We start from the raw sequence: 55157 nt of genomic DNA on the forward strand, positions 1-55157 counted from the left end.
GGCCTTCGGTTCCGCGTCGCGCGCGGAGGTCGACCAGCCCCGGGCCTTCGGCCTCGGCGCTGCCTTCCGCCGGTGCGTCCAGATCTTGTTCGTACACGGTGAAACCGAGCCGTGCCGCCGGATCCGGCTCGAGGCCGGTGGTCTTCCCCTTGACCGCGGTGAGCGCCAGCGCGAAGTAGTCGTCACCGAACTCGGCCGCGAGGTGGGTCCCGGCCGAAGGTGAAGTGAGTCCGGGGAACGGCGAGAACGGCACTCGCTGGAGGTGTCCGTTGTGGAGCATCACGACGATCTTCGTGTCTTCGCCGTGCAGGCGGCGGATCAGCCGGACGGTTTCGGCCATGTACGCGTCGCGCGAACCACTTTGCAGAGCGGGGGCGTCGCCGGACATCATCGCGGCGACCTCGGCGAGGTAGGCGTCGACGCGCAAAGCGCCTTCGGCGTGATGCTCCGCGACGGCGGTGTTCCCGTAGACAGGACGCAACGAGGTGAGATGCGTCTTGAGCCTGGCGAGCGCCGCGGTGGCCTTGTCCCGCGCGGCGGCGTCGAGGGCGGCGTACTTCGCGGGTGCTTCCGCGCTGCTGACCGACGCGTACCCCTTGGTTGCCTCGATCGCCACGTCGACAAGGCTCTCGGCGGCTTCGTCCACCGTGGACAAGTAGGCGCGGACCGCGTCGAGCGACGGCACCGGCGACCCCGCGGAACTCGGCACGTCGAGGCCGAAGTACCGGACGTCGCCACGTTCGCGAAGCCAGGTCAGCATTTCGTGCGCCTCGGGCGACTCTCCGAGCGAGAAGGTGAAGCCGTCGCGGCCGATGTCGGCGACGTCGCCGGGGGCGCCTTTCAGCCAGTCTTCGACGAGCTTCCCCTCGGCGAAGCCGGATTCGAAACCGACCACCCGGAAGCCGAGGTGCTCGACGAGGTGCCGGAGCAAACGATTGCGCAGGTCCCCGAACTCGTGGAGGTGGTGGTTGTTCTCGCCGATGGCGACGATCTTCGCGTCCCCGATGAGTTCGGCGATCTTGGCTGGGTCTGACATACTGAGCACACTAACGCAACAGGAGTAGCAATTGGCAACCTCCGGTACCCAGCGGCCCGGCGGCCGGACCGAACGCACGCGCCTCGCCGTCCTGCACGCCACCCTCGACCTGCTGGCCGAACGCGGATTCAGCGAACTGACCGTGGACGCGGTCGCCGAGCGGTCCGGAGTGCACAAGACGACGGTCTACCGGCGCTGGTCGTCGCCGGACGGACTCGTCGCGGCCGCGCTGCAAATGGGCGCGGAGGACGACTGGACGGCGCCGGACACCGGGTCGCTCGAAGACGATCTGTACGAAGTGGCGGCGGAGGTCGTGCACTACTTCACCGAACCGGCGCTGAAGGAACTGCCGACGGCTTCGGTGCTGGCGGCTTTCCAGTCGCCACAGGCGGCCGAGGCGCTGCACGATTTCTACCAGGACAGGCACGTGCGCATGACGCCCATCGTGGAGCGGGCCGTCGCACGGGGCGAAGTCCCGCCCGGCACGGATGGCGACGAGCTGGTGCGGGCCGTCTGCGGGCCGATGTTCTACCGGCTGTTCTTGTCACGGGAAGGCGTCACGGCGGCGGACGCGCGGGTCGCGGCGCGGGCGGTGACTGTGGCGGCGCGCGAGGGTGCTTTCGTGCGGTCACGCATTTAGAGGACTAAATGCGGGGTTCGCGCCTGGTGGTGTTGCTGAGGCTCGTGGTGCTCTCCGCGAGGGCCGTGAGTGGCGATTCGTTCCCCTCACCGGTCACGCTCGGCCACTTTCCGCCGTGATCTGGCTCCGAGTGACCGGGGACTGTGTGGATATTGCTTCATCTGACGCAACACAATCAACACGGTCACGGATCGCCGCGCTCCGGGACACCAGGCGGGCCGCGGCCGGGATTCGAGCACGCCATTTGCCTTACCCCTCGTTAGAACCCGAATCGCCACTCACGACCAACCCGGCCCACGCCGCCGTTGGGGTCAGTTTTGCCGTCAACACCAACGGCATTCGCGTCCACGCTGGACTCCTCGTGTCGAGAGAGGGAGCCCGTCATGACCGAAGAAGTCCGGAACCGGCCGCTGGAAATGTCGCGCCGGCTCAAGTTCGTCCGTGGCTTCCTCTGGTTCCAGGCGATCATCAACATCCTCGTCAGCGGCCTCGTGACCGCGGTGGCGATGAATGAACTCGATCACGGCAACGAGGAGGCCGGCCTCGCACTGGTGTTGGCGCTGCTCGGCTTCGTGGTCGCCGCCGTGCTGATCGCGAGCGCGGTGCGGATCTCCAGCGGGGCGCCTTGGGCGCGGGTGGCGATCATCGTCGTGGAGACGCTGAACGTGGTCATCGCGGTGATCGGGCTGATCAACAGCGAGCAGATCACTCACCTGATCGCGATGGGCATCTCCATCGGTATCATCGTCACGCTCAACAATCCCGAGGACCGCGCCTGGTTCACTCGCTGACGAGGTCGACCCGGTAGCGCGTCTCGGAAAGCAGGACGTCCTCGCCGGGCATGGTGTCGGATTTCTTCGCCCCGTCCGGCACCCAGCCCGCGGCGGCGTAGAACCGCTGGGCGCGTTCGTTGGTGTCGAGCACCCAGAGCGTCGCCTCGCGATGTCCCGCGTCCCGCAGGGCGGTGACGGCGGTGTCGTGCAGCAGCCTGCCCAGTCCCGTGCCCCAGCGCTCCGGCGCGAGGTAGATCGCGCGCAGTTCGCCGCGGATCCGGTCGACGGCGGTGAAATCGAGGACGGCACCGTCCTCGACGGTCGCGGGCCGGATCGTGGCCATCGTCAGCCTTTCACCTTGCGGGCGGCGAGACCGGTCACGACGGCGAGCGCGAGCACCATCGCCAGCGCGATCCCCCAGCCCGCACCGGTCACGCTCGAACTGCTCGGCATCGCGTAGAACAGCGCGCACACCATGACGATGCCGCCTCCGGCCACACCGCCGAGGAACGCGACCCCGAACGCCGCCGGCCGCAAGGACACGCCGAGCAGCGTCCCGATGACGAGGGTCACCGAGACGACGAGGTACACCGCGCCCTCGTCGGCCCGGCTCGACGAGTAGCCGACGAGTTCGATCGCCTCCACCACGAGTCCGAGTGCGCCGCAGGTCCCGCAAACGAGAGCCGCCACGGTGAGGGCACCTCGAGGTTTCCCCAGTCCGAGCCGGAAACTCCGGTCTCGCCGCACCGACACCAGCGCGCAGACGGCCGCGACGAGCAGGCAGCCGTCGGCGAGAACGAGGACGACCGGGCCGGATGGCATCACCGAGAGCAGCGCGAGCCCGCACAGTGTTCCCGGCCCCGCCATCCGCCGTGTCTTCGGCGGGAACATCGCGATTCCCGCCCCGATCGCGAAGACAACGAGTGGCAAGACGGTCCAGCCGCCGTCTTCGAAGAAGTCCTCCACGCTGCTGCTGAACTGGGACGCGATGACCACCAGGTACACCGCGGCCGCGAAGGCGAACAGCCCGGCGGCGACGGCGAACGGGTCGCGCTTCGGTCGCGCGGGCACGGCCGCTTCGGGCTTCGGAAGTACGGGCGGCTCGGGATTCCTGGAGGGCTCCGGGGTCGGCGCGGGGGTGTGCACCGGCCGCGGTTCCGGCACCGGTTTGGGGTCCGGCGCGGGCTCGGGTTCTTGGACGACCTGGCCCTCGACCCGCACCACCGCCTCCCCCGTCGGCCCGGTCACGGTGATCCGCCCCTCGAACGCCCCGACCTCCGCCAGGTCCAGCGAAACCTCGGCCCCGTCGGCGATTTCGGTCACCAGCAGCCAGGGGTGTGACGCCTCGAAGCGGCAGGCCCGCGCGATCGGCGGCCCCTCCAACCGGATCCGCGCCACCGGACGCGCTCCTCGGACGACCTCGCCGAACCGCACCACCTCGGGCTCGGTCCGCACCCGCGCTTCCCGCCTCGCCAGGTCGGCCGCCTCGGCGAGGTGCTGGATGTCGGTCTGCGCCATCGTGGTGAGGACTTCGTGGGCGCCGATGGCGACGGAGAGGTTCTCGCTCGTCAGCCGTCGCTGGAGTTCCGTCACCGCGCCGAGACGGGTGAACATGTTCGGATCCTCGCTCGCCGCGCGCAGATCGGCCGGGACCGGTGCCGGTTTGATGCGACGGCGCCTGCTGCGGGCCAGGTACAGCTCGCCCTGCATCTCGATGTCCCGGCTGGGCGTCTGGTTCGGGTTCCGCTCGCGGACGCTGTCGAACAGGTAGTCGTAAAGCTCGCTGAGCGCGATCCAGCCGTCCTCGTCGCGGTCGGCGTCCCCGGTCCGGAGGCCGTCGACCAGCGCGGAGGTGAACACGGACGGCCGGACGTGGTCGTCGGCGAGTTGATCACCCTCGAAGGCGTACTCGATGGAGTTCGACGCGGTGATCACCGCGCGGCCACGGCCGCCGAAACCGCCGCCGGGGAACGCGTCGAGCACGTTGGCCTCGCCGGAGGCGCGCACCGCGACCCCTTCGCTGAAAGCACCGCCGTAGCAGCAGTCCAACAGGAGAACGATGCTCCGCGACCGGCTCATCCGCATGCAGCGCTGGACGAAATCGGCGGGCACGGCACTCGACGCCAGCCGCTCCGGCCGGGTGTTGCGAGCCGCGAAGAACAGCTCACCCGACTCGCTTTTCAGCCCGTGACAGGAGAAATGCACGAGCAGGACGTCGTCCGACGCGCTGTCGGCGAACAGGTCCTCGACCCGGCTCGCGATCACGTGCGCGGTCTCGTCGCGCACCACCTGGACGTCGAACTCGCTGATGTTGCGATCGGCGAGGACCGCGGCGAGCGCCTCCGCGTCCGCCGCCGGGGACCGCAGCGCGCTCAACCCGGGGTTGTCGTACTCCCCGTTGGCGATGATCAGGGCCCGCCGCTCGCCGGTCATGACGCCGAATGCCTGCTCACGAAGAGGTCGACGAGCTTGTCCTGGTCGGTGAGGCTCGCTTCGGACAGTTCCAGCACGTCGCCGTCGATCTCCAGCCGGACCGTGCGTTTGACCCGCCCGCCGCGCGAAAGCCACTCCCGCACCGCCGTGACGACCGAGCGCAGCCCCTCGGCGGACTGTCCCAGCGTGACCAGCAACCCGCCCACCGTCGCGACGTCGAACGCGCGCGAGCCGGGCGGCGCCGGACCGGCGGGCAGCGCCTTGACCTCGGCGATCCCGCGATCGATCAGCTCGTCCCGGAGGTACCCGGTGAGCTGGTCGACGCGTTCGGCGTCGGCCCCGTCCTCACCGAGCTGGACACGAACCCCTGACGTCATCCCCGGCCTCCCTCGCCCGTACGGAACGAGGAAACCCTTAGCCTCGCCCGGCGACAAGGTCCGATCGGGCAGAGATGTTCACGTCAGCTTTTTTCCAGATACTCCACGCGATCTTCGTCGACGACGTCGGCGATCAGGTGCGCCAGCCCCAGGTAGTTCCCCAAGGCCGGGTCCTCTTCGACGATTTCCTGCGCCCGCGCCCGGGCCTCGGCGATGACGTCCTCGTCCCGCAGCAGGGAAAGCAGTTTCAGCGTCGACTTCTTGCCCGACTGCGCGGCACCGAGGATGTCGCCCTCGCGACGCAGTTCGAGGTCCATCCTGGACAGTTCGAAACCGTCCGTTGTGGACTCGACGGCGGCGAGGCGCTCGCGGGTCGTCGTGCCGTCGAGGGTTTCGGTGACCAGCAGGCAGAGCCCCGGCACGCTGCCCCGGCCGACGCGGCCGCGCAGCTGGTGCAGCTGGCTGATGCCGAACCGGTCGGCGTCCATGATCACCATCGCGGTCGCGTTGGGCACGTTCACGCCGACCTCGATGACGGTGGTCGCGACGAGCACGTCCAGGTCGCCCTTCGAGAACGCCCGCATCACGGCGTCCTTGTCGTCGGCGGGCATCCGGCCGTGCAGCACGCCGATCTTGAGGCCCTTCAAGGCACTCTCGGCGAGGTCCGGCGCGACGTCGAGCACCGCTAGCGGCGGCCGCTTGTCGCTCTTGTCCGACGCCGGTTCGTCGCCGATGCGCGGGCAGACGATGTAGGCCTGGTGCCCTTTGCCGCATTCCTCGCGGACCCGCTGCCACGCCCGATCCAGCCACGCGGGCCGCTCCGCGACCGGCACGACCGACGTCGCGATCGGCGACCGGCCGGCGGGCATCACGCGCAGCGCGGAAATCTCCAGATCGCCGTACACCGTCATCGCGACCGTACGAGGGATGGGCGTCGCCGTCATGACGAGCACGTGCGGGCTGGTCTCGTCGGCACCGCGGGAGCGCAGCGCGTCCCGCTGCTCGACGCCGAACCGGTGCTGCTCGTCGACCACGGCCAGCCCGAGATCGGCGAAGGACACGGTGTCCTGGATCAGCGCGTGCGTGCCGACGATGATCCCGGCCTCGCCGCTGACGGCCTCCAGCAACGCCTTCTTGCGTTCCTTGGCGCCCATCGAACCGGTCAGCAACGTCACCCGGGTCGCGTTCTCCGCGCCGCCGAGTTCGCCCGCCTGCCCGAGGTCGCCGAGCATTTCACGCAGCGAGCGGGCGTGCTGCGAGGCCAGGACCTCCGTCGGCGCGAGCATCGCCGCCTGCCGCCCGGAATCGACGACCTGCAGCATCGCTCGCAGCGCCACCACGGTCTTGCCGGAGCCGACCTCGCCCTGCAGCAACCGGTTCATCGGGTGCTCGGTGGACAGATCCCGCGCGATCTCCTCGCCGATCTCCTCCTGGCCGGAGGTCAGCGCGAACGGGAGCCGCTTGTCGAAGGCTTCGAGGATGCCGCCTTCGATGCGCGGAGAGGCTTTCGCGGGCCGGGAGACCAGGGAATGTCGCCGCTGCGCGAAAATCAGCTGCACCGCCATCGCCTCGTCCCATTTGAGCCGGTGGCGCGCCGAGTTCAGCGCCTCCCAGCTCGACGGACGGTGGATGCCGCGCAACGCGCTTTCCAGATCGGGCAGGCCGTACTGGGCCAGCAATCCGGGCGGCATCGGGTCTTCGTCGACGTCGAGCACGTCCAGCACCTGCCGCACGGCCTTGGCGATCACCCACGTCGGGATCCCTTGCGCCGCCGGGTAGACCGGGATGATCTCGGCGAGGAAGTCGTCCATCGCCTCGGCTTGGCGCTCGGCGTCGAACAGTTCGTACTCGGGGTTCGCCAGCTGCAGGACGTCGCGGAAGGCGGTGACCTTGCCGGCGAAAAGCCCGTTCTTGCCGGGGACGAGGTCCTTTTCGCGCCAGGCCTGGTTGAAGAAGGTGCACTGCAGACGACGTTTGCCGTCGGTGATCACCATTTCCAGCAGGGTGCCGCTGCGCGACTTCATCCGGCGCTTGGTGACGCGCTCGATCCGCGCCATCACGGTCGCGTGCTCGCCGAGTTCGAGCCCGGCGATGTCGGTGAGCTGGCCGCGCTCGGCGTAGCGGCGCGGATAGTGGCGAAGCAGGTCACTGACCGTCTCGATCTTGAGACCGTTGACGAGCGCCTTCGCCGTCGCCGCGCCCACGACCAGCTTGAGGTCCGCGCGCAGGTTCGTCATACGGTCACTCCACCCCCATCAGCAGCACGGCGTCGGACTGGCCGCCGGCGTAACTCGTCACTTCGACCTCGGGATGCTCCAGGCGCAGCTGATCGGCCAGCTCACCGGGCAACCGGACCGGCGCGTCGACACCGGTCAGCACGGTGACCAGCTCGCCGCCGAGGGCCAGCATCCGGTTCAGCACGCCGACCGCCGCCGCGACCAGGCTCGTCTCCGAGGCGGGCGCGGGCTCGATCAGGACGACCTCGCCGTCGACGAGGCCGACGACGTCACCGGCCTGCGCCCGGCCCACCCAGGTTAGCGACTCCTCCTGCGCGATCCGCAGTTCGCCACGCCTGGTCGCCGCGGCCGCTTCGGCCATCGCGACGACGTCGTCGTTGGTGCGGCGGTCCGGGTCGTGCACGGCGAGCGCGGCCAGTACCTGAACGGGGGACACGCACGGGATGACGACGACGTCGCGGTCCGCGGCCATCGCGTGGCCCGCAGCCGCGTCGGCCGCCGCGGTGAGCCGCTGCCCGCCGGGGAGGACCGTGACGTGGTGCCCGGCGGCCTCGTTGATCAGGCCCAGCATCTCCTCGACCGTCGGCGAGACCCCCTGCGGCACGGACAGCACCGCGACACCCTCGGCGCGCAGCACCTCCGCCAGCAGCCCGCCGTGGACGACGGCGACCACCGACCGGTCGATCCCGCCGCCGACCTCGATCGGGGTGGGCGTGATCAGCGGCTCGACCCGGACCTTGCGCGGGCGGCCCAGCTCGATCCCGGCCTCCAGCGCCGCGCCGATATCCGCGCAGTGCACGTGGACGGCGAAACCGCCGGCGCCGTCACCGGCCACCGTGACGCTGTCGCCGAGACCGCTCAACGTCCTCCGCAAGCCGGGGAGGCTGTCCTCCTCGATGCCGTCGAGCAGGTACATGACCTCCCACGCCGTCGGCGCTTCGATCGTGTGGGAGTGGAGGTGCGCTTCGAGGGGGTGCTCCGGCTCGGTGGGGCCGCCGGAGATCACGCCCGCGAGCGCGTCGAGCACCGCGACCAGGCCGCGGGCACCGGCGTCGACCACACCGGCCACGGCCAGCACGGGCAGCTGCTTAGGCGTCTCCTCCAGCGCTTCGGCCGCGACGCTCGCCGCGGTCGCGGCCACCTCTTCGAGGGTTCTCGTGTCACCTCGGACGGCGGCCGCGACGGTGTGGAGCACGGTCAGGATGGTCCCGGCGACCGGACGGCTCACCGCACCCGTCGCGACCTCGTCGGCCCGCGCGAGTGCCGCCGCGAGCCCCTGCCCGTCGAGCTCCTGGGTGGCTGCCGACTCGGCGATCCCCCGCACGACCTGCGACATGATCACGCCCGAGTTGCCCTTGGCCGCGGCCACCGCGCCCTTGGCGAGCGCCGCCAGCGCCTCGGCGGTACTCCCCGGCTCGGCCCCGGCCAGCGCGTCGCGCGCCGCGGTCATGGTGAACAGCAGGTTGGAGCCGGTGTCCGAGTCCGCGACCGGGTACACGTTGATGCCGTCGATCGCCGGTCGCAGCACCGTCAAGCTGTGCACACAAGCCGTCGACCACGCCGACACCGCCGCCACGTCCAGCACCCGCACCCGTAACCTCCTACCTGGTTCCAGCGAGCGTATCGACCCGGTGCCGGAGGCCTCTGAGCCACTGGTTACTATGGTCGAGTTGCCCAGCATGCTGGGCACCATTCTTTCGTCCCAGATCCAGAGGAGTTCGACGTGGCTGCCGTGTGCGACGTCTGTGGCAAGGGACCGGGCTTTGGTAAGTCGGTCTCGCACTCCCACCGGCGTACCAACCGCCGGTGGAACCCGAACATCCAGACCGTGCACGCCAAGATCGGTCTGTCTCAGCGCAAGCGCATGAACGCCTGCACCTCGTGCATCAAGGCGGGCAAGGTCGTTCGCGGCTGAGCGAGTTTTGGGAAATGGCGGGCGCTCAGTGAGTGCCCGCCATTTTTTATGCCCGCGTTTCGTCCTCTAGTCGCGGTACTTGCACGCGCAAGTACCGCAACTAGAGGACGAATTGCGACGGAGGTTAGGGCAGCTTCCACTCGACGGGGCCGGAGCCCTGGTCGGCGAGCAGCTGGTTCGCCCGGCTGAAGGGCCGCGAGCCGAAGAACCCTGCGTGCGCCGAAAGCGGGCTCGGGTGGGCCGACTCGATGCACGGCACCTGCCCCAGCATCGGCTTCAGGTTCCGCGCGTTGCGGCCCCACAGGATCGCCACCATCGGCTCGTCCCGGGCGGCGAGGGCCTTGATGGCCTGCTCGGTGACGTCTTCCCAGCCCTTGCCCTGATGCGAGTTCGACTTCCCCGGCTGCACCGTCAGCGCCCTGTTGAGCAGCAGCACGCCCTGATCCGCCCACGGCGTCAGATCACCGTTCGACGGCAGGGGGTACCCGAGGTCCTCGCAGTACTCCTTGTAGATGTTGATCAGGCTCTTCGGGATCGGCCGGACGTCCGGCGCCACCGAGAAACTCAGCCCGACGGCGTGCCCGGGCGTCGGGTACGGGTCCTGGCCGACGATCAGCACCCGGACGTCGTGGAACGGCTGCTGGAAGGCCCGCAGCACATGTTCCCCTGCCGGGAGATAGGTCCGGCCCGCGCCGATCTCCGCGCGGAGGAACTCCCCCATCGCGGCGACCTGCGGCGCCACCGGTTCGAGGGCCTTCGCCCAGCCTGCTTCGACGATGTCCTGCAGCGGTCGTGCGGTCACGGCGTGCGAGCTTACTCACGTCACCCGAGCCGTCGTAGCTCGACCCGGAACCGTGCCGCACGCTCGACATACCCGTCCACGACGAGCTTGATCATGTCCGGCCCGAACGACGTGTTCGGCCGGGTCTTCGCCGGTACGCCGAGCGCGATCTGCCCACCGTCCACATGGGACCCGTATGACAGGACCGCGCCGGCACCGACCATCCCGCCGTCCTCGACGACGGTTCCGTTCAGCACCACCGATCCCGACGCGATCAGGCAGCCCTCGCCGATCCGCGCGCCCTCGATGTGCACGGAATGCCCGACGGCCGAGGACTTCCCGATCACCGTCGGATCCCGCCGGGTGCAGTGCAGCACGCAGCCGTCCTGGACGTTCGAGCGCTCGCCGATCTCGATGTACCCGTGGTCGCCGCGCAGCACAGTCTGCGGCCACACCGACGCGAACGCCGCGATGCGGACGTCGCCGATCACGGTGGCATCGGGATGGACGTAGGCGTCGGGGTGGATCGCGGGTACGAGGTCGCCCAGTGCGTAGATCGGCATGCGTTCTCCTAGACCAGCACCTTGCTGAAGCAGATGCTTTCCGGCTCGTCCTTGTAGTACCCGAAACCCGGCATCTCCCGGTAGCCCGCCGATCCGTACAGCGCGATCGCCTCCGGCTGTTTGTCACCGGTCTCGAGCACCATACGCAGCCGCCCGGCCTCGGTGGCCGTCCGCTCCAGGCCGGCGAGGATCGCCCGCGCGACCCCTCGCCCCCGCGCCGAGGCCATCACGAACATGCGCTTGATCTCGGCGTCGCCGGGCAGCAACGGGTCGGGTCCCTCATGCGACCGCCAAGCGCCGCACGCGACCGGGACGTCATCGAGGTACGCGGCCAGGAACAGTCCTTTCGGCGCGGCGAACTGCTCCGCGTCCATCGGCGTCTCGTCTTCGCCGCCGTACCGGGCGGCCAGTTCGAGCTGGGCCTCGGCCAGCAGCTTCGCCGCATCAGGATGGTCGTAGGCCAGCACACGGAGATCCATGACCGCGAGATTAGCGCCAGTGTTCCCAGCCACCACCGTGTCCGTACTGCTTCCCGTCCACCGTCACACCGGAATCCGGCATCGTCACCACGCCGATTTCCGACCAGCCCTCCGGCAGTTCGGCGAACGACGGGAAGGTGGCCGCGAACGCGTGGTCCTCGCCGCCGGTGAGCACCCACTTGAGCGGATCGGCGCCGAGCGCGGTGCCGACTTCGGTGAGCCTGCTCGACACGTCGAGGTCGGCCGTCCGCACGTCGATGCCGACGCCGGAGGCCCGGGCGATATGGCCGAGGTCGGACAGAAGCCCGTCGGAGACGTCGATCATCGACGTCGCGCCGCCGTCGGCCGCGCGGGTCCCGGCCTCGTAGTCCGGTTCGGGGCAGCGCTGCGCGTTGACCACGCTGACCGGTGAGCGGAACCCCCGCCCGAGCACGGCGAGCCCGGCGGCCGCCCAACCGAGCCGTCCGCAGACCGCGACGACGTCGCCAGGGCGAGCGCCGGACCGGGTCACCGGTTCCCGGCCGCCGAGGTCGCCCAAGGCGGTGACACTGATCACGATCTGGTCGGCACGCACCATGTCGCCACCGACGATCCCGACACCGGCGCGGTCGGCTTCGGCCCACATGCCCTGGGTGAGTTCGGTGACGAGCGACGTCTCGGTGTCCGACGGGCAGGCGAATCCCATGAGGACGGACGTCGGGCGGGCACCCATGGCGGCGATGTCGGTGAGGTTCACCGCGACCGCTTTGCGCCCCACCTGTTCGGCGCTGGACCAGTCGAGTCGGAAGTGGACGCCCTGCACGAGAACGTCGGTGGAGACCACCGTCCGGCCGTCCGGGCTGGCCACCACCGCCGCGTCGTCGCCCGGTCCGAGCAGTGTCGTCTCCGGCTGTTTCCGGCCGGAAGTCACCGCCTCGATAAGCCGGAATTCACCGGTCCCGGCGACCGTGCCGTCGTTCGGTGACACCCGTCACCTCCGTTTTCTCTTGTCCGGACAAATGTCGATCACCGATAGTCGGAAGCCCTAGGTTTTTCCCGGGGCTGGCGATACGTTGCTACAACGTTCCTATTTTGAGCCGACAATTACGAAGGGGCGCGCCGTGGTCCACGCATACATCCTCATCCAGACCGAGGTCGGCAAAGCCGCGGCGGTCGCCGCGGAGATCTCCACCATCTCCGGCGTCACCAGCTCGGAGGATGTCACCGGCCCCTACGACGTCATCGTCAAGGCCGCCGCCGACACGGTCGACCAGCTCGGCCAGCTCGTGGTCGCCAAGGTCCAGAACGTGGACGGCATCACTCGGACGCTGACCTGCCCGGTCGTGCATCTGTAACAGGTGGTGTAGTTGTCGGGTGGCTGACACGGACACCGGAGCTCCCCCGAAACCGCTGCTGATCGCGGCCGCCTGCTTGGCGGTCCTCCTCGTCGCGGGCGTGGCCGTCTTCGGCCTGACCCGCGGTTCGGATGCCGGCGCCCCGGCCGCGGACGGCCCGCTCCCGCTGGTCCCGGTGCCCGCGCCACAGTCGGGCACCCCCGAATGCGCGAAGCTCGTCGGCGCGCTCCCGCACGAGCTCACCTCGTCCGGCACCACCCTGGTCCGGCGGAAACTGGCCGACCCCGCCCCCGAGGCCGCGGTCGGCTGGGGCACCGGCGACCCGGTGGTCCTGCGCTGCGGGCTCGGCAAACCGCCGGAGCTGACGCCGACGTCGCAGCTGCGGACGATCAACGGCGTGCAGTGGCTGCAGGTCGAGGGTGAAGGCGTGGCGACGTGGTTCGTCGTGGACCGCCCGGTCTACACGGCGCTCACCGTGCCGGGCACCGCGGGGACCGGCCCGCTGCAGACCGTTTCGGACGTCATCGCCGCCAACCTCCCCGCGGTGCCGCTGCGTTTCTGAAAGCGGCGTTTCTAGGGCACGAGCAGGTTCTTGCCGACGTACTGTCGCGCGTCGATGTCGGCGTGCGCGGCGGCCGCGTCCGCCAACGGGTAGGTCCGGCCGATGACCGGCGTCAGCACGCCGTCGGCGGCCCGCCGCAGCATTTCTCGCACCCGTCGCGGTGTCTCGGGCCAGAACTCGGTCAGCTGCTCCATGCCCACCACGGTCAGCCGCTCCCGATCGGCGGCACCGATCTCGGTCGGCGCGCCGCTGGACATGCCGAACCCCGAGAACCGGCCACCGTCCGCGAGCAGCGCGAGTGCCGAGGCGCCCAGCGTTCCGCCGACCCCGTCGAACACCACGTCCGGCCGCTCGCCCACGACGAGCGTTCCGTCCGAGTAGTCGACGGGCTCCGCGCCCAGTTTCCGCGCGATCGCCGCTTTCTCTTCGCCGCGGACGGCCGCGAGGGCCGTGGCCCCCGCCCCGCGGACGAGCTGCACCAGCAGACTGCCGAGGCCGCCGACGCCCGGTGAGACCAGAACCCGTTCGCCCGCCTTGACCGGAGTCCTCTCCAGCAGGGCCAGCGCGGTGCTGCCGTCGTCGAACATCGCCACCGCGTGCTGGGAATCGAGACCGTCCGGGATCGCGAAGGTCAGCTCCGGCGTCGAGATCACCGTGTCCGCGTAACCCCCGCCGTACCTGCCGGCCGCCCGGGCGATCACCCGCGTGCCCAGCCAGGTCTCGTCGACTCCCGCGCCGATCGCGTCGACGGTCCCCGCCACGGAGCCACCCGGTACGTAGGGCGGCTCGACGCCGAACTCGGCAGGACCGTCGCCACGGCGGATAAGGGCATCGAGCCAGCCGACACCGGCAGCCGTCACATCGACGCGGAGTTCGCCCGCCGCGGGCTCGGGCGTGGGCAGTTCGACAGGTTCCAGGACGTCGGGATTCCCGAACCGGGACACTCGGATCACTCGCATGAGCACAAGCTATGACCTCTAGTTAACTGGAGGTCAAGGATGCTCAGCGCAGGCCGGTCCCCCGCGCGATCGCCGTGTCGACGAGGGTGGTCAGCAGCGTCGGGTAGTCGACTCCGGTGACCTCCCACATCTTCGGGTAGGCCGACTTCGTGGTGAAGCCGGGCATCGTGTTGACCTCGTTGATGCTCGGCTCGCCGTCTTCGCCGACGAAGAAGTCGACGCGGGCGAGACCCTGGCAGTCCAGCGCGCGGAAGGCTTCCATCGCCATCGCCCGGACGCGCGCGGTGACGTCGTCGTCCAGTTTGGCGGGGATGTCGAGTTCGGCGTCGTCGCCGATGTACTTGGTCTCGAAGTCGTACCAGGCGCCCTCTTCTTCCGAGAGCACGCGGACCTCGGCGGGCAGCGAAGCCTCGATGTGGCCGTCCGGGAATTCGAGCACGCCGCATTCGACCTCGCGGCCGGTGGACTGCGCCTCGATCAGCACCTTGGGATCGGTCCGGCGGGCCAGCGCGATGGCGGCGTCGAGGTCGTCCCACGACGTGACCTTGCTGATCCCGATCGACGAACCGGCGCGGGAGGGCTTCACGAACACCGGCAGGCCGAGCCGTTCGCGCCCGGACTCGTCCAAAGTGGACTGGTCACGGCGCAGCGCGGCGTACTTGCCGACCGGGATTCCTTCGGCGGCAAGGAGTTTCTTCGCGTATTCCTTGTCCATCGCGGCCGCGCTGGCGAACACGCCGGGGCCGACGTAGGGGATCCCGGCCATCTCCAGGAGGCCCTGGATCGTGCCGTCTTCACCGAAGGCGCCGTGCAGCACGGGGAAGACGACGTCGACGGCGCTGAGGACCTCGGTCTCCTGCCCCGGCTCCAGCGACACGAGCTCGCGGCTCGTCGGGTCGCCGGCCAGGACCAGGGCCTTGCCGCCCTCGACCGAGGGGAGTTCGCTGCCACGGATGGCGAGTTGCGCGGGGTCGCCGGTGCCGAGCACCCAGCCACCCTGCGGGGTGATCCCGACCGGGACCGCTTCGAACCGCTCAGGATCCAGGTTCGCCAGGACGCTGCCCGCGGACACACACGAAATGGTGTGCTCGGAACTACGCCCGCCGAAGACGACGGCCACCCGGATCTTCTGAGAACTCATGCCAGCACTGTATCTGCCGTGGTCGCGGCACCCACGTCGACCGCAATTCGTCCTCTGGTCGCGATAGTTGCGCGCGCAAGGACCGCAAGTAGAGGACGAATTGCGGGTCAGCGAAGCACGCGTAGTAGCGGAGCGAGCGCGGAGTGGAGTGCCTCGCGTGAGCACCCCGCGTACCCGATGAGGTTCCCGAACACCGTCGGCGTCCCGTCGAAATGCCGGGCGAGACCGTCGAGCCGGATACCGGCGCGTTCCGCCCCCGCGATCCGCTCCGCCTCTTCGCGCGCCGATCCACAGGGGACGACCAAGTGCGCGCCCGCGTCGTCGCCGATCACCGGGATCCCCGCCGACGTCAGCGCGGCCGAGACCAGCGACCGCCGCTCCGAAAGCTCCCGCCGGAGCTTCCGCAGGTGCCTCCCCAGATCGCCGTGGCGCGCCAGCTCGACGAGCACCCGTTGCCCCGCGGGCGACGGCCGCGTCCCGGTCTTCTCGCGGTACTCCAGCACCGCGGCCGCGACCTGCGGCGGCGCGACCATCCAGCCCGCGCCCAGCGCCGGCGTGAGGATCTTGCTCGTGGTCCCGAGATGCGCGACGACGTCGGGGGCGAGCGCGGCCAGCAGCGGCAGCGGCGCGACGTCGAAGCGCAGTTCGCCGTCGTAGTCGTCCTCGATCACCAGCATGCCCTCGGCCCGGGCGAGTTCGACCAGGTCGACACGCCGGGACGCGCTCATCCGGCTGCCGAGCGGGTACTGATGCGCGGGCGAGCAGTAGACCGCGCGCACTCCGCGCGGGACGGCGTCCGGGCGCAAACCCTCTTCGTCGACCGGGACGCCGACGACCTCCAGCCCGGCACGCCGGAACGCCTGCACGGCACGCTGGTAGCCGGGCTCCTCGATCGCGACCCGGTCGCCGCGCGAGAGCACCGCTCCGGCGAGTTCGATCACCGCCGCCGTCGTGCCGCCGGTGGCCAGCACCGTTCCGGCGGCGAGGCCGCGGTGCCGCAGCAGATGCTCGGAAACCGCGTCCCGGTACGCGGGCAGACCGGCCCTGTCCTCGCGATAGGTCGGGCGAGGGTCGGCGGCGGCCCGCCACGCGCGACGCCAGCCCGCCTTCTCGATGCCGTCGGCCCACGGCACGCCCGGAGTGAGGTCGACCAGCGTCGGCGGCGCGGCGGCCACCCCGGGAGCGGGCCCTTTCGACGGCCTGTCCGCGGGCGGCGTGGTGGTGACATAGGTGCCGGAACCGTGCCGTCCCGCGATCCAGCCTTCCGCGTGAAGCTGCTCGTACGCCGCCGAGGTCACCGTGCGGCTGACGCCGAGCCGGTTCGCGAGCGCCCTGGTCGAGGGCAACCTGTCGCCCCCGCGCAGGTGCCCGTCGCCGGCGGCCGCGCGCAGCGCGTCGGCCAGCTGGACCGCGAGCGGGATCAGCGAATCGCGGTCCAGGCTGACCGGTAGGGCGGTGTCGGACATGCTGTACTCCACACATCAAGGAGGCACTTCAAGAAAGTGGCCTTCTGAAGTATACGAGAATTGGACGTTATTACAGGCCACTCTCGTGGGTGAGACTGCTCGCATGTCCACACCGCTGTCTCCCACCGACCGGACCACTCTCGGCCGCAAGAAACACCGCGCGCTCACCGACCGCTCGGCGCTGTACGCGGTGCTCGACGAAGGCCTGATCTGCCACCTCGGTGTCGTGCGCGACGGTGCGCCCGTCGTCATCCCGACCGGCTACGGCCGCGACGGCGACACGCTCTACCTGCACGGATCCACCGGCGCGAGGAGTATGCGCGAGTCCGACGGCGTCGAGGTCTGCGTCACGGTGACCCTGCTCGACGGCATCGTCTACGCGCGCTCGATCAACAACCACTCGATGAACTACCGCAGCGCGGTGATCCTGGGCAAGGCGTCGGCGGTCACCGGCGCCGAACAGAAGATGCACGGCCTCAAGGTCATCACCGACCAGCTCGCGCCCGGCTCGTGGGAGCACGCGCGCGACGTCGACGCGAAGGAGTTCGCGGCGGTTTCAGTGCTGGCGCTGGACCTCGCCGAGGCGTCGGTGAAGATGCGCGGCGAGGGTCCCGACGACCCCGAGGACGAGGTGGCGGCCGACCTCTCGTGGGCCGGGGTCCTGCCGGTGCGGACGGTCTTCGGCGAACCGGAGCCGTCCGTGGACCTGGTGTCGGAATGGACCGTTCCGGACCACGTGAAGACGCGGGTCGGGTAGTGGGTCGCCGAGTGCTATGAACGACTCGTTACTTGCAAGATTTGCAAGTAACGAGTCGTTCATAGCACTCCGGAGGGGGTCAGGAGAGGCGCCGCGGCAGCCGGACGGTGAACGTCGTCGCCCCCGGCCGGCTCGTCACGTCGATCGTCCCGCCGTGCGCGGAGACCAGCGAGAGCACCACCGACAGCCCGAGCCCGGTTCCGCCGTTGCCGCGGGTCCGGGCGGTGTCGACCCGGTAGAACCGGTCGAAGATCCGCTCGCGCGCTTCCGGCGGGATTCCCGGCCCGGCGTCGCTCACTCGCAGGACGACCTCGCCTGCCGAGACCCCGCCCGACAACGTGACCGCCGTGCCGGGCGGCGTGTGCACCGCGGCGTTGGCGAGCAGGTTGTCCAGCACCTGCCGCAACCGCACCGGATCCGCTTGCAGGACAACACCTTCCGGTACCACCCCGATGGTCAGCGGATGATCCGGGCGCCCGGCGGCGAAGGCCTCCCCCGCGCCGGCGAGCAGTTCGGCGAGGTCGACGTCGACCAGCCGCAGCGGCGCTTCGGACTCCGGCGCGTCGAGACGCGCGAGGAGCAGGAGATCGTCGACGAGCACGCTCATCCGCTCGGTCTCCTCACGGATCTTCGACAGATGCGCCTCACGTTCGGCCGGCTCGTTCGCCGCCGCGTACCGGAAAAGCTCGGCGTAGCCCCGGATCGACGTCAGCGGCGTGCGCAGTTCGTGGGAGGCGTCGGCGATGAAACGCCGCAACCGGTCGTTCGCCTCGGTCCGCGCGACCAGCGAGGAATCCAGGTGCGCCAGCATCACGTTGAACGCCGTCCGCAGTTCCTCGACCTCGGCGCCGCCGCCGTTGCCCTTCGCGCGCACCGGGAGATCCGCGTTCGCGGTGAGGTCGTGCGACGCGATGTCGTGCGCGGTCCCGGCCATGTCGCTCAGCGGCCGCAGACCGCGGCGCAGCACCAGCCGTCCCGCGATCACCAGCACCGCCAGGGCCAGTAGGAACGCGACGACCTCGACCATCACCAGCCGGTTGACCGTCCGGTCCAGATCCGCCTGCGGCGCGGCGCTGACCAGGACGATGTTCTGGTCGGCCTCGATCGGGCAGGCCCGGACGCGGTAGGTGCCCTTGTCCTCGATGTAGACCGTGCGCAGCACCTCGGTCTCCGTCGCGTCCTCGGCGACCTTTTCGAGCGCCTTCGTGTCCGGGGGCAGCGAACCGCCGTCCTGCGGCGACGCGTCACCGTCCTGCACCGAGAAGACCGCGGAGAACCAGCCGTAGGCCTGCTGCGGTTTCCCGCCGTGCGTGGTGCGCAGCGAGGGCACCTGGCTGATCTGGGTCTTGGCGAGCTGCTCGTCGAGCCGGTCGTCGAGATAGCCCTTCATGAGGCCGACCATCACCGTGCCGACCACGGCGAACACGACCAGTGCCAGCGCGCCGAGCCCGAGCGCCAGCCGGGTACCGAGCCTCGACCGGCGCCAGGAGTCGTACCACCGGCGCAGCATTTTCATCTCGCCGCCTGCTGGGCGACCCGGACGACGTAACCGACCCCGCGCACGGTGTGGATGAGCGGCGGCTTCCCGGCGTCGAGCTTGCGGCGCAGGTGGGAGATGACCAGTTCGACCACATTGGACCGGCCGCCGAAGTCGTATTCCCAGACGTGGTCCAGGATCTGCGCCTTCGTCAGCACCGCGGGCGAACGCCGCATGAGGTAGCGCAGCAGTTCGTACTCGGTCGGTGTCAGCTCGGCGGGTTCGCCGTCGCGCGCGACCTCGCGGGTGTCCTCGTTCAGGGTGAGGTCGCCGACCTGGAGCAGTGCCGCTGCCTTGGTCTCGCGCTTGCTCCGGCGCAGGACCGCGCGCAGCCGCGCCATCAGCTCCTCGACGGAGAACGGCTTGACCAGATAGTCGTCGCCACCCCGGGTGAGCCCGGCGATGCGGTCCGCTGTCGCGTCCTTCGCGGTGAGGAACACGACCGGCACGGCCGTCCCGGCCTCACGGAGCCTGTCCAGCACGGTGAACCCGTCGATCCCGGGGAGCATCAGGTCGAGCACGACGATGTCGGGGACGAACTCGGCCGCCCTCTGGAGCGCGGCCTCGCCGGAACCGGCGGTGACCGCCGTCCAGCCTTCGTACCTGGCCACGGTGGCCACCAGATCGGCGATATGCGGCTCGTCGTCCACCACGAGCAGGCGAACCGGGTTTTCGGTGTTCACGATGCCCATCCTCCGTGACCGCGCGCGCGAGGGCGAGGCGGGAGCGCACACGACAGCAAGCCGACAGCTTCCGCCCAGAAAGGTCACAGGTTGACACAGCAGGCTCGGCACTTGAACCGGACACGAAGGGACCACGTGTGACCACCATGACGCAGACCGCCGTGAGACCGCGCCCGGCGATCCGTCCCCGGATCGCCGCACGCGCAGGGCTCTTCACCTTCATCGGGGCCAACGTGGTCGCCGTGACCACGCTCTTCTTCGCCGCAGGGCCGTCGAGCAACACCCTCATCAGCATCGGCAGGCTCGCCGGCCTGTACGGGGCGCTGGCGATGGCGTTCCAGCTGCTGCTCGTCGCCCGGCTGCCGTGGCTGGACCGCCGGCTCGGCATGGACCGGCTCACCGTCTGGCACCGCTGGACCGGGTTCAGCCTGCTGTGGACCCTGCTCGCCCACTTCGTCTTCATCCTCTTCGGATACGCCGAAGTCGAGAACAGCGGCGTGGTGGACGAGTTCGTCACGATGGTGACCAAACTGGAGGGGATCCTGCGCGCGGTGGTCGCGTTCACGCTGATCCTGCTGGTCGGCGGCGTCTCGGCGCGGTTCGCCCGCAAGCGGCTCGCGTACGAGACCTGGCATTTCATCCACCTCTACACCTACGCCGCGGTGGTGCTGGCCTTCAGCCATCAGATCGCGCTGGGCGGGTCGTTCGCGTCCTCGCCGGGCGCGCAGACCTACTGGTGGGCGGTGTGGGGTGTCGCGCTCGGCTCGGTGCTCGCCGGCCGGGTGGTGCTGCCGCTGAAGCGGAACCTGCGTCACCAGCTGAAGGTCGTCGCCGTGGTCCCCGAATCCCCCGACGTCGTCTCGGTGTACATGTCCGGCAAGGACCTCGACAAGATGCCCGTCAAGGCCGGGCAGTTCTTCCTCTGGCGGTTCCTGACCAAGGACCGCTGGTGGCAGGCCAACCCGTTCTCGATCTCCGCCGCGCCGGACGGCCGCACGCTGCGGCTGACCGCGAAGGCCGCCGGTGAGGGCAGCGCGTCGCTGCGTTCGCTGAAGGTCGGCACCCGGGTGTTCGCCGAAGGCCCGTACGGCGCGTTCACCGCGATGCACCAACGGAAACAGAACGCGCTGCTGGTCGCGGGCGGGGTCGGGATCACGCCGATCCGCGCGCTGCTGGAGGAGATCTCCGGGCATGTGGTGGTGCTCTACCGCGTCCGCACCGAACAGGACGCCGTCCTGCTGCCGGAACTCGTCGGCCTGGCCCGGGCCCGCGGCGCGGTGGTGCGAGTCCTCAGTGGACCGTCGGACCTGTCCGGACCACACGGCCCGGTGCTCGGAGCGCACAGCCTGCGCCGGATGGTGCCGGACATCCGGGGACGCGACGTCTTCGTCTGCGGCCCGCCCGGGATGACCTCGGCGACGCTGCGCAGCCTGCGTGAACTGCAGGTGCCGAACCAGCAGGTCCACGCCGAACGTTTCAGCCTCGCCGCCTGAGCCCGTCTGTTCCGTCTAGGAGTCCTCGATCATGAAGAAGACCATCGTCGCCGCCACCGTCGCCCTTTCGGCCGCCGGTTTCCTCGGAGTCTGGTTGTACGAACCGGGTCCGCTGGGCTCGGAGACCGTGGCCGTCGCCGCCCAGCCGAGCACGTCGTCGGCGAGTGCGTCCTCTTCGGACGGTGGCGCGTCCGAAGGATCCGAACGCACCGTGGACGGTTCTGTCGAGAGCAACCGGTACGGCACCGTCCAGGTGCAACTGGTGATCTCGGCCGAGGACACGATTTCCGACGTCCGGCTGCTGCAACGGCCGACCAGCGGGCGCGGCGTCGAAGCGATCCCGATCCTGCAGCAGGAGACGCTGACCGCGCAAAGCGGCGACATCGACACCGTCTCCGGCGCGACGTCCACGAGCGAGTCCTACGTCAAGTCCTTGCAGGCGGCGCTGGACGCCCGGTGAACAGCGTCGAGCAGGTGATGGGGCTGCCGGTCTCGATCGACGTCCGCGACGAGCGGGACCCCACGGTCGCGATCGAGGGCGCCTTCGCCTGGCTGCACGAAGTCGACGCGCGGTTCAGCACGTTCAAGCCGGACAGCGAGGTCTGCCGCTACGACCGGGGTGAACTGGCGCCGTCGCAACTGAGCGACGACCTGCTCGAAGTCCTCGCGTTGTGCGACCACTACGAACGGCTTTCCGGCGGGGCGTTCTCGGCGCGGCTGCCGGGACGCCCGCTCGACCCCAACGCGGTCGTCAAAGGCTGGGCGGTGCAACGGGCGGCGGCGTTGCTGCGCGCCGAAGGCCTGCGGACGTTCTGCATCAACGCCGGCGGGGACGTGGTCACCTCCGGCGAGCCGGAACCCGGGCGCGGCTGGCGGGTCGGCATCCGGCATCCCGAGCAGCCCGAAGAGATCTGCGCGGTGGTGGAGTCTTCCGACGGCGCCGTCGCGACGTCCGCGGAGTACGAACGCGGCGCGCACATCCTGGACGGCCGCACCGGGCGTCCGGCCACCGGACTGCTGAGCGTCACCGTCACCGCGGGCGACCTGGTCGCCGCGGATTCGCTGGCCACCGCGGCTTTCGCGATGGGGACCGAGGGGATCGCCTGGGTCGCGTCACAACCCGGATGCGCCGTCCTGATCGTCGACGCGGAACGGCAAGTACACCGCTCACCAGGGCTCAAGCTCGTCTAGGCGTGGGTCGTGAGACCAGACACGTCACTCATGTGATCAGAGCCGGAACTCCCGTGATCAGACGCCGTACACCCCAGTGCGGCATCCAGTCACGCGAGTCACGTATCCGATCACACGAGATCCGTGCCTGATCACACGAGTCACGCCTTCACCCCACCAGGGCTCAAGCTCGTCCAGCCGAAAGTCGTTGGCCCGTTCCGGCGGGCTCGGGCAGACTGCGGCGCCATGACCTCTGTTGTGCAGAACTTCTTCTTCGACTGCGCCGACGCCTACGAACTCGGGCGGTTCTGGAGCGGGGTGACCGGCAAACCGATGGCCGACGACGACGTGCCCGGCGACCCCGAGGCGATCATCGAACTGGGCAACGGCGTGACCCTGTTCTTCGGGCAGGTCCCCGAGCCCAAGACGGTGAAGAACCGCATCCATCTCTGCCTGGAGCCCGACGTCCCGCGCGACGAAGAGGTCGAGCGCCTGCTGAAACTGGGCGCCACCCTGGTACACGACCGCCGCAAGCCAGACGGCACCGGCTGGGCCGTGCTCGGCGACCCCGAGGGCAACGAGTTCTGCATTCTGCGCAGCGCCGCGGAAAAGGCCGCGACGGCGTGACCGAGTACCTCGCCGTCAACCGCGCGAACTGGGACGAACGCGCCCCGGCGCACGCGGCGTCGGCGGACTACGGCTACGAACGTTTCCTCGCCGACCCGCGGCACCTCAGCGGCGTCGTGACCTTCGACCGGCCGCTGCTCGGCGACATCGAGGGCCTGCGCGGGGTACATCTGCAGTGCCACATCGGTACGGACACGTTGTCGTTGTCCCGCCTCGGCGCGCGGATGACCGGCCTGGACTTTTCCGGTCCGGCGCTGGAGATCGCGCGACGGCTGGCGGCCTCGGCGGGCGCGGAGATCGGCTACCACGAGTCCGATGTGTACAGTGCCGCCGACGTGCTCGGGGCCGGGGAGTTCGACCTGGTCTACACGGGAATCGGCGCGCTGTGCTGGCTTCCCGACATCGCCCGCTGGGGGCAGGTGGTCGGCACGCTGCTGCGGCCGGGCGGGCGGCTGTTCATCCGGGACATGCACCCGATGCTGGGCACCCTCGACGAAACGCAGGCCCTGCTCACCCCGCGCTACCCCTACTACGAGCAGGCCGAGGCGCTGGTCTTCGACCTGCCGGGGACCTATGTGGACACCGACGTCTCGTTCCAGAGCAACGTGACGCACGAGTGGAACCACGGCCTCGCCGAGATCGTCACGTCGCTGCTCGACGCGGGGCTGACGCTGACCAAGCTGGCGGAGCACGACAGTGTGCCGTGGAACGCGCTGCCCGGGCAGATGGTCGTCGACCCCGCGACCGAGGAATGGCGGCTGGCCAAGGATCCGCAGCGGCTGGCGGCGAGTTTCACCATCGAAGCGGTCAAGCGCAAGTAGTCCTCTAGTTGCGGTACTTGTGCGTGCAAGTACCGCGACTAGAGGACTACTTGCGTGGGGGGCAGGCCGTGTCAGATCAAGAAGTGGAACAGCGGGCTGCCCGGCTCGACCCGCTCCACCTGCAGCGGGCTCGCGTCCAGCCGGTGCAGCAGCCCTTCGAGGTCGCTCGCCCGCGCGAGTTCGATGCCGATCAGCGCCGGGCCGGTCTCCCGGCTGTTGCGCTTCACGTACTCGAATCGGGTGATGTCGTCGTCCGGGCCGAGGACCTCGTCGAGGAACCTCCGCAGCGCGCCGGGCTCCTGCGGGAACCCCACCAGGAAGTAGTGCTTCAGTCCTTCGTGGATCAGCGACCGTTCGATCACTTCGCCGTAGCGGCTGACGTCGTTGTTGCCGCCGGACACGAGGCACACCACGATCTGCCCCGGGTCGATCTTCACCGTCGTGCCCAGCGCGGCGGTCGCGAGCGCGCCCGCGGGTTCGGTGATCACGCCGTCGGACTGGTACATCGCGAGCATTTCCGTGCACACCGCGCCCTCGGCGACGTCGGTCAGCTCCACGCCGCCGTCGCGGATCAGCGGGTACGTCACCGAGCCGGCCAGCGCGACCGCGGCACCGTCGACGAAGGTGTCGACACCTTCGAGGCGCACCGGCTCACCGGCCGCCAGCGCGGCCGCCATACAGGCCGCGCCCGCCGGTTCGACGCCGACGATCCGCATCTCGGGCGCGCGTTCCGCGGCCCACGCGGCGATCCCCGCGAGCAGCCCGCCGCCACCGACCGGCACCACCATGACGTCGGGGATGAATCCGAGCTGCGCGACGACCTCCATCGCCACCGTGCCCTGGCCGGCGACGGTCTCCGGCGCGTCGAACGCGGGGACCAGCGTCGCGCCGGTGCTCTCCGCGTCCTGCTTCGCCGCGGTGAAGGCGTCTTCGTAGGTCTCGCCGACGACGATGACCTCGATATGCGAGCCGCCCAGCGTCGCGATCCGCTCGCGCTTCTGCCTGGGCGTGGTCCCGGGGACGTAGACGCGGCCGTTCGCGCCGAGACGGCGGCACGCGTACGCGACACCTTGCGCGTGGTTACCCGCACTCGCGCAAACGACGCCGCGTTCCCGCCGAGGCGCGTCGAGCTGGACGATGAAGTTGTAGGCGCCGCGAATCTTGTACGACCGGACGGTCTGGAGGTCCTCGCGTTTGAGCCAGACCCGGGCGTCGACCCGCGCCGAGAGCCGCTCGTTGGGTTCGAGCGGCGTGCGGGTCACCACTCCGGCCAGTCGTTTCGCGGCCTCTTCGACCGTTTGGGCACTCACGGTTTCGATCCCTTGCACGGATGCTGAATGTACCCACCAACTCCGGCCACGCCGGAGGTGGTCCGCCCGGGAGCGCCGGGTCCAGTGCACAAGATGTCGGGGGGTTGTGGTCCACTGGTCGCCATGGTGAGCAAGGTCGACGGAGTCCGCAGTCTCGATGCGTTGCGCGAGTTGGTGCACAGTGGCGCGGAGCCCGAGTACCAGCTCTTCTACGGCCACACCCCGCTCAAGAGCGGCCGCGTCAACGCGGCCTGCCTCAGCCAGTGGTGGCTCGCGCCGTTCGACGTGGACGGCGAGCGGTACCTCACCGCCGAGCACTTCATGATGGCGAGCAAGGCCGAACTGTTCGGCGATTACGAGGCCGCGGCGGCGATCCGTCAGGCCGAAGACCCCAAAACGGCGAAGGTCTTGGGGCGCGAGGTCTCGGGATTCGACGGCGACAAGTGGGAGCGCCACCGCTACGACATCGTCGTCGACGGGAACCTGGCGAAGTTCCGCCAGCACGCCGACCTGCGGGAGTTCCTGCTCGCCACCGGCGACAAGGTGATCGTCGAGGCGTCGAAGATGGACCTCGTCTGGGGCAGCGGTGTCGCCCGCGACGACAAGAACGCCACCCGGCCCGACTACTGGCGCGGGCAGAACCTCCTGGGCTTCGCGCTCATGGAGGTCCGGGAGCAGCTGCGCGTCTAGTCACGCGAGTCACGCCTCTGATCACGCGAGTTACGAGTCGACGCCCAGGGTCTTCTGCAGCGCCTTGTTCGCCTTCCGCGCCATGTCCGCGACAGCCTCGCGACGCGCGGCGTCGGCGGCGTAGTCGTCCTGCCGGTTCCGCACGACCCTGGCCGGTGAGCCGACGGCGATCGAGTAGTCCGGGATGTCGCCCCGCACCACCGCGTGCGCGCCGAGCACGCAACCGCGACCGACCCGGGTGCCCTTGAGCACCGAGACCTTCGTCCCGAGCCAGGTGTCCGGCCCGATCCGCACCGGCGACTTCACGATCCCCTGGTCCTTGATGGGGACGGTGATATCCGTCGTGACATGGTCGAAGTCGCAGATGTAGACCCAGTCCGCGACGAGCGTGGCCGCGCCGAGTTCGATGTCGAGGTAGCCGTTGAGCACGTTCTGGCGGCCGAAGACCGCCTTGTCGCCGATGCGCAGCGAGCCCTCGTGGCAGCGGATCGCGTTGCCGTCGCCGATATGCACCCAGCGGCCGATCTCCATGCGCCCGTAACCGGGACGGCAGTGGATCTCGACGTCCTTGCCGAGGAACACCATTCCCCGCAGGATGATGTGCGGGTTCGCCACCCGGAACTTCAGCAGACGCCAGTACCGGACCAGGTACCAAGGCGTGTACGCGCGGTTTCGCAGCACCCAGCGCAGGGAGGCGGCGGTCAGGAATTTCGCCTGCCTCGGATCACGACGGGCCTGGCCCCAAGCGCGGAGCCGGGACAACGCGGGCGCACCCCACATGGACGTCATACGGGTGACCGTAACCTGTGATCAGGCCGCCGACCGCAAAGGGGAGCTCGCGTATGGGCACCAAGCTGATCATCGACACCGACCCGGGGGTCGACGACGCCTTCGCGCTGGCCTTGGCCACGCAGTCCGAAGACGTCGACCTGCTGGGCGTGACCACGGTGTTCGGCAATGTCCCGCTGAGCCACACCACCGCCAACGCCCGGCGCCTGCTGCGCCTCTTCGGCCGCGACGACGTACCCGTCGCCGCCGGTGCGTCGCGTCCGCTGATCTACGACAACGCCAAACCCGCCGGGTTCGTCCACGGCGAGGACGGGCTGTCGGGGCACGCCGGCACACTGCCCGAGGCGACCCGGCCACTCGACGAACGCGGCGCCGTCCGGCTGCTGGCCGACCTGCTCGAAGCGGCCGACGAGCCGGTGACGATCGCGCCGATCGGCCCGCTCACGAATATCGCGCTGCTGCTGGCCGCCCACCCGGAGCTGCGCGAGAAGATCGGCCGCGTCGTCATCATGGGCGGCGGGGTGACGAAGGGGAACTCGACCTCGTCGGCCGAGTTCAACATCTGGAGCGACCCCGAGGCCGCGCGCCGGGTGCTGGCCGACGAAGACGTCCCCACCGTGCTGGTCCCGCTCGACATCACCCACCAGTGCTCGGTGGACACCGGCTGGCTCGGGAAACTGGCCGCGTCCGGCCCGCTCGGCGCGGCACTCGAAGCGCTGACCCCCACCTACGTCGAGCACTACACCCCCATCCTCGGGCACCCCGGGATGGTCATGCACGACGCGGTCGCGGTGGCCGAGGCGATCCGGCCGGGCATCCTCGACGCCGAGTCGTACCCGGTGGACGTCGACTGCGGCTTCGGCCCCGCTCGCGGCACCACACTCGTCGACAGGCGCAGGTTGCGGAGCAACGATCCGCAGTCGGTTCCCGGCCGCGTCATCGACGTCGCGCTGACCACCGACGTCGACGCCTTCCGCGACTTCGTCCTCGGCCGGATCATCGGAGGCCGGTGATGGAAAAGGAAACCTCCCGCCGCCGCAGACTTCCGGTGATCATCGCGGCCGTCGTCGTCGCGGGTGCCGCGCTCGTCGCCGCCATCACCTTCGCGCCGAAGGACGAGCCGAAGCCGGAAGCCGCGGCCGTCCAGTCGTCGGCCCCGCCGCCACCGCCGTCATCGTCCGCGCCCGCCGAGATGCCCAAGGAACAGCCGAAGGTCCCGCAGCAGCAGGGCCAGGAGTTCGACGCCTGGGTGTCGAAGACCAGCGGCTGGCTCGATATCCCGCTGCGCGCGATGACCGGGTACGCGAAGACCACCGTGGCGCTGAGCAAGGAGGCGCCGGGCTGCCGGTTGTCCTGGGTGACGCTGGCGGCGCTCGGGAAGATCGCCTCCGACCACGGCCGCGCCACCGGCTCGAGCCTCAACGCCGACGGCGTGATGACCGTGCCGCTCGCGACGGTCGAGGTCCGCGACTTCTACAACAAGGTCGTGTCGGTCCCGAACGCGAGCGGGCCGCTGCAGCTGGCGCCGTCGGTCTGGAGCCAGTTCCAGGCTTCGGCGAACGGCAAGAAGCCGGATACCCAGAACATCGACGACGCCACCCTGACCGCCGGCCGCGCCCTGTGCGCGGGCGGACGCGACCTCGGCCAGGGCCAGACGTGGTGGAACGCGGTGAGCACGCTGCAGCCCGCGCCGCTGCTGATGCACCGCACCCTCGCGACGGTGAACGTCTACGGCACCGTCGGCCAGAGCCCCCAGCCGCCGAACGTGGCGGCGCTGAGCGCGGTCAACTTCGCCATCGACAAGATCGGCCTGCCGTACGTCTGGGGCGGCAACGGGACCGGCGGCGGCGACCCCGGTTTCGACTGCTCCGGGCTGACGACGGCCGCGTACGCCAGCGCCGGCGTCAAGCTCATGCGCACCGCCCACACGCAGTACCACAGCGTGAACCTGGTGACGGATCCGCAGCTGGGCGACCTGATCTTCTACGGCGAGCCGAACACGAAGATCCACCACGTCGGGCTCTACATCGGGAACCAGCAGATGATCGACGCCCCGCAGACCGGCCAGGCGGTGCAAGTGCACACCTACCGGAAGCAGGGCGACGACTACGCCGGGGCGGGCCGCCCGGCGGCCTGATCACCGTGCAGGTGCCGGCCGTGCCATCGACGTGACTCAGTGCGCGGCGAATATCCCGTGCAGGATCGCGTGGGCGAGGGCGTGTGCCTGATCGGCGGGTGAGAACAGATCGGGGCATGCCAGCCAGGTGGCGGCGACACCGTTGACCGCGGCGATGATCGCGATCGCGCCGGACTCCGGCGACACCGCGGTGCCCCGGCCATCCTCGCCGGCCGCCGTCAGCAATTCCGTGAGCTGGCCGGCCCAGGCGTCCATGACCCGCCGCTTGTCATCGAGGCCGACCTGAAGCTCGGGGACTTCACCTCCCTGCATGGACATCGCGAACGTGGTGCGCAGGGTGGGGTTGCGCTCAAAGGCGGTGAAGAACGCCACAAGGAACCGGCGAATCCGCTCCCCAGGCTCGAGGTGAGGGTCCTCGAGATGCGCCCAAACCGGGCCGGCGGCCTCGCCCCAGTTCTCGGCGATCGTGGCCAGATACAGCTCGGCCTTGTCGGCGAAGTGGTGATACACCGCGCCCCGGGTCAACCCGGCCCGCGTGGCGATGCCGGCCAAGGTGGCTGAGGCATAGCCCCGCTCGGCGAACACTTCCAGCGCGGCCGCGAGCAGGGCCCGACGCGTCTGGGCCGCTTCTTCAGGTGATCGTCGCACTCCACGATTATGGTATACATACACGCATGTATGATTCAAAATCGAGCGTGTTGATCCGAGATGTGAGGGTGTTCACCGGCGACACCGTCCTGACCCACGCCCACGTGACCGTCGACAGCGGGCTGATCACCACGGTCACGACCCAGCCGTCACCGGTCGGGGACGGCACCGAGATCGTCCACGGCCAGGGCCGGACCTTGCTGCCAGGCCTCATCGACGCCCATGCGCACGTCTTCCCGGGAAACCTGGAACAAGCCCTGAACTTCGGAGTCACCACCGTGCTGGACCTGATGGCCGACCCGGCGGCGATCACCACCCTGCGACAGCAAGCCGGTACCCGACCGGCCATGGCCGACGTCAGAACCGCCGGCACAGCGGCCACCGTGCCAGGGGGCTACGGCTGGTATCTGGTCGAGATGGGATACCTGCCGCCCTTCCCCACTCTGATCGAACCCGGCCAAGCCGAAGCGTTCATCGACGCACGACTCGCGGAAGGCTCCGACTACATCAAGATCCTCATCGACGACGGATCGACCACCGGAACACCCCTGCCCAAGCTGGGCGAAGACACGATCACCGCACTCATCGACCACGCCCACGCCCGCGACCGGCTCACCATCGCCCACACCCTCAACGCCGTCGATGCCGCCACGGCCACCCGCGCCGGCATCGACGTTCTCGGCCACCTGTTCCTCGACCGCACCGACCCGGACCTGCCGCACCTGCTCGCCGAACACGACACCGCGGTGATCCCCACCCTCGCCGTCCTCGACGGACTGTTCGGTCGACCACACGGAGCCGAACTGCTCGCCGACCACCGCATCGAGCCCTACCTCGACACGACATCCCGCCAGATGCTCGGCTTCGGCCCCATTCCCCTCGACCCCCGAGCACGCCACGACCTCGAAGTTCCCCGCCACACCCTCAGCCAGCTCCGCGACGCCGGCGTCGCGATCCTCGCCGGCAGCGACGCCTCCAACCCCGACACCGCCCACGGCGCCACCCTCCACCTCGAACTCGAACTCCTCGTCCAGGCCGGCCTCACCCCCATCGAAGCCCTCACTGCCGCCACCAGCGCACCGGCCGACCGATTCACCCTCCCCGACCGCGGCCGCATCGCACCCGGACTCCGCGCGGACCTCCTCCTCGTCAACGGCGACCCCACCAGCACCATCACCGACACCCGCGACATCGCCGCCATCTGGCGAAACGGCCAACGCGTCCCACGCACCACCCACCTGCACCAGGCGAACGACTATCGGTGAGTGATCGGTCGAGCTAGTGCGCGACGCACACGGCGCTGGCACCGGCCTGGCACGCCCTGTCAGCCGAAGTGCCCGGCCTCCGAAACCCGGACCAGCCGGGGGCGCCGGTGCTCACGGAGCTGATCGGCGAGCTGACGGCAAATGAGCGGCGACGTTTCTCCGTAACGTACGACAGCCATTCGGATAACGGTCCCCCGCAAAGGTAACGACCGGGAAGAAATCCGCGACGACCGGGCAACTACTGTCCGATGGTGAGCGGGTGGCGAAATGGCTCGTGCCGAAATAACACCGGAAAATCGGCAACACAATATCGACCAGACCTATCTGGCACTGCGCATCGCCATGATCATGCTCGTGGCGCTGCTCTTCGTCACCATCATCCTGCAATTGTGGTTGGTCAGTCACGGGGATTGCTGGCAGTCGTCGATCAGCGCCTACTATTTCACGTCGGTCCGCCCGGTTTTCATCGGCGCCCTGTGCGCGATCGGCGCCTGCATGATCATCTATCGCGGCAATTCCCTTTGGGAGAACACCGCGCTCGATTATTCGGGATTCTTGGCCTTCATCGTCGCGTTCGTTCCGGCGAAGCTCGACGACGCCTGCCTGCCGATCAACGTCCTCGCCACGTCCGAAATCGAGGATTCGGTCGAGACCAACGTGGGCGCGGTGCTGGCGATCGGCGTGTTCGCCACGATCGTCGGCTTGACCGTGCGGAAAGCACGTCAGGGCTCGCTCGCGAAACCCGCTCGGCACACGGTGATCACGTTGGCGGCGACGCTGGTCGTGCTGGCCGTCGGAGTCTGGCTGTACATAGAACAACGTGTCTGGTTCCTCAGCCATGGTCACCTCTACGCGGCCGTTCCGCTGTTCATCGGGATCGTCGTCGTGGTCGTGGCGAACGCCTGGGCGGCCCCCTCGGGGAAGTTCACCTTCTGGTACATCGCGGTCGCCGTCGCGATGGGTGCGTCGATCCTTGTCGGCGGCATCCTTTGGTGGGTGGGCGTGCAGCACTGGGCGCTGTGGCTGGAGGCGCTGATCATCTTCTGGTACGCGGTGTTCTGGATGGTGCAGACCGCAGAACTCGGCGGCGCGACGAACCGGCCCCCGAGCGATCCTTAAGTCCGTGAAGGACTCCTTGAGGGACTCTGAGTCCCTCAAGGAGTCCTTCACGGACTTAGGAAGAGGCGAGGTCGAGGAGCATCTTCGCGGCCACCGTCGCACCGTCGCCCCGGATCGTGCCCGCCACGGCACCGGCTCGCGCCCGGGTTTCCGGAGTCAAGACCGTGGCGAGCGCGGCCGAAAGAGACTCGACGGTCGGCTTCAGACCCTGGTGAGCCACACCGATGCCCAGCTCGGCCACCCGTTCCGCCCAGTACGGCTGGTCCGCGATCCGGGGCACCACCACCTGGGGCGCGCCGGCTCGCGACGCCGTCGTCGTGGTGCCCGCGCCGCCGTGATGCACGACGGCGGCCACCCGCGGGAACAGCGCCTGCTGGTTGACCTCGCCGACGACGAAGCAGTCTTCGGCGTCGTCGATCAGGTCCAGCCCGGCCCAGCCGCGGGCGAGCAGGACTCGACGGCCCTGGGCGCGGATCGCCTCGATGGCCACCCGGGCGATGTCCTCCGGGGCGTACGCGGCCATGCTGCCGAAACCCACGTAGACCGGTGGTTCGCCGGCGTCCAGGAACTCCTCCAGCCCTTCCGGGAGCGGGCGGTCGTCGGGCAGGACCCAGGCCCCGGTCTGCACGACGTCGAGGTCCGTCATGCCTTCCGACGGGCACAGCGCCGGGTCCGCCGCCAGCCATGGCCGGTCGGTGAAGACGTGGTCACGGACGTTGTCGACCGGCGGCAGGCCGATCTCCGCCCGATGGCTGTCGAGCGCCGCGCCGTACAGGCGGTTCACCCTCTCGGCGTCCTGCCCCCACCGCAGCCGGTTGTCGGTCACCTCCTCCGCGGACCGATCCCCCGGCCGCGCGCCCGGAGCGAATACCTGCGACGGCAGCCCGAAGACGTGGAAGCAAGCGAACACGTAGGGAATGCCGTGCTTTTCGGCCACGTCCCGCGCGCCGGCCGGCATCAGGCCGGTCGCCAGCAGCACGTCACATTCCCCCGCCGCCGCGCCGAGCGTCTCGAACCGCGCGGCGACCAGCTCGGGAGCGAGCCGGAAAGCGTCTTCCGCCGTCGGCGGCTTCGGGCCGTCGACCACCGAGCGCACCGTCGGGCCGAGTGGCACCAACGGCACGCCGACCCGCTCCAGCAGCGTCACGAAATCCTCGTCCGGGGGCGCGGCCACCAGCACTTCCGCACCGAGCCCTCGCAACGCCACCGCGACCCCCACCAACGGTTCGACGTCCCCGCGCGATCCCCACGTCGTCAACAGCACACGCACTACTTGATCTCCGTTTCCCCTGGTACCGGATTCAGGACGGCAATTCTGAGGCACCACCCGGGCCTTGCCGCAAGCCCCGGGGTCGGCTATAACTTGAAGGGGGAAACGCCACGGCCGATAACCGCCAGCCGAACAGGCCACCACACTCCACAGTGGTCATCGTGACCCTGTCATCGGCAACGGACGCGATGTCCGTACTCAAAGGCATGTACGCGGCGGAAGCCGGCTATTTCGCCGCGGGCGGCCCGGGTAAAGCGTCCTTCGCCTCGCTCGCGCCGTTCTTCTCCCCCGACGTCGTGCTGCATCAGGCGGATTCCTTGCCGTACGGCGGAATCTGGCGCGGCCACGACGGCATGGAGCGGTTCTTCGCCGCCATGAGCGACACGTGGGACGTCTTCGACATGGTGGAGCAGAGCTTCCTGAGCGAGACCAGTCCGCTCGTCGTGCTCACCCACGTGCACGTCCGGGCCCGGGCGACCGGCCGCGAACTGGACTTCCCCATCCTGCAGACGATCACCGTGGAAAACGGGCGCATCACCGAGGTTCACCCGTTCTACTGGGACACCGCGGCGATCGGACTGGCGTGCACGAACTACCATTCCGACGATGACCGCCTACCACGATCTTGATGTGTTCGAGGACGCCGCTTCGCTGCCGGAGCGCCAGCAGCGGATCCTGCTGACGATCCGCGAGTGGGTGGTCCAGCACGGGTACTCGCCGAGCACGCGGGAGATCGGCGAGGCGGTCGGCCTGCGGTCGACGTCGACGGTGTCGAGGCACCTGGCCGCGTTGGAGGAGAAGGGTTTCCTCCGTCGCAGCGGCACGATGTCCCGACCCATCGACGTCCGTGCGTTCCTGCACGGAACCGCACCGAAGGAGTCCACAGAGGACTCCGTGCCGGTGCCCGTCGTCGGTGACATCGCCGCGGGAACGCCCATCTCGGCCGTCGAGCACGTCGACGACGTGATGAACCTGCCGAGGGAGCTCACCGGGCGGGGCAACGTCTTCGGGCTGCGGGTGCGCGGTGACTCGATGATCGACGCGGCGATCTGCGACGGCGACATCGTCGTGGTGAAGCAGCAGCACGAGGCGCACTCAGGGCAGATCGTCGCCGCGATGATCGACGAGGAAGCGACCGTCAAGGTGTACCGCCAACGCGATGGCCACGTCTACCTCGAACCGCGTAACCCCGCCTACGACGTCATCGACGGCGACCGCGCCGCCGTGCTGGGCGTCGTGGTCTCGGTGCTGCGCAGCGTCTGAACGATTTCTGTCGGTGGGCCGGGGTACCTTCCGGCCCATGTACGAAATCGACTTCGTCGAGTTCCCGACGGATTCCGCCGCGGGCTCCGGCCGGTTCTTCGAAGAGGCGTTCGGCTGGAAGGTCACGCCCTACGGTCCCGCCTACACCGACGTCCAGAGCGGCGGGGCGGTCACGTTCGGCTTCCAGCAGGACGCGGTGCAGCAGACGGCCGCGCCGCTGGTGACGATCCGCACCGACGACCTCGAGCGGGCGAGGGGCGCCGTCGAGGCCGCGGGCGGGGTCGTCACGGTCGAGCCCTTTTCGTTCCCCGGCGGGCGCCGGTTCCACTTCCGCGAGCCCGGTGGCAGTGAATTGGCGGTGTGGACCCCGGAAGGCTGACCTCAAGCGGCGAAGTAGAGCACCAGCGACGCGGCCACCGGCGCCAGGTACATCAGCGGGAACACGACGTGCGAGGGCCAGTGCGCCCGGAGCACGGTGACCACGGCGCCGGCGAAGTAGAGCACCAGGCCGATCCCGGCCGCGACCCCGATCACGGGGATCCACAGGCCGGCGATCAGGCCGAGCGCGCCCGCGGCCTTGGCGACACCGAGCCGGTTCCACCACGCGTGCGGTACGGCGTAGTCGGCGAGGGGCTGCACGACCCACTTGGCGCGGAAGAAGATCGAGGCGGCCGAGAAGGCGGCCATGAAGGCTCCGACGGCGGTGACGATGACGTAAGCGGTGGACATCTCGGTCTCCCTTGGTTTCTTGCTGGTTCGTCGGGTTGACCCCGTCCACTGAGGCGATGTGACCGTCCTGCGCGTGAACCAGCTCACACGCCAGTTTTGGAGCAAGCGCTCTGTTATTCTCGCCCGATGGCCCGCCCCCGCCTCCACGACCTGGACCGGCTGCTCGATGTCGCCGAGCGCCTCGTCGTCGACGTCGGCCCGGCAGGTGTCACCGTGCGGTCCCTCGCGGCGGCGGCCGGCGTCCCGAACGGCACGATCTACCACGCCTTCGGCTCCCTCGGTGCCCTGCTGGCCCGGGTCTGGCTGCGCGCGGCGGGTGAGTTCCTCGACCTCCAGACCGAACTCGCCGAGCACGCGCCGAGCCCGGTCGAAGCGGTGATCGCGGCGGCCGACACCCCCGCGGAGTTCGCCGGCCGACGGCCCGAAGCGGCCCGGCTCCTGCTCACCGTCAAGAAGGATCACCTGCTCGGCCCGCATCTCCCGGACGACCTGGCCGATGCCTTGCTTGCGCTCGACACACGCGTCGTTACTCTGCTCGTGAAACTCGCCGAGAAGCTCTGGGACAGGCGGGACGCCCAAGCCGTCGAGGTACTTACGACCTGTGTGGTCGACCTGCCGACGGCGTTGTTCCGCCGCCCTCTCACGGTGGGTGAACCGATCTTCGAAGACGCGCGTGCCCGGCTCGCCGCCGCGGTTCGCGCGGTACTCCTGCTCCCGCTCCCACGAAAGGACTGACATGCCGACTCTCCGTCACGACGCGCCGGTGTTCCTGCTGGACCTCGGAGACGACGAGAACCGTTTCTCGCCGTCCTGGCTGGAAACGACCCATTCCCTGCTGGACACCGTCGTCGCGCATCCGGACCCGGCGGTCCTGGTCACCGTCGGATCCGGCAGGTTCTACTCGAACGGCCTCGACCTCGAGTGGCTCACCGGCAACCCCGCCCAGGGCGCGAAGTACGTCGGCGACGTCCACGAACTGCTGGCCCGGGTGCTCACGCTCGGCGTGCACACGGTCGCCGCGATCAACGGCCATGCCTTCGGCGCCGGGGCCATGTTCGCGATGGCGCACGACTTCCGGGTGATGCGCGCCGACCGCGGGTACTTCTGCTTCCCCGAAGCCGACATCAACATCCCCTTCACCCCCGGGATGGCCGGACTCATCCAGAGCAAGCTCACCCCCTCGGCCGCCATCGCGTCGATGACCACGGGACGGCGGTTCGGCGGCACGGACGCGCGGGATCTGGGGCTCGTGGACGCCGTCGCCGAGAAATCCTCGCTGCTGGAGTACGCGGCCGACCTCGTCCGCCCGCTCGCCGGGAAGGACCGCGGAACCCTGTCGGCGATCAAGACCACGATGTTCACCCCGGCCGTCACCGCACTTCGCAGCCAGTAAGAGCAGAATCATCGCTCGTGAGCGAAGACGTTTTGCGAACCGAGGATCTCGAAGAGGCCCGCGGCGGTGACGCCGCGGCGTTCACGCGCCTGGTGGAGCCGCTGCGCCGCGAGTTGCACGCTCACTGCTATCGCATGCTCGGCTCGACCCACGACGCCGAGGATGCCCTGCAGGACGCGCTTCTGCGGGCCTGGCGGGGACTGGAGCGCTTCGAGGGCCGCAGCTCGATGCGCACGTGGCTCTACACCGTCGCCACCCGCACCTGCCTCGACACCGCCGCCGCGCGCGGCAAACGCGCCCTGCCGATGGACCTCGGCCCGTCGAGCGAGCGCGCGGTGCTCGACGGAGCCCCGGCGACCGAGATCGCCTGGCTCGGCCCGTATCCGGACGCGGGCCTCGGCCACGAGCATGCCGGTCCCGACACCCGGTACGAGCAGCGCGAGGCCGTCGAGCTGGCGTTCGTCGCCGCGCTGCAGCACCTGCCGGGCAACCAGCGCGCCGCACTGCTGCTCTTCGACGTCCTCGGCTTCTCCGCCGCCGAGATCGCGTCCACAATGGACACCTCGGTCCCGGCGGTGAACAGCGCGCTGCAACGCGCGCGGGCGATCGTGGCCGACAAGGTCCCGTCGCCGAGCCAGCAGCAGACGCTGCGGAAGCTCGAAGACACGCGGGTCCGCGAGATCGCCGCGGGCTACGCCTCCGCGCTGGAGCGCGGCGACGCCGACGCGCTCGTGGCGCTGCTGACCGAAGACGTCACCTGGTCCATGCCGCCGCTCTCGCAGTGGTACCGCGGCATCGAGGCGGTGACCGACTTCGCCGTCGAGGTCCCGCTCGGCCGGTGCCCGAGCTGGCGCAGCCAGATCATCACCGCCAACGGCCAGCCGGCGGTCGCCTGTTACATCGGCGAATCGGCCGGCGCCGTCCACCAGGCCTGGTCGATCAACGTGCTGTCCCTGCGGGACGAACAGATCTCCGAGATCACCTCGTTCCTCGACCCAGAGCTGTTCGCGACCTTCGGCCTGCCGCTTACGAAGCCCTGATCGGCGTTTCACTCCTCAGCATGACAACGGCGGCCGGACCGCCCGCGGGCTGCCACGATGGCCGCCATGCGGACGAAGATCAATCCGGTGGTCAAGGCCGCCGCCACCGTGCTCGCCGTGGTGATCGCGGCCGGGCTGGGGCTCTGGCTGCACTCGGCCGACCGGACCGCGGGCGACACCGGGCACTGGGTCGGCACGCACGATCCGGACCGGATCGAGGTGAACGCCTCCGTGCTCAAGGTGGACGCCGCCGCGCGCGAGGCCGTCCTGCGCGTGCTCGTCGTCCCGCTGGGGACGTTCGGCGAGGACGACGGTGTCGCCCCCACCGGGGAGCTGCGGCTGCTGAACTCCTCCAGCCTGCGCGGTGACCACGTTTTCCCCGCGCACCAGCGGATCTCCAGCGTGGACCTGCCGATCGTGCTGACCGGCGGAGCCGTCACCGACTACCCCTTCGACGGCTACGAGGCCCGGATCGAATTCGCGGCCCTCCACAACGGGGAAGTCGCCCCCGTGCTGTTCACCATGGGCAAGGTGGACAGCCTGTTCTCCTTCACCGTCAAGGAGTACCGCGCCACCGACGGCCAAGGCGGGCTCGACGTCCGGTTCGGCCGCTCCACCAGTGTGCTGGTCTTCGCCGTCTTCATGATGATCACCATGTGGGGGCTCGCGATCGCGGTGTTCTTCGGCGCTCGGCACCTGATCGTGCGCCGGCGCGGCCTGGTCTGGCCGTCGTTCGGGTTCATGGCGGCGACGCTGTTCGCGCTCGCGGGCTTCCGCAATCTCGCGCCGGGTTCGCCGCCGATCGGCTCACTGCTGGACTACACGGCGTTCCTGTGGGCCGAAGTCGTCATCGCGCTGTGCGTCATCGTGGCCGTGGTGACCGGAGCGGTCACCGAACACCGCAAACCGGACCCCGGGTGAGCATGATGGGGGTATGCGCAAACGGGTGTTGATCGGTCTGCTGGTCGCCGTCATCATCGTCGGCGTGGTCTTCGGTGGCGTGTTCGCCTTCCAGCGCAAGCTGATCTACCTGCCGACGGGCGGCCCGCTGCCGGCCGCCGCCGAAATCCTGCCCGGCGGCCGGGACGTCACCCTCACCACCTCGGACGGCCTGAGCCTCGCGAGCTGGTATTTCCCCGCCGACAACGCGAAGGCCGCGGTGCTCGTCGCGCCGGGCAACGCCGGGAACCGGTCGTTCCGCGCTCCGCTCGCCCGCGCCTTGAACGCACGCGGACTCTCGGTGCTCCTGCTCGACTATCGCGGCTACGGCGGCAACCCGGGCGATCCGTCCGAGGAAGGGCTCGCCTCGGACGTCCGCGCGGCGCGGGACTTCCTGCTGCGTGAGGCCCGGATCCCGTTGGTGTACTTCGGCGAAAGCCTCGGCTCGGCGGTCGTCACCGAACTCGCCACCGAGCACCCGCCGTCCGCGCTCGTGCTGCGCTCGCCGTTCGTCGATCTCGCCTCGGTCGGGCAACGGCTCTACCCGTTCCTCCCGGCCCGCTGGCTGCTGCGGGACGAGTTCCCGACACGGGACAACGTCGCGCGGGTGAAGGCCCCGGTCACGGTCGTCTACGGCTCCGCCGACTCGACGGTTCCGGCCGAGCAGAGCCGCGAGGTCGCGAACGCGGCGGGCGCCACGGCGATCGAGGTTCCCGGTGCCGATCACAACGACCTGGCGTTTTCCGACGGTCCCGAGCTGGTGGACGCGATCGTCCGCGGAACCTAGGCCTGCCGGTCACTCCGGCGTGGCGACAGGGAGTACCCCGGGTTGAGCTTGCGGCCGAGGCGATCCGCCTTCGGCCAGCGCACGTCGGTGGCCCAGCCGGCCTTCTCGAACAGCCAGATCGTCCGCGCGGACATGTCCAGCTGGCCGCGCCGGACACCGTGCCGGGCGCCAGTGGGGTCGGCGTGGTGGGAGTTGTGCCAGGACTCGCCCATCGACGCGATCGCCAACGGCCAAAAATTCGCCGACTTGTCCCGGGCCGCGAACGGCCGGTCACCGATCATGTGACACAGCGAGTTCACCGACCAGGTGACGTGATGCAGCAACGCGACCCGGACGAGACTCGCCCAGAAGAACGCCGTCACCGCACCCCACCACGACATCGTGATCAACCCGCCGAGCAAAGCCGGAGCGAGCAGCGTCACGACGGTGAGCAGCGGGAACAGGCGGTCGACGCGGGCGATGTCACGATCGGCCAGCAAGTCGGGGGCGAACCGCTGCGCGTTGGTCTTCTCGCGGTCGAACAGCCAGCCCATGTGTGCGTGCCAGAACCCGCGGGCCAGTGCCGCCGGAGACGTGCCGAACCGCCACGGGGAGTGCGGGTCACCGTCGCGGTCGGAGAAGGCGTGGTGGCGGCGGTGATCGGCGACCCAGCCGATGACCGGGCCCTGCATCGCCATGCTGCCGGTGACCGCGAGCGCGATCCGCAGGCCACGATTCGCCTTGAAAGCGCCGTGAGTGAAGTAACGGTGGAACCCGACGGTCACACCGAGCCCGGTGAGGAAGTAGAAACCCGCGGCCAAGCCGAGATCCACCCAGCCCAAGCCCCAACCCCAGGCGAAGGGAACAGAGGCGGCCAGTGCCAGCAGAGGCACTACCGCGAACAGCTTGACGAGAATGTTTTCGGTACCGGACTGCTCCCCGGACATCATCGGCTGCGGAGCTCGCCGTTCTTCGGTGTCCGGGCCGCTCATAACTGAAGTCATGTCGTCTTTTCTGGTAGGGGGCCGACGCACACTTCGCTCGGTCTCATCCGGAGGATGTCCGGAACAAGGCCCTGCCAAACCCGCGATTCAGCGGGCGGCTCGTGTCAGCGGAAAGCGTGAGGCCTCCCCCATTCAACGACCGGCGTCCTCCGAAGGTTCCGCTGTGGAACCCGCGGGCTCACGGAACAGGTCCGTGTACCGCTCGCTTTGAGGAGTCGCGCGCTCGGTGCGCTCGGGCTCGTTGTCGATCGGGTGGCTGAACAGCGCACTGTCCGTGCTGTGAGTGTTAACGGTGAGAACCTTTCGGAGGGACCACTCTGCGGCGGTCTTCAGCGAGGTCAGGGGCGAATTCCGCCTGCGTCTCGCTATGGGGTGGCGTCACGCTGAGAGAGCGTCGCCACCCCAACGATACACGCCCCGGGGCCGGAACCCCAGGGCGTGCGTCCCCGTTCAGCCGAACTGCGGCGCGGGAGCCGTCACATTGAGCGCCGCGACGACGGTTTCCTCTTCGTAGGCGAAGTGCGCTTCGAGCTTGCCCGCGAGCGTCTCGAAGTCGTCCCGCAGCCTGCGCGGGTCACTCTCGCCGTGGACGTACCCCTCGACGAGCTCGCGGATCTGTCTCTGCAGCGTCGCCACGACGACGTGGTCCTCACCGAGTTTGGCCAGCGCCGGCGCGAGCGAGGGAAACCGTTGTGCCAGCATCGGAAACGCGCCCATGTCCTCGCCGGTATGGTGCTTCGTCAGCGCCTCGCAGAACGAAACACAGTGCGCGTGCAGGGAATTCTCCATCGTGAGCGAATCCGCGCGCCCGGCGACGATCTCGCCGACCCCCGCACGCAACGTCTTGAGTTCCCCGCGGAGCCAGTCATGGACCTCCACGAGGAAATCCCCCATCCCCCGCACCCTGTCGTCGATCCGGTGCACCGTGACGACGGGCAGCACGCGCGTCGTTTTCGCCTGGTACTCCGCGAATCCCGGCTCCGCGGCGACCACCTTGGCGAACAACGCGTCCCGCTCCGGCGCGGGCGGAACCGCCGCGATCGCCTCGTAGGTCTCGGTGCCCGTTTCGATCGTCACCCGCTCGCTGTGCCGGATGTTGTGGTACCACCCGGGATGCCGCGGCGATCCCATACTCGAAGCGACGACGACCATCTTGCCGTCGATTTCGAGATACCCCAAGGGATTCGTGCGACGCTTGCCACTCTTGGCGCCGATCGTGGTGAGCAGGATGAGCTCCCACCCCTCGAACATGCCGCCGAGTTTTCCCTTGTTCTGCCTGAATTCCTCGATCACCTGGTCATTGAAGCCGGTCAATGCTGTCCTTTCCCATCGCTGTGTCGACAGGAGGGCGGAACCACCGGGAAAAGGGCATGAAACAGTCTTGTACGCAGGACGGAGGCGGCATTCCACGACGAGGGGATGCCGGATGCGAGAGACGGTTCATACCGATCTCTGGTGGCTGAGTAGCCGCTACCTCCATGCGTAGGCCCATACGGGGCTCGACAACGACGTTAGCACAACGTCACCGGAGTACGCACCTGACGTGAACCCGCGTTCAGTCCTCTAATCGCGTTCGCCACCGGCGGCACGACCGAAGTTGACGGCTTCCCGTACCGAGTCCGGCACCTTCACCGCGAGTTCCCGGTCGGGCCGCGCGCCCAGTGCGTCGTTCACCGTCGAGAAAGCCAGCCGGAGCGCGATCCACGTCGTCGCCTCGAAGATCTCGCGGTCACTGAACCCGGCTTCCCGGAGACCGTCCACATCGGACTTCGCCGTGGCGTTCGGATCGCCGACGACCTGGCGGCTCCACGCGGCGAGAGCGGCCTCCCGTACGGAAAGAGCGGAAAGGGCGGAGGTGTCCTGGCCCTGGATCACCTTCGCGGCGGTCGGTTCGTCCGCCAGGCCCGCCAGCTTGGTTCCCCAGGCCAAGGCGCAGTACGAATCGCCGCGCGCGGCGGCGGTCGCGGTGACCATCACGGCGACCTCGCGGGCGGTCAGTGAGGAATCCGCGAGCAGTTCGGCGCGCAGGTCCTTGAACGACGTCATCACGTCCGGGCGCCACGACCACAACCGGGTCAGGTTGTAGACGTAACCTTCCGACTCGAGGTCGTCGTCGTAGGCGGAGGTTCGCGGCGGCTCGGCGAGAAAAGTGGGCTCCATGGTCGCCAGTATGCCCTCGGAAAAGAACGGCGAATGATCACGGAATCCTTGCCAGGCCGAGAATTTCCGGCCGCGCCGCGTATTTTCGCCAATATTGCCCCGGGTCCGCGACGAGACGACGGCTTTCCAGATCCAGCAACCCCGAAAGGCTCTCCACCTCGGCGACCACGGCGCCGTCCGGGGCCACGAATTCCTGGACGACCCGGGAGACCTTGCCCGGTTCCCAGGTGAACCGGGTGAGGACGTCTATCCGGGCACGTGCGCGGAGTTCCCGGCGAAAGCGGATCGTCGTTTCGAGGTTCACCGGGCCGAGGTTCTCGGCCTTGAGCACCAGCGGATCGACACCGGCCGCCCAGACGCACTCCCAGCGCGCGTGATCGGCGTACGCGAGGTACGCAGGCCCACGTACGTGGCCGTTCACGTCGAGGTCGTCGGTGCGGATGTCGAGGGTGACGCGGAAAGGTTCAGGCACTCCCCGATCCTGGCCTCGTCACTCGCCCGTGTCTGGAACGTTTCGGCCAGGCCGTCGCGCCCAAGACCGCACCAGCTCGCCCGGGGTCGCCCCCGCCAAGCGGCGGCAGTCCCGCCCCAGATGGGATTGGTCCGCGTAGCCCAGTTCAGCGGCGACGTCGGCGAGCGACGCCCGTTCCCGCGCGACACTCTCGACCCTCGTCAGGAACCGGTGGAACCGCAGCACCCGCTGCAGTTCCTTGGGGCCGACGCCGACCTCGTGCCGCACATGCCGCCGAAGACCGCGTTCGCTCACTCCCAGGTCGGCCGCCACCTGCGCGGTACCCGCCGACGGCGAACGCAACGCGCGGGCGGCCGCGATCGAGAGACGGTCCAGTTCGACGCCCTGACGCAGCCGCTCGGCGACCAGCGACTCCAGCACGCGCCGAGCCTCGGCCGGTGTCGTGCAGGGGGCCAGCGCCTCTTCCGCACGGCGGGCCGACGAGCCCCACACGGTGCTCAGCGCCGTCGCGCCCGACGGGAGCTCCGACATCGGCAGGCCGAGCAGCGCGCCGCCGGTCCCGCAGCGCAGCCGGAGCCCCACCGTCCAGAGCGACGAGGGCAGGTCATGGCGCAGCACGCCGCAGGCCGTAGTGACCACGGTGAGCCCTCTCCCGTCCCAGACGAGGTCGGCACAGCCGTCCGGGAACACGCGCAGCGACCGGCCACGGCCCACCTGCCCGGTCCAGGCACTTTCGATCACGGCGTCGACGCCAGGAGCCGGCACGCTTTCGCGGTACACCGACCGGCCCGAACGCCGACGCAGCGGAACACCCACGCTCCGCAGTATGCCCCCGCCCACCGACAAGATGCGCACGACTTGATCTTGCTGAAGACTGCCCCTCGTGCTGAGGCCGGTGCTCGACCCGTCCCCCGCCGAGTGGATCGCCTCCAGGCTCGGTGGGGCGTTCGGCGCGGCCTGCCGCACCGTCCCGCGGGGGTATCCCGCCTACGCGCGGATCTGCCACCCGGCCGAACGCGACCGCGGCGGCTGGGCCAGCTGGAGCGACGCCGCGACGGAAACCGGGCGGCGCGCGCACGGCGGTATGCAGTGGCACGCGGTGGTGGGCTCCCCGGATCCGGTGAACCTCACCGGATCGCTCTGGCGGGGCACGCCACCCGACCGGGGCAACCTGCCCGCGCACACGCTCACCGCGCTGCTGGCCGTCCTCGGCGACCACACGTCCACATCGGACACGTGGTTCTGCCTCTGGGAGGGCTACGGCTGGGCCGGCTCGACCCTGTCCCGCGAACACCTCGACGCACCCCGCCTGCGGCACCCGGGGCGCGACTACGTGATGTTCGGCGGACCGCTGACGGCCGCCACCGAACTCGGCTGGCGGCCACGGCCGAGCTGGTTCGAGGCCCAGTCGCCCAACCTGTTCTGGCCGGACGACCGAGCGTGGTGCGTGGCGACCGAAATCGACTTCGACACCACGCTCGTCGCCGGAGAAGAAGCCCTGATCGAGGCGCTGGTGAAAACACCTTCACTCGAGGCTTGGCGGATCGAACCGGACACGTCGCTGGCCGCCGACGCGGACCTGATCAACGGCGTCGGCGTGACGGTCAGCGCAGTTCCAGCGCCACCTTGTCCGGGTAGAACGCGACGTGGTCCTTGATCTCGGCGACCGCGTCGTGCGGCGCCTCGTAGGTCCACACGGCGTTCTCGGCGAGACCGTCTTCGGTGCGGATGCTGTAGTACGACGCGTCGCCCTTGAAAGGGCAGTACGTCGAGTGTGCCGTCCGCTCCAGCAGGCCGAAGTCGACGTCGGCGCGCGGGATGTACTGCGCCGGCGGGTAGTTCGACTCCTGCAGCGTCAACGCGTTCGCACTGTCCGCCACGACCTTGCCGCCGACCGTGACGACCACCCGGGCCTTGTTCGGCTCCACCGTGATCTGGTGCGACGCGCTGGGCTGTAGGACCTTCTTGTCAGGCATGGATCAGCTCCCTCGAGGGTTTCCGATACCGAGGACAGCAACCCGCCCCGCGCGGTTATTCCTCAGGGCAGGTAGTACATCGGGTTCGGCAGCTTGACCGGGGACTCCGCGTAGCCGCCTTCGAGGTCGGTGAACTGGTCGCCGAGGTTGAGCACGATGGTGGCGCCGGTCGAGGCGATGTGCTTCCGCGTGCCGGCCTTGTACTGCACGGTGGTGCAGGTCAGCCCGCACGGCAGATAGTCCGGCACGGTGACCTTCGGCTTGAAGAAGGCCCCCGCCGGTGCCGGGAACCCCTCGTTCGCGAGGTTCTTGAGCGACTGCGGGCCCTGGAACTCGTTGCGCCCGGTCAAGAAGTAGATCTTGACGCCGCGCTGCGCGGCCCAGTTCGCCAGTTCCAGCACCGGTTTGTTGGCGACGAAGGTGCCCTTGTCGATCGCTTCCTGCTGCTTCACCGGGTCGAAGCCGAAGTCGTTGTCGGCTTCCCAGCCATACGTGACCTCGGCGGTGTCATCGACGTCGAACACGATCGCGGGGTTCTTGACGCCGTGGTCGAGGCGACGGGTGAGGTAGCGCTTGGCGTCCGCGACCTGGCGCCGGGTGTCGGACACGAACCGGCTGTTGTCCGAATAGCCGTGTTTGCCCGCGCTGTCGACGACATCGCCGTAGTAGGCCTTGACGTCGAGTTTGACCTGGCCGATGTTGGCGGGCTCGTGTCCCCGGCGCCAGTCGGCGTCGTCCTGGTTCGCGACGGCGGACGCGCCGCCGACGAGAACGGCCCCGGCGGCCGCGGCGGCGGCCAGTTTCAGCAGACCGGTGAACCGGCTCATGGAAATGCTCCTCACGTCAGCTGTGCGCGGCACAGGAACGCTACTCCAGAACGGCCGATTCTGGTCAGTACCAAAGTCGCTTCTTCACCGCCGCGGGGTTTCAGCTTGCGCCGCAACGCATCCGGGTCTATGTCCAGACCGCGGACGAGGATCTCCAGCCGTCCGATATCGTGTTTTTTCAGCAGTACGCGAAGATTCTTCTCGCTGTACGGTCCGTGCTCGAACACCCGGAAGGCCCGGATTCCCGGCGGCGGAACGTCTCCGGTCAGGTACGCGATCCGTTCGTCGAGCTGCCACAAGCCGTGGCGCGCGGCGTAGTGACGCACGAGCCCGGCGCGGACTACGGCACCGTCGGGATCGATGATCCAGTCGCCGGGCGGCCGCACCGGGATCTCGTCCGGATCCGCGTCGGTGACCGTCCACTGTGCACCGTCCGATCGCAACACCGTCGCCCGGCGCGACACAGTGGACCCCACACCACGCCAGAGGCAGGCCTCGCGAACCTGACCGTCCAAAGACACCAGTTCGACCTCGTCCGCCCAGGGCGCGATGGAGAAATCGAGGCCGGGCGCGCATTTGACCGACAGTTCGCGGCCCGGGTACGCGTCGACGAGTCCGTCCAGCGGTGGCAGGAAGTCGGCGGGTTTCCAGGCCCGGCGCCCGGCGGAATCCCGGCGAGCAGGGTCGGCGACCACGACGGAGTCCCGGCTGACCGGCCGCAACGCGTCGGCCCTCAGCAGTACCGGCGACACCCCCGCCTCGACGGCGTTGTGCCGGGCCATCGCCAGCCGGACCTCGTCCAGATCGGACCCCAGCGCACGCTCGGCGACACGGGCGATCTCGACCAGGTCCGCACCGACGGAACAGGTCACGTCGTGGACGTCGCGACCGGCGAGGCGAGCAGCCCGATGCCGGGCGACCAAGGTGGCGCTCGCCTGCTGGAGCGCGTCCCCGGTGAACAGCCACGAACTCGCGGAGTCCAGTTTGGACGAAGACTTCCGTCGCAGCACCACCGTTTCCAGCACCGCGGCCGCGTGGTCCGGGGCGATCCGGCGCACGGCGGCGACGTCGGCGATGCGGGTCTTGTCGGTCAGCGGCAGGGCCGCGCACTCGGCGAGCGCCGCGCTTCCCGCGCCGGAGCGCAGGAAGGCGACGTCGCCGAGGGTGAACGAGTAAGGCACCTAGGAACGCTTGGTACCGGTGATCATCACGTTGTAGAACAGCTCGCGCGGCAGCACCTTGGCGAGCAGCTTCTTGTCCAAAGCGGACAGACGCAGCCAGATCCGGTACGCGAACAGACGCCAGCGCAGGGTCAGCTTCTCCTGCGGCACAGCGGCTTCGAAGGTCCGGATCGGCCAGCCCGCGAGGGCGGCGGCGAACTCTTCGGTGACCGCGCGGACGTCCTGTCCCCCGGCACCGCGGGCCATCGACTCGAGGTCGGACGGGTCGAAGGTGTGGATGTCGACCACGGCTTCGAGCGCGGCCGCGCGCGAGGACTCGTCGAGTTCCTCCTGCGGACGGCGCCAGGCGGTCAGTGCCGGGAGCTTCGTCAGCTTCGTGGTGAGGTACCAGGTGATCTGGCCGAGCTTGCGGGCGTAGACGTCGCCGATCTTGGTCGGCTCCCCCGCGAACACGAACCGGCCGCCCGGCTTGAGCACCCGCAGCACCTCGGCGAACGCCGCGCGGACGTCCGGGATGTGGTGCAGCACGGCGTGCCCGACGACGAGGTCGAAGCTGTTGTCCTCGTACGGGATGCGCTCCGCGTCGGCGACCCGGCCGTCGACGTCGAGGCCGAGGTTCTCGGCGTTGCGCAGCGCGACCTGGACCATGCCCGGCGAGAGGTCGGTGACCGACCCCTTCTTGATCACGCCGCCCTGCATCAGGTTCAGCAGGAAGAAACCGGTGCCACTGCCCAGTTCCATCGCCGTCGGGTACGGCTGGCCGTCTTCACCGGCGACCGCGTTGAACACGTCGGTCGCGTAGGTGATGCAGCGCTCGTCGTAGGAGATGGACCACTTCTCGTCGTAGGTCCCGGCTTCCCAGTCGTGGTAGAGCACGTTCGCGAGTTTGGGGTCGGCGAAGGCCGCCTTGACCTCGTCGGCGGTGGCGTGCGGATTCGGCGCCGGGTCGTTCACCTGGGTCATCGTGCTACTTCCCCTCGAAGGTGGCCTTGCCCGGGCCGTTCTCGATGAACGACTTCATGCCGTTGCGCTGGTCCTCGGTCGCCCAGAGCGCGGCGAAGAGGTGGGATTCGAGCTTGAGCCCGCTCGCGAGGTCGGTGTCGAGGCCACCGTCGATCGCGGCCTTCGCGGCGCGCAGTGCCACGGCGGGGCCGTTCGCGAACTGCGAGGCCCACTTGTGCGCGGCGGCGTAGACGTCGTCCGGCGCGACGACCTCGTCGAGGATGCCCAGCGCCAGCGCCTCTTCGGCCTTCACGAACCGGCCGGTGAACACGAGGTCCTTCGTCTTGCTCGGGCCGATGAGCCGCGCGAGGCGCTGCGTGCCACCGGCACCGGGGATGACGCCGAGCTGGATCTCCGGCTGGCCGACCTTGACGTTGTCGCCGGCGATCCGGCGGTCGGCGGTCAGCGCGAGTTCGAGGCCGCCACCCAGCGCGTAGCCGGTGATGGCCGCGACGACGGGCTTCGGGATGTTCGCGATGGTGGCCAGCGACGCCGTCAGCGCCGCGCCGAACTTCGCGATCTCGGGGTAGGTGCGGTCGGCCATCTCCTTGATGTCCGCGCCGCCCGCGAAAGTCTTCTCGCCGCCGTAGAGGATCACCGCGCGCACGTCGTCGCGGTCGGACGCCTCACGCGCCGCCTCGGCCAGCTCGGCCTGCACCTGGTTGTTCAGCGCGTTGACCGGCGGACGGGCCAGCCGGATCGTGCCGACCCCGCCTTCGACCTCGAGACTTACGAACTCTCCCACGCCGTCCTCCTTCACTGGGTCCGTCCCCACGGACAGACTCACACGCTACCGGTCAGTACGACCTGTCAACGGCGACGGGCGAAGAAGCGATCACCGGACCGCTCGAGGAGCAGGTCCTGGTCGAACGTCTTCGAGAGGTTTTCGCTGGTCACGACGTCGTCGACGAGGCCTGAAGCGACCGCGCGACCGTCGCGGAGCAGCAGCGCGTGGGTGAATCCGGGCGGGATTTCTTCCACGTGGTGGGTGACGAGCACCATGGCCGGGGCCTCGGGGTCGAGGGCCAGCTCCGAGAGCCGCGCGACCAGGTCCTCGCGGCCGCCGAGGTCGAGCCCGGCGGCGGGCTCGTCGAGCAGCAGCATCTCCGGGTCGGTCATCAGCGACCGCGCGATCAAGGTCCGCTTGCGCTCGCCCTCGGACAGCGTGCCGAAGGTGCGCTCGGCCAGGTTCGGGATGCCCAGCGCGCCGAGCAGTTCCCGGGCGCGATCGGTGTCGAGGCTGTCGTACTCCTCACGCCAGCGGCCGACGACGGCGTAACCGGCGCTCACCACGACGTCGAGGACGCGCTCCTCGCCGGGCACCCGCTGGGCGATCGCGGCCGAGGTGAACCCGATCCGGGGGCGCAGCTCGAAGATGTTGACCTTGCCGATCCGGTCGCCGAGCAGGTCGACCGTTCCCGAGGTCGGGTGGAGTTCGGCCGCGGCCAGCCGGAGCAGGGTGGTCTTGCCCGCGCCGTTCGGGCCGAGCACCACCCAGCGCTCGTCCAGTTCCACGCTCCAGTCGAGGTCGGCGAGGAGGTCGTTGCCTGTTCGGCGGACCCCGACACCGGTCATCCTCACCACGAGGTCGTCAAGTTCGCTGGGCTGGATCGGCTCGCTCACGAGCCCATTGTGTCCGCACACGCGCGCGCGTGAACACCCGGCCGCCGCTCTGGGGAAAGAGGCTGGTCCAGGGAGTGAGACAGAGCTCTCCGGAACAACCGCCGGCCCGCGACCTGTGGCACCATCGGCTTCGTGATCAGGTCCGTGTCCGCCGCCTTCCCCATCATCGGGGGCTCTTTCTGGCGCCGTCGGACGATCGACCTGCTCCTCGTCGCCTCGTGCGGGTGTACCACCGCGCGACACGGCTGAGCTTCGTCCTTTCGGCACACGTCTTGTGCCGTGGCATCCGTGTCGCGCCGCGTTCGGCCTCATTTCGCCCACGCACCCCTTCACGAGGAGCCTCACGGTGACCACGTCCCTCACCCCCCGCCAGGATTTCGAGATCCACCCGCAGCTGACCGACCCGCTGCTCCCCCAGCTCGTGCACCCCGAGCGGCTGCTCTGGACGCCACGGGAGCTCGCCGATCTGACCACCACCGTCACCACCGAGCTGACCGGCGGGCTGCGCGACCTGCTGCGGTTCGACGAGGACCGCCGCTGGTGGGCTCGGCTCGCGCTGACCGACGGCGTCGAACTGTGGCTGCTGTCGTGGCTGCCCGGCCAGCAGACCAAACCGCACGACCACGGCGGCGCGGCCGGTTCGTTCACCGTGCTGCAGGGCGAACTGGGCGAGGAGTACCGCTACCCCGGCGGCCCGGTCCGGCGCCGCACGCACAAGGCGGGCGAAGGCATCGGCTTCGGCGCGGGGCGCGCGCACCAGGTGACCGGGCTCGGCACCGCGCCGGCCGCCAGCGTCCACGCCTACTCGCCGCCGCTGGTCTCGACCCGCGAATACGTGACACTCGCCGACGTCCCCGCCGAGATCCCGTCGCTGGCCCCGATACTGAACCCATGAGTGCGATCGACGAACTGCTGGCCACCGCCCGGTCCGGGCTGAACCGGGCGGAGCCGGAGCAGGCGCAGCGGCTGCAGCGGAAGGGCGCGCTGATCGTGGACATCCGCCCGCACGTCAACCGGCTGGAAGAGGGCGAGATCCCGGGCTCGGTGGTCGTCGAGCGGATCCACCTGGAGTGGCGGCTCGCGCCGGACAGCGAGTGGCGGCTGCCGGAGGTGAAACCGGACTCGACGGTGATCGTGGTGTGCAACGAGGGGTACTCGTCGAGCCTGGCCGCCGCCGATCTCCAGCGGCTCGGCCTGTCCGGCGCGACCGACCTCGAAGGCGGGTTCCGCGCCTGGCGTTCGGCCGGCCTCCCGCTCCGCGAGGGCGGCACCCCCGCCGTCCCCTGACGCGTTTCGTCCTCTGGTTGCGGTAGTTGCGCAACGCAAGTACCGCAACCAGAGGACTAATCGCGTGTCTGGTGGATCTTGGATGCGGGGAAAGCAGCGGGGAGAGCTGGGGCGACCGAACCGGTCTCACGTGACCCGCGAACGCCCGCCTACGACAACTCTCACCATCCACAACGCGGATGTCATGCTGCCCGTCCCCGGACGTCGCGAAAGCCACTTCCAGGGCATAAGACGGCGCTCTGGGAAAATCCGTCGACCGGCCGGGAAGCCCGGAGCGTCCACAAAGGACACATTCTGCGCCGAATTGTCCGTTTGAGTGTCATTTGCACGTATTCTCAAGGTCGTGAGGGCCACCTTGAGGGACTCTGAGTCCCTCAAGGTGGCCCTCACGTACTCCAGCTTGAACCGCAGGACACGCGCTAATTGCGGGGGTCGAGCGCGAGCCGGGCGATCTCCGACGGCGGCAGCGGTAACGCGGCGTCGATCCCCGCGCCCCGGATCGGGCGCGGGTTCACCAGGACTCCCGTCGCCTCACTCCGGCCGGCCGCCGCCCGCACGACCTCGCGGCCGGTGCGGTGACCGACCCGGGCCCAGCCCGCGCCGGTGGCCGCGCGGTACTCGGCGAACAGCCGGTCGTCGGTGAAGACGCAGAACCAGTCGCCATGCCCTTCGAGGCTGTCCGGGAGCGGCGCGCCGGTCTCGTCCGCCGGGCCGCAGACCCGGCCGTCGAGGAACATCCGCACCACCGGCGACATCCGGGAAAGCCTGTCGTGGCCAGGCCGGATGTTGCCGTCCAGCCAGTACGACGCCAGCCGCAGGTCCTCTTCGGTGAGTTCCGGCTGCGGCGCGTCCAGACTGTTCTTGACGCCGCTGAGGAACCGGTAGAACCGTCGCGTGCAGGTCCGCTCGGAGATCGCGACCCGGCCGCGGTCGACCATGCGCCGGAGCCTGCCGACCATCCCGGCTCCCGATTCCGCCGGGTCCACGCCGAGGTTGTAGGCGGTCCACACGATCTCGGGCAGGACGGGATCGGTGAACTGCCCGAGGACGCGATTCAGCCGCAAAAGGACGATCTCGCGCACGCGGCCGGGCTCGGCGCCTTCGGCGATGCCCCAGATGGCACGGAGTTCCGGCCCCAGCGAGCGGCCGAGACCGTCCTGCCGGATCCCGGCGCGGGCATGGATGTGGTGCAACCGATCCTTGGCTCTGCGCGATCTTTTCGTTTCGTTCGCCGAAGTCACTATTCCTCCCCTTCGCGACCTCAAGAACGAAGATTCTATTCTATTGTAATTGCGAACACACGCCACCCTTGAATGCTTTATCCACTCACTTTGACCAGGCACTTTGTCATTTCTTTGACAATTTACCTGATCATTTCCGCCTTTTGTTCGCTACCGGCTTGACAGCGGCGAAAAGACGTCAGGCGTGCACGACCCTGGCGAGTTCCGCCGGTGACGCGAGCAGACGGTGCTTCGGCAGCACGCGGACGGTGTAGCCGATCGAGCCCGGATGCGGCAGCTTCAACCGGGCCACGAACGCGCCGATCCCGTCGCCGGACATCGGGACGGTGACGGGCTCGCTCAGCTCGTCGCCGTCGCCGACCTTGCCGACCACCGCCTGAACGTCCACTTCGGACGGTTCGAGGCCGGCGAGATCGATCCGCGCCCGGATGGTCACTTCGGTCCCGGTGACCATCGGCGCGGCGTCCTCGACGAGCAGTTCGGTGTCGAAGATCCGCAGCCGCGGCCACGAAACCTCCAGTTTGGTCCGGTAATCGGCCAGCGAGAGCGCCCCGCGATAGGCGTCACCGGTCGCCTCCGCGACCATCCGCGACGCCGGCCGGTAGCCCGACTCGACGTACTCCCGCACCATCCGCGACGCCTGCACGCGCGGCCCCAGCGTCTCCAGCGTGTGCCACACCATCGACAGCCAGCCGCCCGGCACGCCACCGCTGTCACGGTCGTAGAACAGCGGCGCGATCTGGTGCCCCAGCAGGTCGTAGAGCGCCGCGGCCTCCAGTTCGTCGCGGCGCAGCGGGTCGGTGACGCCGTCCGCGGTCGGGATCGCCCAGCCGTTGCTGCCGTCGTAGCACTCGTCCCACCAGCCGTCGCGGATGGACAGGTTGAGCCCGCCGTTGAGCGCCGACTTCATCCCCGAGGTCCCGCACGCCTCCAGCCGCCGCACCGGCGTGTTCAGCCAGACGTCGCAGCCGCGGTAGAGGTAGCGCGCCATGGACATGTCGTAGTCCGGCAGGAAGACGATCCGGCGCCGCACCTCGGGATCGTCGACGAACCGGACGATCTGCTGGATGAGCTGCTTGCCGCCCTCGTCGGCCGGATGGGACTTGCCCGCGACGACCAGCTGGATCGGGCGCCGCTCGTCCAGCAGCAGCGCGCGCAGGCGTTCCGGGTCGCGCAGCATCAGCGTCAGCCGTTTGTAGGTCGGCACGCGGCGCGCGAAGCCGACGGTCAGCACGTCGGGGTCGAAGACCGTGTCGGTCCAGCCGAGTTCGAGCGCCGACGCGCCGCGCTGCATCCACGCCGCGCGCACCCGGCGCCGGACCTCGGCGACCAGCTTCTCGCGGAGTTCGCGCCGCAGAGCCCACAACTGCTCGTCACTGACGCCGTCCCGCAGCGGTTTGCCCTGAGTGCCGTCGAGGCCCCACTCCTCGTGGTTGCGCCCGAGCAGCGCGCTCAGTTCCCGCGCCACCCAGGTCGGCCCGTGGACACCGTTGGTGACCGAGGAGACCGGCACCTCGTCGAAGTCGAAACCGGGCCACAGCCGGGAGAACATCCGCCGGGACACGCGGCCGTGCAGCGCCGAGACGCCGTTGGCGCGCTGCGCGAGCCGCAAACCCATATGCGCCATGTTGAACAGGCCCGGGTTGTCCTCCGCGCCGAGCGCCAGCACGCGGCGCGGGTCGACGTCCGGGACCAGCCTGCCGTCGGTGAAGTAGCGCTGGACGAGGTCGACGGGGAACCGGTCGATGCCCGCGCTGACCGGGGTGTGCGTGGTGAACACGGTGCCCGCGCGGACGGCGGGCAGCGCCTCGTCGAACGCGAGGCCGTCGGCCTGGATGATCTCGCGGGCGCGTTCCAGCCCGAGGAATCCGGCGTGGCCTTCGTTGGTGTGGAACACCTTCGGCTGCGGATGCCCGGTGAGCTCGCAGTAGCGCCGCACCGCGCGGAAGCCGCCGATCCCGGACAGGATCTCCTGCCGGATGCGGTGATCGGCGTCGCCGCCGTAGAGCCTGTCGGTGACCGCGCGCAGGTCCTCGTCGTTGGCCTCGGTGTCGGTGTCCAGCAGCAGCAACGGGATCCGGCCGACGCGGGCCTTCCAGATCTGCGCGTGCAGCGTGCGCCCGGCGGGCATCGCGACCTGGACCAGCACCGGCTCGCCGCCGTCGGTCAGCAGTTCCAGCGGGAAGGCGTTGGGGTCGATCACCGGGTAGTGCTCGACCTGCCAGCCGTCGAGCGAAAGCGCCTGCCGGAAGTACCCGGCGCGGTAGAGCAGCCCGACGCCGACCATCGGCACGCCGAGATCCGACGCCGCCTTGAGGTGATCGCCGGCGAGCACGCCGAGACCGCCGGAGTAGTTCGGCAGCGCCTCGGTGACGCCGAACTCCATCGAGAAGTACGCGACGGCGGACGGGAGATCGGCGTCGTCCTGCTTCTGATACCAGCGTGGCTCGGCGAGGTAGCGCTCCAGATCGGCGACCGCTTCACGCGCCCGGGCGAGGAAGGCGTCGTCCACGGCGAGCTCGTCGAGACGGGTCGGTGGCAGGGCCGTGAGCATCCGCAGCGGGTCGCGGACGCGGTTGAACAGCTCCGCGTCCATCGACGCGAACAGGTCGCGCGTGGGCGGATGCCAGGTCCAGCGCAGATTCGTGGCGAGGTCACCGAGGCCGGCGAGGGACTCCGGCAGGCTCGCGCGGACGGTGAACCGGCGGACTGCTCTCATGAGGAGCGACCATATCGGCCGCGCGCCTCCCGCGCTCAAGACCCACTTCGGGGATTACCTGCACGCGTGCCATAAGCGCTGGGTAGGGTCCGTGCTTGCCGGTGTACGCGGCCCGGTCTGGGGCCCTGACGACAAGCGAGTGAACATGATCCAAGGGGGAGTGCGGGGCCTCCGTCGCCCGGCTCTGATCGCGATCGTGGCGGTGCTGGCCCTCGGGCTGAGCGCCTGCAGCGACAAGGGAAGCCCATCGACCGGCAAGCAGGGCAGCCAGGCGGGCGCCGGGGACATCGCCGGCCTGCCGGTAACGCATTTCGAAAGCGGGCTGAAGCCGGACGCGCCCAAGCCGGACCTGCAGGTCCGCAACGAGGACGGCTCCGAAGACGACCAGCTCGCCATCGCCGCGATCGCCGACGCGCAGACCTACTGGGCCGAGGTCATGCCGCGCGACTTCGGCCAGCCGTACGAGCCGCTGAAGTCGCTGCTGTCCTACAGCGCGAAGACCGACGACGAAGAGACCGAATGC

At 69.4% G+C, this 55157-nt stretch carries 61 protein-coding genes (2 of these 61 only partly in view); 28 read left to right on the top strand and 33 right to left on the bottom strand.

All coding sequences use genetic code 11. The annotated features are described in order from the left end of the window. A protein-coding gene (locus ACLJRL_RS30585) for an erythromycin esterase family protein (RefSeq protein WP_410659790.1) crosses the window boundary here: on the bottom strand, positions 1 to 1036 show its 5' portion. Its footprint begins 140 nt before the window's first position; only the first 1036 of its 1176 coding nucleotides appear in the window; the start codon lies at positions 1034 to 1036; its stop codon lies beyond the left edge, outside the window. A gap of 31 nt (positions 1037 to 1067) precedes the next feature. On the opposite strand from ACLJRL_RS30585, the gene ACLJRL_RS30590 reads away from it, so the two are divergent. Beyond that, positions 1068 to 1676: a TetR/AcrR family transcriptional regulator gene (locus ACLJRL_RS30590; protein WP_410659791.1), complete on the top strand. Its 609-nt coding sequence runs from the start codon at positions 1068 to 1070 to the stop codon at positions 1674 to 1676. A gap of 383 nt (positions 1677 to 2059) precedes the next feature. Further along, the gene (locus tag ACLJRL_RS30595; RefSeq protein ID WP_410659792.1) at positions 2060 to 2467 is read left to right on the top strand and encodes a hypothetical protein; all 408 of its coding nucleotides are present in this window, start codon (positions 2060 to 2062) and stop codon (positions 2465 to 2467) included. On the opposite strand, the gene ACLJRL_RS30600 is transcribed toward ACLJRL_RS30595, so the two are convergent. The 5 genes from ACLJRL_RS30600 to ACLJRL_RS30620 all read right to left on the bottom strand — a co-directional run bounded on the left by ACLJRL_RS30600 (position 2457) and on the right by ACLJRL_RS30620 (position 9087). After that, complete coding sequence (locus tag ACLJRL_RS30600; RefSeq protein WP_410659793.1) at positions 2457 to 2792, bottom strand: GNAT family N-acetyltransferase; 336 nt, start codon at positions 2790 to 2792, stop codon at positions 2457 to 2459. The two genes, ACLJRL_RS30595 and ACLJRL_RS30600, sit on opposite strands and share 11 nt — an antisense overlap. 2 nt (positions 2793 to 2794) lie before the next feature. After that, on the bottom strand, positions 2795 to 4882 hold the full coding sequence (locus ACLJRL_RS30605; RefSeq protein ID WP_410659794.1) for a caspase, EACC1-associated type: 2088 nt from the start codon (positions 4880 to 4882) through the stop codon (positions 2795 to 2797). Next, on the bottom strand, positions 4879 to 5259 hold the full coding sequence (locus tag ACLJRL_RS30610; protein ID WP_410659795.1) for a hypothetical protein: 381 nt from the start codon (positions 5257 to 5259) through the stop codon (positions 4879 to 4881). The genes ACLJRL_RS30605 and ACLJRL_RS30610 overlap by 4 nt, the downstream gene beginning before the upstream one ends. Positions 5260 to 5342: 83 nt before the next feature. Continuing rightward, entirely contained in the window at positions 5343 to 7496 is a 2154-nt protein-coding gene (gene recG / locus ACLJRL_RS30615) for an ATP-dependent DNA helicase RecG (RefSeq protein ID WP_410659796.1), read from the bottom strand. 4 nt (positions 7497 to 7500) lie between these two features. Continuing rightward, positions 7501 to 9087 (bottom strand): DAK2 domain-containing protein, encoded by a 1587-nt coding sequence (locus ACLJRL_RS30620; protein ID WP_410659797.1) that lies wholly within the window; start codon positions 9085 to 9087, stop codon positions 7501 to 7503. Positions 9088 to 9219: 132 nt separating this feature from the next. Here ACLJRL_RS30620 and rpmB point away from each other — a divergent pair, with 132 nt between their 5' ends. Continuing rightward, entirely contained in the window at positions 9220 to 9411 is a 192-nt protein-coding gene (gene rpmB, locus ACLJRL_RS30625) for a 50S ribosomal protein L28 (RefSeq protein WP_410659798.1), read from the top strand. Positions 9412 to 9535: 124 nt separating this feature from the next. On the opposite strand, the gene ACLJRL_RS30630 is transcribed toward rpmB, so the two are convergent. The 4 genes from ACLJRL_RS30630 to ACLJRL_RS30645 are packed head-to-tail and all read right to left on the bottom strand — an operon-like array spanning position 9536 to position 12201. After that, positions 9536 to 10213 (bottom strand): uracil-DNA glycosylase, encoded by a 678-nt coding sequence (locus tag ACLJRL_RS30630; RefSeq protein ID WP_410659799.1) that lies wholly within the window; start codon positions 10211 to 10213, stop codon positions 9536 to 9538. Positions 10214 to 10233: 20 nt separating this feature from the next. Further along, the gene (locus ACLJRL_RS30635; RefSeq protein WP_410659800.1) at positions 10234 to 10755 is read right to left on the bottom strand and encodes a gamma carbonic anhydrase family protein; all 522 of its coding nucleotides are present in this window, start codon (positions 10753 to 10755) and stop codon (positions 10234 to 10236) included. Positions 10756 to 10763: 8 nt separating this feature from the next. After that, positions 10764 to 11234, bottom strand: coding sequence for a GNAT family N-acetyltransferase (locus ACLJRL_RS30640; RefSeq protein ID WP_410659801.1), 471 nt, complete (start codon positions 11232 to 11234; stop codon positions 10764 to 10766). 10 nt (positions 11235 to 11244) lie between these two features. Beyond that, positions 11245 to 12201, bottom strand: coding sequence for a thiamine-phosphate kinase (locus tag ACLJRL_RS30645; protein WP_410659802.1), 957 nt, complete (start codon positions 12199 to 12201; stop codon positions 11245 to 11247). A 133-nt stretch (positions 12202 to 12334) separates the two neighbouring features. Between ACLJRL_RS30645 and ACLJRL_RS30650 the strand changes: the two genes are divergently transcribed. Further along, positions 12335 to 12568, top strand: coding sequence for an Lrp/AsnC ligand binding domain-containing protein (locus ACLJRL_RS30650; protein ID WP_410659803.1), 234 nt, complete (start codon positions 12335 to 12337; stop codon positions 12566 to 12568). Between the two features lie 19 nt (positions 12569 to 12587). Beyond that, positions 12588 to 13130 (top strand): DUF3515 domain-containing protein, encoded by a 543-nt coding sequence (locus ACLJRL_RS30655; protein ID WP_410659804.1) that lies wholly within the window; start codon positions 12588 to 12590, stop codon positions 13128 to 13130. Between the two features lie 11 nt (positions 13131 to 13141). On the opposite strand, the gene ACLJRL_RS30660 is transcribed toward ACLJRL_RS30655, so the two are convergent. The 3 genes from ACLJRL_RS30660 to ACLJRL_RS30670 form a co-directional block, all read right to left on the bottom strand. Next, positions 13142 to 14089: a zinc-binding dehydrogenase gene (locus ACLJRL_RS30660; protein ID WP_410659805.1), complete on the bottom strand. Its 948-nt coding sequence runs from the start codon at positions 14087 to 14089 to the stop codon at positions 13142 to 13144. 43 nt (positions 14090 to 14132) lie between these two features. Beyond that, positions 14133 to 15230: a D-alanine--D-alanine ligase family protein gene (locus ACLJRL_RS30665; protein WP_410659806.1), complete on the bottom strand. Its 1098-nt coding sequence runs from the start codon at positions 15228 to 15230 to the stop codon at positions 14133 to 14135. Between the two features lie 107 nt (positions 15231 to 15337). Next, the gene (locus ACLJRL_RS30670; protein ID WP_410659807.1) at positions 15338 to 16696 is read right to left on the bottom strand and encodes a PLP-dependent aminotransferase family protein; all 1359 of its coding nucleotides are present in this window, start codon (positions 16694 to 16696) and stop codon (positions 15338 to 15340) included. Positions 16697 to 16799: 103 nt separating this feature from the next. Here ACLJRL_RS30670 and ACLJRL_RS30675 point away from each other — a divergent pair, with 103 nt between their 5' ends. Then, positions 16800 to 17453, top strand: coding sequence for a pyridoxamine 5'-phosphate oxidase family protein (locus ACLJRL_RS30675; RefSeq protein ID WP_410659808.1), 654 nt, complete (start codon positions 16800 to 16802; stop codon positions 17451 to 17453). Positions 17454 to 17532: 79 nt separating this feature from the next. On the opposite strand, the gene ACLJRL_RS30680 is transcribed toward ACLJRL_RS30675, so the two are convergent. Then, entirely contained in the window at positions 17533 to 18969 is a 1437-nt protein-coding gene (locus ACLJRL_RS30680) for a sensor histidine kinase (RefSeq protein WP_410659809.1), read from the bottom strand. Then, positions 18966 to 19673, bottom strand: a complete 708-nt coding sequence (locus tag ACLJRL_RS30685; RefSeq protein ID WP_410659810.1) for a response regulator transcription factor — start codon at positions 19671 to 19673, stop codon at positions 18966 to 18968. The genes ACLJRL_RS30680 and ACLJRL_RS30685 overlap by 4 nt, the downstream gene beginning before the upstream one ends. A gap of 146 nt (positions 19674 to 19819) precedes the next feature. On the opposite strand from ACLJRL_RS30685, the gene ACLJRL_RS30690 reads away from it, so the two are divergent. From ACLJRL_RS30690 to ACLJRL_RS30710, 5 genes are all read left to right on the top strand, one after another. Next, entirely contained in the window at positions 19820 to 21166 is a 1347-nt protein-coding gene (locus tag ACLJRL_RS30690) for a ferric reductase-like transmembrane domain-containing protein (protein ID WP_410659909.1), read from the top strand. A 31-nt stretch (positions 21167 to 21197) separates the two neighbouring features. After that, entirely contained in the window at positions 21198 to 21626 is a 429-nt protein-coding gene (locus tag ACLJRL_RS30695) for an FMN-binding protein (protein ID WP_410659811.1), read from the top strand. Then, positions 21623 to 22357 (top strand): FAD:protein FMN transferase, encoded by a 735-nt coding sequence (locus ACLJRL_RS30700; RefSeq protein ID WP_410659812.1) that lies wholly within the window; start codon positions 21623 to 21625, stop codon positions 22355 to 22357. Before ACLJRL_RS30695 ends, ACLJRL_RS30700 begins: the two co-directional genes overlap by 4 nt. 225 nt (positions 22358 to 22582) lie before the next feature. After that, on the top strand, positions 22583 to 22963 hold the full coding sequence (locus ACLJRL_RS30705) for a VOC family protein (RefSeq protein WP_410659813.1): 381 nt from the start codon (positions 22583 to 22585) through the stop codon (positions 22961 to 22963). Beyond that, entirely contained in the window at positions 22960 to 23784 is an 825-nt protein-coding gene (locus ACLJRL_RS30710; protein WP_410659814.1) for a class I SAM-dependent methyltransferase, read from the top strand. The genes ACLJRL_RS30705 and ACLJRL_RS30710 overlap by 4 nt, the downstream gene beginning before the upstream one ends. A 71-nt stretch (positions 23785 to 23855) precedes the next feature. Here the strand turns inward: ACLJRL_RS30710 and ilvA are convergent, their stop codons facing one another. After that, a complete protein-coding gene (ilvA, locus tag ACLJRL_RS30715; protein WP_410659815.1) occupies positions 23856 to 25112 on the bottom strand; it encodes a threonine ammonia-lyase IlvA in 1257 nt (418 codons plus the stop codon). Positions 25113 to 25217: 105 nt separating this feature from the next. Here ilvA and ACLJRL_RS30720 point away from each other — a divergent pair, with 105 nt between their 5' ends. Further along, complete coding sequence (locus tag ACLJRL_RS30720) at positions 25218 to 25784, top strand: NADAR family protein (protein WP_410659816.1); 567 nt, start codon at positions 25218 to 25220, stop codon at positions 25782 to 25784. A gap of 30 nt (positions 25785 to 25814) precedes the next feature. On the opposite strand, the gene ACLJRL_RS30725 is transcribed toward ACLJRL_RS30720, so the two are convergent. Continuing rightward, on the bottom strand, positions 25815 to 26573 hold the full coding sequence (locus ACLJRL_RS30725; protein WP_410659817.1) for an acyltransferase: 759 nt from the start codon (positions 26571 to 26573) through the stop codon (positions 25815 to 25817). 53 nt (positions 26574 to 26626) lie between these two features. Here ACLJRL_RS30725 and ACLJRL_RS30730 point away from each other — a divergent pair, with 53 nt between their 5' ends. Both ACLJRL_RS30730 and ACLJRL_RS30735 read left to right on the top strand, forming a co-directional pair. After that, positions 26627 to 27586: a nucleoside hydrolase gene (locus tag ACLJRL_RS30730; protein WP_410659818.1), complete on the top strand. Its 960-nt coding sequence runs from the start codon at positions 26627 to 26629 to the stop codon at positions 27584 to 27586. Next, the gene (locus tag ACLJRL_RS30735; protein ID WP_410659819.1) at positions 27586 to 28710 is read left to right on the top strand and encodes an NlpC/P60 family protein; all 1125 of its coding nucleotides are present in this window, start codon (positions 27586 to 27588) and stop codon (positions 28708 to 28710) included. The genes ACLJRL_RS30730 and ACLJRL_RS30735 overlap by 1 nt, the downstream gene beginning before the upstream one ends. A gap of 36 nt (positions 28711 to 28746) precedes the next feature. On the opposite strand, the gene ACLJRL_RS30740 is transcribed toward ACLJRL_RS30735, so the two are convergent. Then, positions 28747 to 29358 (bottom strand): TetR family transcriptional regulator, encoded by a 612-nt coding sequence (locus ACLJRL_RS30740; RefSeq protein WP_410659820.1) that lies wholly within the window; start codon positions 29356 to 29358, stop codon positions 28747 to 28749. Positions 29359 to 29408: 50 nt separating this feature from the next. On the opposite strand from ACLJRL_RS30740, the gene ACLJRL_RS30745 reads away from it, so the two are divergent. After that, positions 29409 to 30623, top strand: a complete 1215-nt coding sequence (locus ACLJRL_RS30745) for an amidohydrolase family protein (RefSeq protein ID WP_410659821.1) — start codon at positions 29409 to 29411, stop codon at positions 30621 to 30623. A gap of 267 nt (positions 30624 to 30890) precedes the next feature. Further along, a complete protein-coding gene (locus tag ACLJRL_RS30750) occupies positions 30891 to 31742 on the top strand; it encodes a hypothetical protein (protein ID WP_410659822.1) in 852 nt (283 codons plus the stop codon). A gap of 55 nt (positions 31743 to 31797) precedes the next feature. On the opposite strand, the gene ACLJRL_RS30755 is transcribed toward ACLJRL_RS30750, so the two are convergent. Beyond that, positions 31798 to 33012 carry a glycosyltransferase gene (locus tag ACLJRL_RS30755; protein ID WP_410659823.1) on the bottom strand — a complete coding sequence of 405 codons (1215 nt, stop codon included), beginning with the start codon at positions 33010 to 33012 and terminating at the stop codon, positions 31798 to 31800. A gap of 161 nt (positions 33013 to 33173) precedes the next feature. Between ACLJRL_RS30755 and ACLJRL_RS30760 the strand changes: the two genes are divergently transcribed. From ACLJRL_RS30760 to ACLJRL_RS30770, 3 genes are read left to right on the top strand one after another with little or no spacing between them, the layout of a single operon-like run. Next, positions 33174 to 33641 carry a nuclear transport factor 2 family protein gene (locus ACLJRL_RS30760; RefSeq protein WP_410659824.1) on the top strand — a complete coding sequence of 156 codons (468 nt, stop codon included), beginning with the start codon at positions 33174 to 33176 and terminating at the stop codon, positions 33639 to 33641. Beyond that, positions 33619 to 34275, top strand: coding sequence for a transcriptional repressor LexA (lexA, locus tag ACLJRL_RS30765; protein WP_410659825.1), 657 nt, complete (start codon positions 33619 to 33621; stop codon positions 34273 to 34275). The genes ACLJRL_RS30760 and lexA overlap by 23 nt, the downstream gene beginning before the upstream one ends. A 37-nt stretch (positions 34276 to 34312) precedes the next feature. After that, positions 34313 to 34654 (top strand): VOC family protein, encoded by a 342-nt coding sequence (locus tag ACLJRL_RS30770; protein WP_410659826.1) that lies wholly within the window; start codon positions 34313 to 34315, stop codon positions 34652 to 34654. A 2-nt stretch (positions 34655 to 34656) separates the two neighbouring features. Here ACLJRL_RS30770 and ACLJRL_RS30775 read toward each other — a convergent pair whose 3' ends face one another. After that, a complete protein-coding gene (locus ACLJRL_RS30775) occupies positions 34657 to 35004 on the bottom strand; it encodes a DoxX family protein (protein ID WP_410659827.1) in 348 nt (115 codons plus the stop codon). A 126-nt stretch (positions 35005 to 35130) separates the two neighbouring features. On the opposite strand from ACLJRL_RS30775, the gene ACLJRL_RS30780 reads away from it, so the two are divergent. From ACLJRL_RS30780 to ACLJRL_RS30800, 5 genes are all read left to right on the top strand, one after another. Further along, entirely contained in the window at positions 35131 to 35739 is a 609-nt protein-coding gene (locus ACLJRL_RS30780) for a TetR/AcrR family transcriptional regulator (RefSeq protein WP_410659828.1), read from the top strand. Position 35740: 1 nt separating this feature from the next. Next, on the top strand, positions 35741 to 36397 hold the full coding sequence (locus ACLJRL_RS30785; RefSeq protein WP_410659829.1) for an enoyl-CoA hydratase/isomerase family protein: 657 nt from the start codon (positions 35741 to 35743) through the stop codon (positions 36395 to 36397). A gap of 17 nt (positions 36398 to 36414) precedes the next feature. Beyond that, complete coding sequence (locus ACLJRL_RS30790) at positions 36415 to 37437, top strand: sigma-70 family RNA polymerase sigma factor (RefSeq protein WP_410659830.1); 1023 nt, start codon at positions 36415 to 36417, stop codon at positions 37435 to 37437. Between the two features lie 66 nt (positions 37438 to 37503). Then, entirely contained in the window at positions 37504 to 38358 is an 855-nt protein-coding gene (locus ACLJRL_RS30795; RefSeq protein WP_410659831.1) for a DUF4436 family protein, read from the top strand. 13 nt (positions 38359 to 38371) lie between these two features. Then, positions 38372 to 39163, top strand: coding sequence for an alpha/beta hydrolase (locus ACLJRL_RS30800; protein WP_410659832.1), 792 nt, complete (start codon positions 38372 to 38374; stop codon positions 39161 to 39163). Here the strand turns inward: ACLJRL_RS30800 and ACLJRL_RS30805 are convergent. The 5 genes from ACLJRL_RS30805 to ACLJRL_RS30825 all read right to left on the bottom strand — a co-directional run bounded on the left by ACLJRL_RS30805 (position 39160) and on the right by ACLJRL_RS30825 (position 43594). Further along, positions 39160 to 40146, bottom strand: coding sequence for an acyl-CoA desaturase (locus tag ACLJRL_RS30805; RefSeq protein WP_410659833.1), 987 nt, complete (start codon positions 40144 to 40146; stop codon positions 39160 to 39162). The genes ACLJRL_RS30800 and ACLJRL_RS30805 overlap by 4 nt on opposite strands. Before the next feature lie 450 nt (positions 40147 to 40596). Next, entirely contained in the window at positions 40597 to 41460 is an 864-nt protein-coding gene (locus ACLJRL_RS30810; protein WP_410659834.1) for a nitroreductase/quinone reductase family protein, read from the bottom strand. A gap of 249 nt (positions 41461 to 41709) precedes the next feature. Next, positions 41710 to 42306 (bottom strand): carboxymuconolactone decarboxylase family protein, encoded by a 597-nt coding sequence (locus ACLJRL_RS30815; protein WP_410659835.1) that lies wholly within the window; start codon positions 42304 to 42306, stop codon positions 41710 to 41712. A 37-nt stretch (positions 42307 to 42343) separates the two neighbouring features. Continuing rightward, positions 42344 to 42778: an acyl-CoA thioesterase gene (locus tag ACLJRL_RS30820; RefSeq protein WP_410659836.1), complete on the bottom strand. Its 435-nt coding sequence runs from the start codon at positions 42776 to 42778 to the stop codon at positions 42344 to 42346. A gap of 18 nt (positions 42779 to 42796) precedes the next feature. Next, positions 42797 to 43594, bottom strand: a complete 798-nt coding sequence (locus ACLJRL_RS30825; protein WP_410659837.1) for a helix-turn-helix domain-containing protein — start codon at positions 43592 to 43594, stop codon at positions 42797 to 42799. 67 nt (positions 43595 to 43661) lie between these two features. On the opposite strand from ACLJRL_RS30825, the gene ACLJRL_RS30830 reads away from it, so the two are divergent. Continuing rightward, positions 43662 to 44435, top strand: a complete 774-nt coding sequence (locus tag ACLJRL_RS30830) for a hypothetical protein (protein ID WP_410659838.1) — start codon at positions 43662 to 43664, stop codon at positions 44433 to 44435. On the opposite strand, the gene ACLJRL_RS30835 is transcribed toward ACLJRL_RS30830, so the two are convergent. From ACLJRL_RS30835 to ACLJRL_RS30860, 6 genes are all read right to left on the bottom strand, one after another. After that, on the bottom strand, positions 44383 to 44754 hold the full coding sequence (locus ACLJRL_RS30835; RefSeq protein ID WP_410659839.1) for a DUF427 domain-containing protein: 372 nt from the start codon (positions 44752 to 44754) through the stop codon (positions 44383 to 44385). The genes ACLJRL_RS30830 and ACLJRL_RS30835 overlap by 53 nt on opposite strands. A 62-nt stretch (positions 44755 to 44816) precedes the next feature. After that, positions 44817 to 45581, bottom strand: coding sequence for an HAD family acid phosphatase (locus ACLJRL_RS30840; protein ID WP_410659840.1), 765 nt, complete (start codon positions 45579 to 45581; stop codon positions 44817 to 44819). Between the two features lie 11 nt (positions 45582 to 45592). Next, entirely contained in the window at positions 45593 to 46762 is a 1170-nt protein-coding gene (locus tag ACLJRL_RS30845; RefSeq protein ID WP_410659841.1) for a THUMP-like domain-containing protein, read from the bottom strand. Next, a complete protein-coding gene (locus tag ACLJRL_RS30850; RefSeq protein WP_410659842.1) occupies positions 46763 to 47725 on the bottom strand; it encodes a class I SAM-dependent methyltransferase in 963 nt (320 codons plus the stop codon). It abuts the gene before it with no gap. Positions 47726 to 47729: 4 nt separating this feature from the next. Next, positions 47730 to 48509 carry an enoyl-CoA hydratase/isomerase family protein gene (locus tag ACLJRL_RS30855; protein WP_410659843.1) on the bottom strand — a complete coding sequence of 260 codons (780 nt, stop codon included), beginning with the start codon at positions 48507 to 48509 and terminating at the stop codon, positions 47730 to 47732. A gap of 65 nt (positions 48510 to 48574) precedes the next feature. Continuing rightward, positions 48575 to 49387: an ABC transporter ATP-binding protein gene (locus ACLJRL_RS30860; RefSeq protein ID WP_410659844.1), complete on the bottom strand. Its 813-nt coding sequence runs from the start codon at positions 49385 to 49387 to the stop codon at positions 48575 to 48577. A gap of 346 nt (positions 49388 to 49733) precedes the next feature. Between ACLJRL_RS30860 and ACLJRL_RS30865 the strand changes: the two genes are divergently transcribed. Both ACLJRL_RS30865 and ACLJRL_RS30870 read left to right on the top strand, forming a co-directional pair. Beyond that, positions 49734 to 50282, top strand: coding sequence for a cysteine dioxygenase (locus tag ACLJRL_RS30865; protein WP_410659845.1), 549 nt, complete (start codon positions 49734 to 49736; stop codon positions 50280 to 50282). Beyond that, positions 50279 to 50674 (top strand): rhodanese-like domain-containing protein, encoded by a 396-nt coding sequence (locus tag ACLJRL_RS30870; protein WP_410659846.1) that lies wholly within the window; start codon positions 50279 to 50281, stop codon positions 50672 to 50674. Before ACLJRL_RS30865 ends, ACLJRL_RS30870 begins: the two co-directional genes overlap by 4 nt. Positions 50675 to 51093: 419 nt before the next feature. On the opposite strand, the gene ACLJRL_RS30875 is transcribed toward ACLJRL_RS30870, so the two are convergent. Both ACLJRL_RS30875 and glgP read right to left on the bottom strand, forming a co-directional pair. Further along, positions 51094 to 51867, bottom strand: a complete 774-nt coding sequence (locus ACLJRL_RS30875) for a hypothetical protein (RefSeq protein ID WP_410659847.1) — start codon at positions 51865 to 51867, stop codon at positions 51094 to 51096. A 226-nt stretch (positions 51868 to 52093) separates the two neighbouring features. Further along, on the bottom strand, positions 52094 to 54634 hold the full coding sequence (gene glgP / locus ACLJRL_RS30880; protein WP_410659848.1) for an alpha-glucan family phosphorylase: 2541 nt from the start codon (positions 54632 to 54634) through the stop codon (positions 52094 to 52096). 139 nt (positions 54635 to 54773) lie between these two features. Here glgP and ACLJRL_RS30885 point away from each other — a divergent pair, with 139 nt between their 5' ends. Then, positions 54774 to 55157, top strand: the 5' end (the start) of a protein-coding gene (locus tag ACLJRL_RS30885) for a neutral zinc metallopeptidase (protein ID WP_410659910.1). Its footprint extends 1089 nt past the window's final position; 384 of the gene's 1473 nt are visible here — the first part of the coding sequence; its start codon is at positions 54774 to 54776; the stop codon falls past the right edge of the window.

Origin of the sequence: Amycolatopsis sp. lyj-112 (assembly GCF_046549055.1) — a bacterium.
In the GTDB taxonomy this organism is placed as follows: Bacteria; Actinomycetota; Actinomycetes; order Mycobacteriales; family Pseudonocardiaceae; genus Amycolatopsis.

Excerpts from the sequence above, each read along its gene's own strand:
- ACLJRL_RS30595 (WP_410659792.1), top strand. The coding sequence starts at position 2,060 with ATGACCGAAGAAGTCCGGAACCGGCCGCTGGAAATGTCGCGCCGGCTC.
- ACLJRL_RS30600 (WP_410659793.1), bottom strand. The coding sequence starts at position 2,792 with ATGGCCACGATCCGGCCCGCGACCGTCGAGGACGGTGCCGTCCTCGAT.
- ACLJRL_RS30605 (WP_410659794.1), bottom strand. The coding sequence starts at position 4,882 with ATGACCGGCGAGCGGCGGGCCCTGATCATCGCCAACGGGGAGTACGAC.
- ACLJRL_RS30610 (WP_410659795.1), bottom strand. The coding sequence starts at position 5,259 with ATGACGTCAGGGGTTCGTGTCCAGCTCGGTGAGGACGGGGCCGACGCC.
- recG (WP_410659796.1), bottom strand. The coding sequence starts at position 7,496 with ATGACGAACCTGCGCGCGGACCTCAAGCTGGTCGTGGGCGCGGCGACG.
- ACLJRL_RS30635 (WP_410659800.1), bottom strand. The coding sequence starts at position 10,755 with ATGCCGATCTACGCACTGGGCGACCTCGTACCCGCGATCCACCCCGAC.
- ACLJRL_RS30640 (WP_410659801.1), bottom strand. The coding sequence starts at position 11,234 with ATGGATCTCCGTGTGCTGGCCTACGACCATCCTGATGCGGCGAAGCTG.
- ACLJRL_RS30660 (WP_410659805.1), bottom strand. The coding sequence starts at position 14,089 with ATGCGAGTGATCCGAGTGTCCCGGTTCGGGAATCCCGACGTCCTGGAA.
- ACLJRL_RS30665 (WP_410659806.1), bottom strand. The coding sequence starts at position 15,230 with ATGAGTTCTCAGAAGATCCGGGTGGCCGTCGTCTTCGGCGGGCGTAGT.
- ACLJRL_RS30670 (WP_410659807.1), bottom strand. The coding sequence starts at position 16,696 with ATGTCCGACACCGCCCTACCGGTCAGCCTGGACCGCGATTCGCTGATC.
- ACLJRL_RS30675 (WP_410659808.1), top strand. The coding sequence starts at position 16,800 with ATGTCCACACCGCTGTCTCCCACCGACCGGACCACTCTCGGCCGCAAG.
- ACLJRL_RS30680 (WP_410659809.1), bottom strand. The coding sequence starts at position 18,969 with ATGAAAATGCTGCGCCGGTGGTACGACTCCTGGCGCCGGTCGAGGCTC.
- ACLJRL_RS30690 (WP_410659909.1), top strand. The coding sequence starts at position 19,820 with ATGACGCAGACCGCCGTGAGACCGCGCCCGGCGATCCGTCCCCGGATC.
- ACLJRL_RS30695 (WP_410659811.1), top strand. The coding sequence starts at position 21,198 with ATGAAGAAGACCATCGTCGCCGCCACCGTCGCCCTTTCGGCCGCCGGT.
- ACLJRL_RS30705 (WP_410659813.1), top strand. The coding sequence starts at position 22,583 with ATGACCTCTGTTGTGCAGAACTTCTTCTTCGACTGCGCCGACGCCTAC.
- ACLJRL_RS30720 (WP_410659816.1), top strand. The coding sequence starts at position 25,218 with ATGGTGAGCAAGGTCGACGGAGTCCGCAGTCTCGATGCGTTGCGCGAG.
- ACLJRL_RS30725 (WP_410659817.1), bottom strand. The coding sequence starts at position 26,573 with ATGACGTCCATGTGGGGTGCGCCCGCGTTGTCCCGGCTCCGCGCTTGG.
- ACLJRL_RS30730 (WP_410659818.1), top strand. The coding sequence starts at position 26,627 with ATGGGCACCAAGCTGATCATCGACACCGACCCGGGGGTCGACGACGCC.
- ACLJRL_RS30735 (WP_410659819.1), top strand. The coding sequence starts at position 27,586 with ATGGAAAAGGAAACCTCCCGCCGCCGCAGACTTCCGGTGATCATCGCG.
- ACLJRL_RS30750 (WP_410659822.1), top strand. The coding sequence starts at position 30,891 with ATGGCTCGTGCCGAAATAACACCGGAAAATCGGCAACACAATATCGAC.
- lexA (WP_410659825.1), top strand. The coding sequence starts at position 33,619 with ATGACCGCCTACCACGATCTTGATGTGTTCGAGGACGCCGCTTCGCTG.
- ACLJRL_RS30770 (WP_410659826.1), top strand. The coding sequence starts at position 34,313 with ATGTACGAAATCGACTTCGTCGAGTTCCCGACGGATTCCGCCGCGGGC.
- ACLJRL_RS30775 (WP_410659827.1), bottom strand. The coding sequence starts at position 35,004 with ATGTCCACCGCTTACGTCATCGTCACCGCCGTCGGAGCCTTCATGGCC.
- ACLJRL_RS30780 (WP_410659828.1), top strand. The coding sequence starts at position 35,131 with ATGGCCCGCCCCCGCCTCCACGACCTGGACCGGCTGCTCGATGTCGCC.
- ACLJRL_RS30785 (WP_410659829.1), top strand. The coding sequence starts at position 35,741 with ATGCCGACTCTCCGTCACGACGCGCCGGTGTTCCTGCTGGACCTCGGA.
- ACLJRL_RS30795 (WP_410659831.1), top strand. The coding sequence starts at position 37,504 with ATGCGGACGAAGATCAATCCGGTGGTCAAGGCCGCCGCCACCGTGCTC.
- ACLJRL_RS30800 (WP_410659832.1), top strand. The coding sequence starts at position 38,372 with ATGCGCAAACGGGTGTTGATCGGTCTGCTGGTCGCCGTCATCATCGTC.
- ACLJRL_RS30805 (WP_410659833.1), bottom strand. The coding sequence starts at position 40,146 with ATGACTTCAGTTATGAGCGGCCCGGACACCGAAGAACGGCGAGCTCCG.
- ACLJRL_RS30815 (WP_410659835.1), bottom strand. The coding sequence starts at position 42,306 with ATGGAGCCCACTTTTCTCGCCGAGCCGCCGCGAACCTCCGCCTACGAC.
- ACLJRL_RS30835 (WP_410659839.1), bottom strand. The coding sequence starts at position 44,754 with ATGCCTGACAAGAAGGTCCTACAGCCCAGCGCGTCGCACCAGATCACG.
- ACLJRL_RS30840 (WP_410659840.1), bottom strand. The coding sequence starts at position 45,581 with ATGAGCCGGTTCACCGGTCTGCTGAAACTGGCCGCCGCCGCGGCCGCC.
- ACLJRL_RS30850 (WP_410659842.1), bottom strand. The coding sequence starts at position 47,725 with ATGACCCAGGTGAACGACCCGGCGCCGAATCCGCACGCCACCGCCGAC.
- ACLJRL_RS30870 (WP_410659846.1), top strand. The coding sequence starts at position 50,279 with ATGAGTGCGATCGACGAACTGCTGGCCACCGCCCGGTCCGGGCTGAAC.
- glgP (WP_410659848.1), bottom strand. The coding sequence starts at position 54,634 with ATGAGAGCAGTCCGCCGGTTCACCGTCCGCGCGAGCCTGCCGGAGTCC.